This is a genomic window from Salmonella sp. GDC200615 (assembly GCF_050574145.1).
Lineage (GTDB): Bacteria > Pseudomonadota > Gammaproteobacteria > Enterobacterales > Enterobacteriaceae > Salmonella > Salmonella enterica.
Window position 1 is genome coordinate 2,296,273 of the sequence record NZ_CP192247.1, and the last position, 57,671, is coordinate 2,353,943.

Here is a 57,671-nt window from a genome sequence, read left to right on the forward strand (position 1 = left end):
TGATACCCGCAGCGTCAGCGAAATGCGAGAAATTCCGCCCAACGGTTTCCCGGAAAAAGCGCTTAACTTCCTGACGCCGCACCAGAAATGGGGAATTCACTCCACCTACAGCGAAAACCTGCTGATGCTGACCTTGTCGCGCGGCGGGCCGATTGTCTGGATCAGCGAAGCCGATGCCCGTGAATTGGGTATTGAAGATAACGACTGGATTGAAGCCTTCAACGCTAATGGCGCCCTTACCGCTCGTGCGGTGGTCAGCCAGCGCGTCCCGCCGGGTATGACCATGATGTACCACGCCCAGGAGCGGATTATGAACATTCCGGGTTCGGAAGTGACCGGGATGCGCGGCGGGATCCATAACTCCGTGACCCGGGTCTGTCCAAAACCGACGCATATGATCGGCGGCTATGCGCAACTGGCTTACGGCTTCAACTATTACGGAACCGTGGGTTCGAATCGCGATGAATTCATCATGATCAGGAAGATGAAAAACATTAACTGGCTGGATGATGAGGGCCGGGATCAGGTACAGGAGGCGAAAAAATGAAAATACGCTCACAGGTTGGGATGGTACTGAATCTTGATAAATGTATTGGCTGTCACACCTGCTCCGTCACCTGTAAAAACGTCTGGACCGGACGTGAAGGGATGGAATACGCATGGTTCAATAACGTCGAAACTAAACCGGGTATCGGCTATCCCAAAAACTGGGAAGACCAGCAGGAGTGGCAAGGCGGTTGGGTTCGTGATGTTAATGGCAAGATAAGGCCCCGTCTGGGCGGCAAAATGGGGGTAATTAGCAAAATTTTTGCCAACCCGGTGATTCCGCAAATCGATGATTACTATGAACCCTTTACCTTCGATTATCAGCATTTACATAATGCGCCGGAGAGTAAGCATCAGCCCACTGCCCGTCCTCGTTCACTGATCGACGGAAAACGGATGGACAAGGTGATCTGGGGGCCAAACTGGGAAGAGCTGCTCGGCGGCGAGTTTGAAAAACGCGCCCGCGACCGCAACTTCGACAACATACAAAAGGAGATGTACGGTCAGTTCGAAAACACCTTCATGATGTACCTGCCGCGCCTGTGCGAACACTGCCTCAACCCCAGTTGTGTCGCCACCTGCCCAAGTGGCGCTATTTATAAGCGTGAAGAAGACGGCATCGTGCTAATCGACCAGGATAAATGCCGGGGCTGGCGTTTGTGTATCAGCGGCTGTCCGTACAAAAAAATCTACTTTAACTGGAAGAGCGGCAAGTCTGAGAAATGCATATTTTGCTATCCGCGTATTGAATCCGGCCAGCCGACCGTTTGCTCGGAAACCTGCGTCGGGCGCATCCGTTATCTTGGCGTTCTGCTCTACGACGCCGACAGGATTGAAGAAGCGGCCAGTACCGAACACGAGACGGATTTGTATGAACGTCAGTGTGATGTGTTTCTCAATCCGCACGATCCGGCGGTCATCGAAGAGGCGCTTAAACAGGGCATCCCGCAAAACGTCATCGACGCTGCCCAACGGTCGCCGGTGTACAAAATGGCGATGGACTGGAAGCTGGCGCTTCCGCTGCACCCGGAATACCGTACCCTGCCGATGGTCTGGTACGTACCGCCGCTGTCGCCCATCCAGTCATACGCCGACGCGGGCGGGTTACCGCACAATGGCAATATTCTGCCGGCGGTGGAGACGCTGCGTATTCCGGTCCAGTACCTGGCCAATATGCTCAGCGCGGGCGATACCGGTCCGGTCATTCGGGCTCTAAAGCGGATGATGGCGATGCGCCACTACATGCGCTCGCAGACGGTTGAAGGCGTGACGGATACCCGCGCGATTGACGAAGTCGGTCTGAGCGTACAACAGGTTGAAGAGATGTATCGCTACCTGGCGATTGCCAATTATGAAGATCGTTTTGTCATTCCCACCAGCCACCGGGAAATGGCGCGCGATGCCTTTCCGGAGCGCAACGGCTGCGGCTTTACTTTTGGCGACGGTTGCCACGGGTCGGATACCAAATTCAACCTGTTCAACAGTAGCCGTATTGATGCCATCAATATCACCGAAGTACGTGATAAAGCGGAGGGGGAATAATGCAAATCCTCAAAGCGATTGGCCTGTTGATGGAGTATCCGGACGACGAGTTGTGGGAATGTCGGGATGAAGCGCTTGCCCTTATCCAACACGATGCGCCAATGCTGGCCGACTTCACTCGCGAGCTGCTTTATGCGCCGTTACTGGATAAACAAGCAGAATGGTGTGAAGTGTTTGACCGCGGGCGCGCCACTTCATTGCTGTTATTCGAGCATGTTCATGCGGAGTCCCGCGATCGCGGCCAGGCGATGGTCGATTTGTTAAGCCAGTATGAAACCGTGGGCCTGCAGCTCAACTGCCGCGAACTGCCGGATCACCTGCCGCTCTATCTGGAATACTTAAGCGTGTTGCCGGAAGCGGAAGCGCGCGAGGGATTACAGAATATTGCCCCTATTCTGGCGCTACTGGGCGGTCGTCTGAAACAGCGAGGAGCGCCGTGGTATCAACTGTTTGACGCCCTGCTGACGCTGGCGGGCAGTACGCTTACAAGTGACAGTGTCACCAAACAGATTGTTCAGGAATCGCGGGATGATACCCGTCAGGCACTGGATGCCGTCTGGGAAGAAGAACAGGTGAAGTTTATCGAAGATAACGCCACGACCTGTGACAGTTCACCGTTACACCATTATCAACGACGCTTTAGCCAGGACGCGGCGCCGCAGTACGTCGACGTCAGCGCGGGAGGCCCGAAATGATACAGTACCTGAACGTCTTTTTTTACGATATCTACCCCTATATTTGCGCCACGGTCTTCTTCCTCGGCAGTTGGCTGCGCTATGACTACGGACAATATACCTGGCGCGCGTCGTCCAGCCAGATGCTGGATAAGCGTGGGATGGTGATATGGTCGAATCTGTTCCATATTGGCATTCTGGGGATCTTTTTTGGCCATCTGTTTGGAATGCTGACGCCACACTGGATGTATGCCTGGTTCCTGCCGATTGCGGTAAAACAGCAGATGGCGATGATCCTCGGCGGCGTGTGCGGCGTATTAACGTTGATCGGCGGCGCGGGATTACTGTGGCGTCGTCTGACCAATCAGCGTGTGCGGGCGACATCCACTACACCAGATATTATCATCATGAGCATTTTGCTGATTCAGTGCCTGCTTGGCCTGAGCACTATTCCGTTTTCGGCGCAATATCCGGATGGCAGCGAAATGATGAAGTTGGTGGGCTGGGCGCAAAGTATTGTCACCTTCCGCGGCGGGTCTTCGGAAATGCTGAGCGGTGTGGCGTTTGTTTTCCGCGTTCATCTGGTGCTGGGAATGACTATTTTCCTGCTCTTCCCGTTCACCCGTCTGGTTCATGTCTGGAGCGCGCCGTTTGAGTATTTCACCCGTCGCTACCAGATTGTTCGTACCCGCCGCTAATTCTCTTTGCCCGGGGGGACGCTTACCGGGCAAAGAAAAACGTCTGGGCGTCGTCATTCGGCAACGCACAGGCTATGATGATTCTTCAGTCAAAGGAGAACATCAATGAAACCGCAGATTTACCATGTTGACGCCTTCACCAGCGAACCCTTTCGCGGCAACTCTGCTGGCGTTGTCTTACATGCGGATACGCTAAGCGACGCGCAGATGCAGCTGATTGCCCGTGAACTTCGTCACTCGGAAACCGCCTTTTTGCTAAAAAGCGAAGAGAGTGATGTGCGCATACGCTACTTTACACCGACAGTAGAAGTCCCCATCTGTGGTCATGCCACCGTGGCCGCGCATTATGTTCGGGCAACGGTACTGGGGTTGGGAAACACCACCGTCTGGCAAACCTCGTTAGCGGGCCGTCATCGCGTTGAAATTCATGCCGAACACAACGACTATCGCATCACGCTGGAACAAGGTCAGCCCTCTTTTGAACCACCGTTAGTCGGAGAGATTCGGGCTGCCATTATCACCGCACTGAACCTGACTGAAGATGATATCGTGCCGGGAGCGCCAATTCAGGTGGCTTCAACAGGACATGCAAAAGTGATGATCCTGCTCAAACCAGACGTTGATATTGATGCCCTTTCTCCGAATCTGGCAGCCCTGACGGCAATCAGCCAGCAAATTGGCTGTAACGGCTTTTTTCCTTTCTAGATTCGTCCGGGAAAAAACGAAACCGATGGGCGAATGTTTTCCCCGGCGATAGGAATTGTGGAAGATCCGGTAACGGGAAACGCCAATGGCCCGATGGGGGCATGGCTCGTCCATCATGGCCTGATGGCGCATGACGGTAAAACGCTGCAGATTCAAGGCCATCAGGGGCGCGCTTTAGGCAAAGAGGGTACTGTTGATGTTACCGTCACCATTCGCGATAACCAGCCGGAAAACGTCACCATCTCCGGCCAGGCGGTCATTCTGTTTCATGCCGAATGGGCCATTACTTTTTAATCTTTGTCAGGCCCGCAAATCCTCGCGGCAAAAAATTATTTTCCCGCCTCCGGATGGGTATCAAATGCAGCCATTACCGCGGCCAGCTCCGCCTCGGTAAAACCGTGCTTTACATCATTTACGCCGAGACCAAACTGCTGCTGAAGTAACTGATACAACGACGGTACATCCGGTACATTGACCTGTTCAACGGCATGTCCCTGGTGGTAACGCGTGAAGTGGAAATTCGTTAATGTCAGCTTGCCGCCATCAGGCAAATGGCGGCACATCAACAAATGATGACGAAAATGGGATTGCGGCCAGTGAGCCGACCAGAAATTGCCCATCACATGATCGCTCTGCTGCTGCACCCCCAGATCAAAACAGTACATCGACTGCCAGTGCTCATGGTGGCGGAATTGTAAAATCCATGTGCTTCCCTCCTGCATCAGGCGGTATTCGCCATGCGGCGTTTGCTGGGCAATTTCAGCCTGCAGACGAAGCGGCGCGGTTAGCGTTTGGCCGCCAAACCCCACGTCAGCGATCCACTGTTCATCCTCAACATCAACCAGCAGCAAACGGTGCGTGCGCGGCGGTAAACTGGCGGGATGAGACAGAATGACCCGCCCCAATAAGCTTCGGACGTTAAAACCGATGTCGCGTAACGCACGTTCAAACAGACCATTCAGTTCAAAACAGTATCCACCGCGTCGGGCATAAAGCAGTTTCTCCTCTAATGCCGTCTCATCGAGCTGTATTTCACGAGGCAGTAGCACATCCAGATTTTCAAAAGGAATCGCGCAGTTGTGCGCTAAGTGAAGCGTTCTGAGCGCTTCAACCGTAGGAACCCCCAACGGCTGACAATGTAATCGCGTAAAATAAGCATGTAAAAAAGAGGTCATCTGAGGCTTCCATTAACATTAATGCTTGCGTTCGGCACACAGGCTGAGGCGGATATCGCTGCGCAACAGGATACCCTATCCGTGGAATAGCGTTGGATACTTTTGAAAAAAATAAGACAGGCCGGCTGTCGCGCCGGAGGTACGTGGAATTTTGGCGTACAAACGGAAATCGGGTTCTGAGAATCTCTTTGCGACACGCCGCCAAAATAGCGGCGTGTTAAAATTTTTAACGCCGGCTCAGCGAGTCTGATTTCTAACAAAACTGGCTAAACATAAACGCTTTTTAATAATTGTCCAAATAGTTATGGTAGCGAGCTTTTATGTCGGCCGCCCATTGCGCTTTCGCCTCCTGCATGTTGCTGGCCCGAGCGATATAATATTCTAAACACGGAATGGCGCCTAATGCCTGAGGTAAGGCATTATATGCTGCCATTCGCTCTCTGACGGTTTTATATTTTTCATCAATATCATAATCATAGTACGCTGGCGCTTCAAAAAAGCCCTCTTCCAGTCTCATACAAATCTCTTCAAAGGACCCCTTAACCTCAACGGTATGTTCGCCATCCGATATCCTGACGATTGGCTCACGTCCAGCCATCAGCGAGAGTTGTTCGAATGTTAACCTCCGACCATCAGAAAGGTCGATATCTATAGTATACAGCCCATCACACACAGCATCAGCAAGGTGATTATGGATATTCCCTGCATTGGCACAGAACTCATCAACTTTAGGCGTAACATTGCAATAATGTTCAATTACTCGCGTAAATCCGTAGGCCAGTCCTGCGGTAAGCACATACAAGATGCCTTTCATGATTTTTGTTGATAATTTATTTTCATAATCTCCTGCAGCAACATGAGGTAGCTTATTTCCTGATAAAGCTCTGGCATAGGTAGAAACTGATGTATATGGCATATCCTGCTCCTTCAAATTTTGCTCAATAGCTTTATATGTCCTACTCCTCTCTCATTATGACGATATGTCAATCAACAAAATTGCTCAAAGGCATACATTTTCAGGAGGAAATGAGAATAACAGGCGCAACGGCCTGATCTTATGCTGCTTCAATATCGTCAGGTGGTTTATCGTTCGAGGTCATATCTATGACCATAAATCCCTGCAGGGATTAACCCTGATTAATTATTGCGCAACGCAATCACTGCGGATTTGTGCTGAAAGCTTATCTGGCTGAATCGTGACCACACCGCACCACATCTGACCGCACAAATAAACACGACATCCTCATTTTCTTCTTTCCGTATGTTTTGCGTCATTTAACAATTGCAGGTAGGATGCTCCGCCGGCGGTTTTATCCCTGTCACAGAATCAGGGAAAAGCGGCATTCGCCATTGCAGGCAATCGATTGGTGAGCGCCCGTCGCGGCATAAGGAATTTTTCTGTCAGGACAGGCTATAACAGGTAACGTAATGAAAACACAGACTACGCACGCCGCAGAACAACATGCGGCGAAACGACGCTGGCTGAACGCCCATGAAGAGGGGTATCACAAAGCGATGGGGAATCGTCAGGTTCAGATGATTGCTATCGGCGGCGCGATTGGCACCGGTTTATTTTTAGGTGCAGGCGCCCGATTGCAAATGGCCGGACCGGCACTGGCGCTGGTCTATCTGATATGCGGCATTTTTTCTTTTTTCATTTTACGCGCGCTGGGCGAACTGGTATTGCATCGCCCTTCCAGCGGGAGCTTCGTCTCCTACGCCCGTGAATTTTTGGGTGAAAAAGCGGCCTACGTCGCAGGCTGGATGTACTTTATTAACTGGGCGATGACCGGGATCGTCGATATCACCGCAGTGGCGTTATACATGCACTACTGGGGCGCATTTGGCGACGTTCCGCAATGGGTGTTCGCGCTCGGCGCGTTAACCATTGTCGGTACCATGAACATGATCGGCGTAAAATGGTTTGCCGAAATGGAGTTCTGGTTCGCGCTGATAAAAGTACTCGCCATTGTTATCTTCCTGGTGGTAGGCACGATTTTTCTCGGTACCGGTCAACCGCTTGAGGGTAATGCCACCGGTTTTCACCTGATTACAGATAATGGCGGCTTTTTCCCGCACGGCCTGTTGCCCGCGCTGGTACTGATTCAGGGCGTAGTGTTCGCTTTTGCGTCGATTGAACTGGTCGGTACCGCCGCTGGGGAGTGCAAAGATCCACAGACGATGGTGCCAAAAGCCATCAATAGCGTGATCTGGCGTATTGGTCTTTTCTATGTAGGATCGGTCGTATTGCTGGTTTTGCTGCTGCCGTGGAACGCCTACCAGGCGGGGCAAAGTCCGTTTGTCACCTTCTTTTCTAAACTTGGCGTGCCTTATATCGGCAGTATTATGAATATCGTGGTGTTAACCGCCGCGCTTTCCAGCCTGAACTCCGGGCTTTACTGTACGGGGAGAATTTTACGTTCAATGTCGATGGGGGGTTCCGCGCCGAAATTCATGGCGAAAATGAGCCGTCAGCATGTGCCCTATGCGGGTATACTGGCGACTCTGGTGGTTTACGTGGTCGGCGTATTCCTGAATTACCTGGTCCCCTCCCGCGTGTTTGAGATCGTTCTTAATTTTGCCTCGCTCGGCATTATCGCGTCGTGGGCGTTTATCATGGTGTGCCAGATGCGTTTACGCCAGGCGATAAAAGAAGGCAAAGCCGCAGACGTCAGTTTTAAACTGCCCGGCGCGCCTTTTACCTCCTGGCTAACGCTGCTGTTTTTACTAAGCGTGCTGGTACTCATGGCGTTTGACTACCCGAATGGAACTTACACTATCGCCTCGTTGCCGCTGATCGCCATTCTGCTGGTCGCCGGCTGGTTTGGCGTGCGACGTCGCGTGGCGGAGATCCATCGCACTGCGCCAGTGACGGCGGATTCGACAGAGAGTGTCGTATTGAAAGAAGAAGCAGCGACATAACATTCCCCTTCCCCGGCAGCCCCAGGCCTGCCGGGTTTAATGCGCGTTGCCGCCAACACCGCATCGCGCCCAATGCTTAGTCAGCCTTAATCAACTGCGCCACATCATTGCTGTTAATTTCCCGCTGGTTGCCTTCCTGATCGGTATAACTGGTCATCCCCGTCTCTTTATCTAACTGCGGCTTACCCTGAGTTACGATCGTTTGCCCATTCTTCGTCGTCATCACATAGTTGGTTGTACAACCCGCAAGCATAAAAAACATCATGCCCAAACCTGAGCATATAAATAACTTTTTCATATTTTCCTCGTGAATATAATGAGTTAACTACAGCAAAAAGGCAGTGTAATTCTCACAGAATCATCAGGCTATCGGCGGGGTGTAACGAGGCGTATCGGTGCGTTTAAAGAGATGACTGGAGGGGTTTCCCCCTCCATACCCTATTTACAGAGCAATGCGAATAACATCATCCGGCTGCGTCGCTTCCTGTTCACGTGTCGATTTCTGCTTCACGCTGACGTAGAGCGTTTTACCGTCTGCCGATAGCGCCAGGCTATTCGGGTACGTCGGCGTATCGAACGTTTTAACAACGTTATAGGTCTTCGCATCGATCACGCTGACCTGACCTGCCTGACGATGTGTCACATACGCCTCGTTACGTGTCGGGTTAAACAGGACGGCCAAAGAAGCAGGCGCCGCGATTTTGGCAAGAATATTGCCATTACGGGTATCGACAACCAGAACCTCAGTCGCCTTCGAGTCGGTGATAAACGCGCGATGACCTGCGGTATCGAGACTCAGGTTAATAAAGAAGTGTTCTTTACCGTCATCCAGCAACTTCTTACGACTGAGAATTTTATTGCTGGCGGTATCGATGGTGATAAATTCGCCATCCGCATTGGTGGTGTACAGGCGTTGCGCTTTACTGTCGAGCGCCAGACCCGTACTCATTTTGCCGGTATTTTCGATCGTCGTTTTCAGTTTGATGGTTTCGCCATCCACTACCCAAATAGCACTCTCTTTACCAACACCGCTAATGTAGATCGTGTTGGTCGCCGCATCGGCAACCAGCTCACGGGGCTGTAACGGACGAACCTCTTCAGTACGTTTGCGCGCATCAAGTACCAGACGACCTTTTACATCACCCGTTTTGGCATCAATCGCGGTAACAGCGCTGTTAATGGTATTGCCAAACCACAGCGTTTGGGTCGCGGCATTGATGGTGGCGCCGAACGGCTTGAGATCGTTATGAATCGCTTGCGTGATTTCCAGCGTCACCGGGTCGAGACGATAAACTACGCCGCCTTTATCCAGTTTACGGCTTTGCGATGTAGCCAGCCAGAGCGCGTTTTCTTGCTGACTCCAGGCCATCTCATAAGCGCCTTTGCCTACTGCTTTACGCAGCATGTCTTCCGCCGCCAGCGTGCTAAATGAGGATGCCACGAGGAGCGAACCTAACAATAAAGAACCACGCAGGCGCGGCGAAAAAAGATGACGTAAGTGCATGACGACTCCCTTTGATAAAAACGTGTATAGCTGCTTCACACTACTTCGCTGCGCGGGATCTTCGTTCCGCACTTATTATAAGTTGAGAATAATAATCATTATTTATCAGAAAGTGGAGCTTTTCCTCGCCTGCGAATGTCATGGCTCTTAAATACCGCACATTTTCTTAACTTAATGTGCGATTAAAATTTCAAAACTTTACATATTGACTACCCTTAATGTCACGTTTTCCGTTGATACGCTTACATTTATCCGGCATTTTCATGAAAATTATTTCCGTTAGACAGCGACTTTATCCCGCCCTCTTATTGCCTCTGACCTTCTCCCCGGTCCTTCAGGCCGCCAGCGCGTCCAATGAACAAACCATGATAGTCACCGCAACGCCGCAAACCGTATCCGAACTGGATACACCTGCCGCCGTTAGCGTCATTGAGGGAGAAGACATGCGTCTGGCGACGCCGCGCGTTAATTTATCTGAGACTTTAACCAGCGTCCCGGGATTGCAGGTGCAGAACCGGCAGAACTACGCGCAGGATCTGCAAATCTCTATCCGTGGATTTGGCTCGCGTTCCGCCTTTGGCGTGCGCGGCATTCGTCTGTATGTTGATGGCATTCCCGCCACCATGCCGGATGGACAAGGCCAGATTTCGAATATTGATATTAACAGCATACAAGACGTTGAAGTGTTACGCGGCCCCTTCTCAGCGCTATACGGCAATGCTTCCGGCGGCGTAATAAATGTCACCACCGAAACCGGGAGACAGCCGCCCACCCTTGAGGCCAGCAGCTACTACGGCAGTTATGGAAGCTGGCGCTATGGGCTAAAAGCCACGGGCGCGATGGGTGACGGCACACAGCCTGGCGACGTGGATTACACGGTATCAACTACCCGTTTCACCACCCACGGCTACCGCGATCACAGCGGCGCGCGAAAAAATCTGGCTAATGCCAAACTGGGCGTGCGCCTTGACGATGTCAGTAAACTTTCGCTGATTTTTAATAGTGTGGACATTAAGGCGGACGATCCCGGCGGACTTACCGAATCTGAATGGAAAGCCGATCCGCAACAGGCGCCGCGCGCTGAACAGTACAATACGCGTAAAACCATCAAACAAACTCAGGCAGGATTGCGTTATGAACGTCAGCTCAGCGCGCAGGATGATATCAGCGTGATGGCCTACGCCGGAGAGCGGGAAACCACGCAATACCAGTCTATTCCCCTGGTGGCACAGCTAAAACCAGCCCAGGCTGGCGGCGTAATTACACTGCAACGCCACTATCAGGAAATTGATTCCCGCTGGACTCACCGGGGAGAATTAGGTGTGCCGGTCACCTTCACTGGCGGGTTAAACTATGAAAACATGAGCGAAAACCGCAAGGGTTACAATAATTTCCGTCTCAACAACGGCCCCCCTGAGTTCGGGCATAAAGGCGATTTACGGCGGGATGAGCGTAACCTGATGTGGAATGTCGATCCTTATCTGCAAACCCAGTGGCAGCTTACGCAAAAACTCTCGCTGGATGCTGGCGTGCGCTACAGTTCCGTGTGGTTCGATTCTAACGATCACTATATCGCGCCCGGCAATGGCGATGACAGCGGCGACGCCAGCTATCACCACTGGCTACCCGCCGGATCGCTAAAATATGCGTTAACTGACGCCTGGAATCTCTATCTTGCTGCCGGTCGCGGATTTGAAACTCCCACTATCAATGAACTTTCTTATCGCGCTGACGGCCAAAGCGGGTTCAACTTTGACCTCAAACCGTCGACCAATGATACGGTGGAAGTCGGCAGTAAAACGCGGATTGGCAATGGCTTGTTGACCGCCGCGTTATTTCAAACCGATACCGATGATGAAATTGTCGTCGCCAGTAGTATGGGAGGACGCACTACCTACAAAAACGCGGGCAAAACGCGCCGCCAGGGCGCAGAGCTCGCGTTGGACCAGCGCTTCGCCGGCGACTGGCGGGTGAAAGCATCATGGACCTGGCTGGATGCGACCTATCGCAGTAACGTTTGTCAGGGGCAAAACTGTGATGGAAACCGGATGCCCGGCATCGCCCGTAATATGGGATTCGCCTCATTAGGTTTTATCCCGGATGAGGGGTGGTACGCCGGAACAGACGTTCGGTATATGGGCGATATCATGGCCAATGATGAAAATACCGCCAAAGCGCCTTCGTATACCGTTGTTGGACTAAATACAGGGTATAAATTTAATTACAGTCAGCTTACCGTCGATATTTTTGGGCGGGTAGATAATCTATTTGATAAAGAATATATCGGTTCGGTGATCGTTAATGAATCTAATGGCCGATATTATGAGCCAGCGCCAGGGCGTAACTATGGCGTGGGGATTAATCTGGCATGGCAATTTGAATAAATATCCGGCAATAGCGGGGCATCCCCGCTATTGATTAGTCATAGTTTCATGAAAGTTACATGAAGTACTGATTTTTAATCGTCGCTACGTTTTGTTGCAAAACGTTCTGTAGGCAGTGGCGACTGGCTTCTTTATCACCAGTCACTAACGCATTAAGCAATTTTCTGTACAGATTAACGCCGTTTTGATAATCATCAAGTTTAAAATTATCATATAAAAAATGCAGACTTGGCCCCAGGCGTACCCATAATTGCTCGATTATGGCATACAGCGTTGGCATATCCGCGTAGTGGTAGATCTCAAAGCGGAATGCGCGGTTGGCCAAAAGAATTTTCTCCATAACGCCACTTTCCAGCGCCTGTTGAAATTCATCTAATAGCGCATTCAGCGTCTGCTCGCGATCCGGGGTAATCTTACCCGCAGCGGCGACCACCGCCATCTCCTCCAGGGCAGTACGAATCGTATTAATTTCCAGCAAACTTTCCAGCGAGATCTCCGGCACCATAAACGCCTGTGCTGGCGCCACCGCCAAAGCACTGGAAGAGACCAGCCTTAACAGGGCCTCACGCACTGGCGTAATACTGACGCCTAACTCTTGAGCGATATTTTTAGTGATAAGCCTTGCGCCTGGTTTTAATGCGCCAATAGACAATTGATGCTTTAACCGATTTTCAACCTGTGTGGTCAGGCTTATATGTTGTGTTTTTTCCGTACCCGGCATTTTCCTTCCTTCACCTCTTGGCAGAACAACATCGCAATCGAGTCCCGAAGAAGTTTCGGAACTTAATTGTAAAAAAGATAATCCAGGCCTGAACGGCCAAATAAATAAAAGTGATAATTTACTTGCGTGATATTCTCATCTTTTACAACAATACAGGTTTCTTTATGGCAACCGTTTTATCTCCGTCATTCCTTCATGTATCGAGATTTTTGACCGGTTCAGGCCGCTGAGCGAGATAAGCTGCCCCACCGCGATCTGAATGATGAATATAAGTAAAGCCGGAATTTTAAAATTTGCACATTTTTATGGCGACATAATGCCGCCATTTTTTCTTTACGCATCGTCCGCTAAACGTATCACGACTTTGCCAAAGTTCTTCCCCGCCAGCAGCCCCATAAGCGCTTCTGGCGCATTTTCCAGCCCATCAGTAATCTGCTCCCGGTAATGTATTTTCCCTTCTTTGATCCAACGCCCCATTTCTTGCTGAAACTCATGTATCCGGTGACCATAGTCCTGGTTGATGATAAAACCTTGCAGACGAATACGCTTTTTAAGTAATGTCGCCATCAGCAGAGGCAGTCTGTCTGGACCGTCCGGCAACGCTGTCGCATTGTAGCCGCTGACCAGACCGCAGAGCGGAATCCGCGCCGACGTATTCAGTAGCGGTAAGACGGCGTCAAAGACTTTACCACCGACATTCTCATAATAGATATCGATACCCTGCGGGCAGGCCTGCGCAAGCTGTTGTGGGAAATTATCAGCGTGATGATCAAGGCACAGATCAAATCCCAAAACGTCTGTCGCATGACGGCATTTTTCCGCGCCGCCAGCAATACCCACGACCCGGCAGCCCTTCAGCTTACCAATTTGCCCAACCGTTGCGCCTACGGGGCCGGTGGCGGCGGCGACAACCAGCGTTTCGCCCTCTTTCGGCTGGCCGATATCCAGTAACCCCATATAGGCGGTAAACCCCGGCATTCCTAAAATACCCAATGACCAGGAAGGATGTTGCGGATTATCACCCAGCTTTACTAACCCTTCGCCATCTGAAATGTCATAATCCTGCCAGCCATTGTAACTCAACACCCATTCGTCTGGTCGGTAATCAGGATGGTTTGACGCGACAACGCGACTGACCGTACCGCCAACCATAACGCAGCCAGGTTCAACAGGCGGCGCATATGAGGGTTCATCGCTCATGCGGCCACGCATATAAGGGTCGAGTGATAAAAAAACGGTACGCAATAGCACCTGCCCTTCACCGGGCGTCGCGACGTCATCTTCTTCGAGGCGGAAGTTATCCATCTGCGGCGCGCCGTGGGGACGCGAGGCCAAAACCCAACGACGATTTCGGTTGGTCTGTTGCTTCATTCTATTCTCCTCATGCCTGGCATAATCCATCAATAATAGTCGAACATTAGCTTTCTGAGGGAGTTAAACACTCTCAGATATCAGGCTGTGCGCTTTTATGAACGACTTTCTTTCCCCTCTCGCTAAATATGAATTCTTGCGCTAATTCGTTGATTTATGCCGCCTTCAATAGTATTTCTAACACTATCGTAAACATTCCCTGGGGTTCCCTATGACGATTCGCTTTGCCGATAAAGCAGACTGCGCCGCGATTACCGAAATCTATAACCATGCGGTATTACATACTGCGGCCATCTGGAACGATCGGACGGTCGATACGGATAATCGCCTTGCCTGGTATGAGGCCCGTCAATTACTGGGCTATCCGGTGCTGGTAAGCGAAGAAAATGGCGTGGTGACTGGCTATGCATCATTTGGCGATTGGCGCAGTTTCGACGGTTTTCGCTATACCGTCGAGCACTCGGTTTATGTTCATCCGGCGCACCAGGGGAAAGGACTGGGGCGAAAGCTGCTCAGCAGACTGATCGACGAAGCCCGACGCTGCGGCAAGCATGTGATGGTGGCCGGTATTGAGTCACAGAATGCCGCCTCGATACGCCTGCATCATTCGCTGGGATTTACCGTTACCGCGCAAATGCCGCAGGTCGGCGTAAAATTTGGCCGTTGGTTAGATCTTACGTTTATGCAGCTCCAGCTTGATGAACACGCCGCGCCGGACGCCTGCTGATGAACCAGTCTTTGACGCTTATCTTTTTGATCGCCGCCGTCGCCACGCCTTTTTTCTGGCCATCTTCATCCGTTGACGGGTCCTCTCCTGTTCGCGCCGCGCCTGTCGCTACCGCGAAAACTGACGTTACCCCATTGCCTGAACTCACCGCGCATTTGCCGCTGCATCGCGCTGAGGTGACGCCCGCCCCCAAAGCGGCGCCGCTGCCGGAAGCGCCTGTTATCATTGCCGCTATTCCCAAAGACGCGCTGGTGATGGACAGTACGCAGATGAAGCCTGGAACCACGCGCTTTTTAAACGGTAGCTGGCGGGTCAGCGTGGATGTCAAAGATCCGATTACCGGCAAGCCGCCCTCTCTGCGTTATCAGATCCAAAATAACAAAGGTATCGCGCGCGTAGTACATGGCGATAACGTGGTTTGTCGGGCGGAAATTTTCTCTGGTCTGCATCAAACGGGCGAGCTGATGATTAAAAGTTGCGGCAATGCGCGCTGCACCGACGGTTCACGTTATCCGATGCCGGAAATTACCTGTAAAGCAGGCGTCAATGACGTCGCAACCTGTACCGCCCGTTATGGCGACCACGCGGCAATTCCGTTGACGTTTAAAAAGATAGGTGCCTGATTTTATGTTGGTCAATCTGTGTGATTACAAACAGAGCGTCACGCTCATTGCAAACAGTGGCGTCCAGTTTCTTGATTTTGGCTTAACGCCGCAAGAGTCGGCCCACTACGGACGTTTTGTGCGCAAAACGGCAAACGGCCCGCTACTGCGCCTCGATTTTGATCTGACCAGCGGGCGCTACACGTTGCCTGGACGTGCTGGCGGCCAACCCGAAGTCGTGAAACCGGAAAGCACTCAGACGCTGCACTATTCTCTGGATGTACTCGACGGAATCTGGCTTCCCCTGCCGTTCCTGCGTTTTAATCCGCCGCGTACCTTTATTGACGGGCCGGATAACTGGGCGCGCATTCAGGTACGTAAACTCAGCGAGCCAGATAGCGCCGGAAACACACACCGGATCACCCTCGCCTTCGACAGTCAACTGGCAAAAAATATGCCTGCGGCGTTGGCGCCTTGCGAAAACGATCTGCTCAATGGCACACGTTTTGCGCTCGCCTGGCAGGATGAAGAAGTTGCCGATTTTCTTGACCAGACATGGATTGACGGCTGGCTGCGCGAGTCGTTTCTTCAGTATGCCTCACAGGTGGAAAACCGTTCGGAACAGGCCATACAACAAGCGCTGCGTAGCTTTGAGTATCAGGCGCACTGGTTGAATTTACTGACGCTGTTAGGCGAACAGCTTACGGTGCCGGAAGTAAAGTTTGTGACACATACGTTAAGCACGCCCGCAATCCCGGTCGATCTGATTCTGGATGTCGGCAATACGCATACCTGCGGCGTCTTGATCGAGGATCATGGCGATGCGAATGACGGGTTACGCCAGACGGCAGAGCTTCAGGTGCGTTCTTTAAGCGAGCCGCAGTATCTGAACGATCCTTTATTTACCAGCCGGGTGGAATTCTCGGAAGCACGCTTTGGCAAGCAACACTTTTCTGTCGAAAGCGGACGAGACGACGCCTTTGTCTGGCCTTCCATTGTGCGTGTGGGCGACGAGGCTCGCGCCCTTGCTATGCAGCGTGTGGGCACCGAAGGCAGCAGCGGCATCTCCAGCCCGCGTCGCTACCTGTGGGATGAAACCCCCGCCTTGCAGGACTGGCGTTTTAGCCAGATCCACGGTAAAACGCAGCGCGAAGCGCTTGCCACCGCGTTTCCGATGATGAATCTGATGAACGATGACGGACAGCCGTTATTCCGCCTGCCGCAATTCCGCCTGCCGCATGAAGAAAGGCTACCGGTTTTTTCGCCGCAATACAGCCGTAGCACCTTGATGACGCATATGTTGTGCGAAATTCTGGCTCAGGCGCTGGGGCAAATTAACAGCGTCGCCACCCGGCTGCGGCTCGGCTTTCCCGCCTCGCCGCGCCAGCTACGCACCCTGATTTTAACGCTGCCTTCCGCCATGCCGAAACAGGAGCGAGAAATTTTCCGCCAGCGAATGTTTGAAGCGCTGGCGCTGGTCTGGAAAGCCATGGGCTGGCATCCGCAGGATGAGGATTTCACCACGCCTAAGCAGCGTGAAAAAAGCGTGGTGCCGGTACCAGAAATACAGATGGAATGGGACGAAGCAAGTTGCGGCCAACTGGTATGGCTTTATAACGAAGCCATTTCGCATTACGCCGGGCGTACCGAATCCTTTTTTAATGCGCTCGCCAGACCGGATCGCCAGCCTGAACCCGGCGTCGTCCCCGGACGCGCGTTGCGCGTGGCATCGATTGATATCGGCGGCGGCACGACGGATATGGCGATCGTTCACTATCAGTTAGATGACGGCGTGGGGGCCAATGTAAAAATTACGCCTCATCTCCTGTTTCGCGAAGGTTTTAAAGTCGCCGGGGACGATCTGCTATTGGATATCATTCAGCGCTGTGTACTCCCTTCCCTGCAAACGGCGTTGCAACGGGCAGGCGTTACGGATGCCGCCGCCCTGCTGGCGACCTTATTTGGCGATTCGGGACGAATTGATACTCAGGCCATTTTGCGTCAGCAAACGGCGCTGCAATTATTTATGCCGCTGGGCCATGCGGTACTTTCCGCCTGGGAGCAAAGCGACATTAACGATCCGTTTGCCGGTTTACACGCGACATTTGGCGATCTGCTGATCCGCCGCCCAACGAGCAACGTGATGAACTATATCCAGCAGGCGATCGATCATGCCTTACCGTCTGGTTCGCCGACATTTGATATATTCAATGTGCCGTTGCAAATCCAGTTTAGCCAGCTTCAGGAGGCTCTGCTGGCCGGTCAGTTTACGCTAACAACGCCGCTTCATGCGGTCTGCGAAGCGATCTCCCACTATCACTGCGATATCTTGCTGGTGACGGGGAGACCGACCTGCTTACCCGGCGTACAGGCGCTCATCCGGCACTTACAACCGGTGCCGGTTAATCGCATTGTGTGGATGGATAAGTATCAGGTACATGAATGGTATCCCTTCAGTCAGCAAGGGCGTATCGGTAACCCAAAATCCACTGCCGCGGTGGGCGCGATGTTATGCAGCCTGGCGCTGGACTTACGTCTGCCGCGTTTCAATTTTAAAGCGGCTGATATCGGCGCGTATTCGACTGTACGTTATCTCGGCGTACTGGATAATACCGTTAATACCCTTCGCGATGAAAACATCTGGTATCACGAAATCGATTTGGATAAACCCGGCGCAACGCTGGACGCTCGCTTGCATTTTCCGCTACGCGGTAACGTGACGTTGGGCTTTCGTCAACTGGCGAACAGTCGCTGGCCGGCAACACCACTTTATTGCCTGAGCATTAATTCCGCCGAACTGGCGAAAACCATCGCTGGCGACGGCGTACTGAATGTGCGACTGAAATTACGCGGCAGTAGCAAAGATAGCGCCCCGGAATCGTTCATATTAAGTGATGCCTGGCTCCAGGACGGGACGCCGGTCGCCGCCGATGCGCTGACATTAAAATTGAATACGCTGGCTGACCGCCGCCACAGCGGCAGCCACTACTGGATAGATAGCGGGAGTGTATACCTGAAATGACAAAACCGTTAAACGCCACCCAGGCTGTTATCGAGTGGGTTAACAACACGCGCCGTTACGCAACGCGACTGGATGACGAAGCCGACGCTCTGCTGGCGCAACTTACGCTTGCCGCGGCGGATGAGTCAGCGCTCAACGCCGCCTGCGCGTCACATGGCTGCGTTGGTCTGTACGGGTATGCGCAATCCGCAAAAGCGCATCTGTTAACGACGCTATGCGGTAACGAGAATGGCAAGCTGGAAATTATCACGCCGGACCGTGACTATGATTATTTCAGCCACATCAATCCGGGTCATGCGCCAGCGAATATGGCTATTCGCTTTACGCGCGACATTTTTTCAAACGAGAGCGGCTGGCCGTTGCGCCTGCGCTTGATCAGTGAAGCCGAACTGGTGCAGATCTTTATTGCCTGGACCAGCGCGTCCCCCATTTGTCGCCAGGTCGAAAAATCCATTATCACATCACGCCTGGAGAAATGGCAATCGCTTCGCCAACCGCAGCCCGTCCCCGGCGTTACTGCTGAAGAGGTAGCGACCATCGCGAGTTTCTGGCGCTCTTGCCTGCCGTCCGCCAGACAACATATTGATGATGCGACATGGCAACACTTTGCCTCGCTCTTGCCTGCGCTGGATCTCACGACACGGGCGCACGCCTGGGCATTACTGTGGGGAGAGCAACCGGAGATCACCCAGCAATGGCTGACGCTGGCGCATATGTTGCAACAAACCGGCCATGCCGGGGAACTGGCGGCGCCGCTCAGCCTGCTGGTCGATCATTTTGGCTTACCGGCGGAAAACTTCCTGACGCAAATGGCGCTAACCGCCAACGATACGCAAAGCGATGTGGTGGTGCATCCGGTTAAGGAAGGCCGACTGCTCAATGCGGTCAGCCTTTCGCTTGATTCTCTGGCGCTGCTTACCCGAGAACTGGTGCTAACCGTTGAAAACAACGTACTGGATAACGTAGATTTACTGGATATTCCGGTCGCGCCAGACAGTCATCCTCATCCGTTATGGCGGGCGAAATTAGGCTGGATGCTGGCCCATTACCGCCAACAGGTACAGCCCGATGTTCTGGTGATTTGCAATGCTCTGGCATCTCGCTCGCAAACGTCCACTGCCGCCCGTCACTTACTGGAGTGGGTTAACGCCACGCAGCCGCAGCATGAATCAGCGTTACCCGGCGTCGTCTGGGCTATTACTCCACAGGATGCCCGTTTTGCCACCCAGCAAAATCTGGATGAAGCCGTCCAGCAGTTGATGGGTAAACCTGGCGTGCATTGGGGAACGTTGCAGGCGCTGGATAAACACAGTATGCAGCGTTTGGTGGAATGGTTATCGCAGGCGACATCGGCACCACAGCGACAGGCGCGCTTACAGGCGTTACGCGAACAACTGCGAGGCCGCGTGCGCGATCTGTTACCGATGTTTGATGACGCGCGGCTACCGGTTGAAACCGTGATCCGGCGTCTTCAGGCCCAGGCCGCCAGACATGGCGACCTGCTGGCCGGGCTGTTACCGCCAGTACAGAATTTCGAAGCGTTGCTGCGCACCCGACAGTCACGAGAAGAACAGGTCTGCGGTTTATTTAATGACGCGATCTCTTTGCCGACGAACCAACGCGCGCTTCAGCGTCAGAAGGTCACGAAACAGGCTACCAGGCGCACAAAATGTGGATCAATCATCTGCGCCAGTGGGCCCACTGCCGGGATAATGCGCAGCGTCTGGGACTGGAACCGCAGATGCTCAACGCCGTGGCGGAGATTTTAATTACCGCCAGCTATTATACGGCACGCCGCAGTACAATCCTGTCCGGCATTATAGAAACCAAAAGTCCGGACGCCCTGCGCCACCGCATCCAGATCGGCGTCATCAAAAACAATCACCGGGGCTTTACCACCGAGTTCCATATGCGTACGTTTTATCGCTGGCGCAGTATGGCGCAGAATATGCTCCCCGGTCGCGATAGAACCGGTTAAAGAGACCATGCGTACTTTTTCATGACCGGTCAATACATCGCCAACAGTCTGCCCTCGTCCGAACAGGACATTGAGCCCCCCCGGCGGAAAGATATCCTTCGCCAGCGCGGCAAGTTTAAGCGCCGTCAGCGGCGTGATTTCAGAAGGCTTAATCACCACGCAGTTACCTGCCGCCAGCGCTGGCGCCAGCTTCCAGGCCGCCATCATGAGCGGATAATTCCACGGCGCGATAGAGGCAACCACGCCAATCGGATCCCGGCGGATCATCGACGTATGTCCTTCCAGATATTCGCCCGCCGCCAGCCCACTCAAACAACGGGCCGCGCCGGCAAAAAAGCGAAAGACATCCACGATTGCCGGAATTTCATCATTAATTACGCAGTGCAAAGGCTTACCGCAGTTTTGCGATTCAAGCCGGGCGAACTCAAGGGCGTTTTGCTCGATGCTGTCCGCCAGTTTTAACAGACATTCCGCCCGTGCTTTGGGTGTGGTCTGCCCCCATTCGGCAAACGCGCTATCGGCGGCCAGCACTGCGGCGTCAACCTGCGCGGGCGACGCTTCCGCAATCTCAAGTATGACCTCGCCTGTCGCCGGGTTATAAACAGACTGCCTTTCTCCCTCACCGTCCACCAGCACGCCATTAATCAGTAATTGATATTGCATAGCATTTTCCCATATCGTCATTAATCGATTTCCGGCGAACGGGCCGCCGCTTTCCTAAAAATAGACGGCGCGCCAGATGCTCACCCGGCACACTCGGGAAATTTAGTCAGGTTGTGAGCTGACACGCATTCCACCTCACACAAGGCTTTTAGCGCTCAGCATCTCGCGAATCAGGCTGCCAAGCTGTTTTACGGCCTGTTCTTCCCGTTCTCCCCAATGCCATGCGGTGTTAAAACGAAAGAAACGCGTCCAGGCGCCGGACGTTGAAAACATTCTCCCCGGCGCGATACTGATAAGGTGTTCAAGCGCTTTGGCGCTAAGTTCACCGGCATCAAGCTGCTCAGGTAGCTCCAGCCAAAGAAAATAACCGCTATCGTTATGGTGAATTTTTACTTCCGCCGGGAGATGGCGCAAAAGGGTTTGCCAGGCTTGCTGTTTACGTTCGGCAAGCTGCCTTCGCAATCGTCGCAGATGCGCGTCATATCGACGTGTCGAGAGATAATCCACTAACGCCAATTGCATGGGGGAACTGGTGGATAATGTGCTCATTAACTGCAAACGCTGAATTTGTCTGGCATGGCTTCCTCCCGCAACCCAGCCAATGCGAAAACCGGGAACCAGACATTTGGAAAAAGACGAACAATGCAACACGGTATCGTCGCGATCCCATGCTTTGGCAGGCAGAGGTTTCTCGCGGCCAAAGTAGAGTTCGCTATAAACATCGTCTTCAATTAGCGTCACGTTATGGTGCGTGAGTAACGCAACCAGCCGCGCTTTTTTCTCAGCACTCAGCGTGAACCCTAACGGATTCTGGCTGTTGGTCATTAACCAGCACGCTTTCACCGGATATTCCTGTAACGCCTGTTCCAGCGCCATAAGATCGATACCTTCTTTAACATCGGTAGGTATCGACAACGCTTTCAGGCGCAATCGCTCCAGGGCCTGTAGCGCACCGTAGAAACAGGGGTTCTCCACCACCACCCAGTCTCCCGGCGCCGTCACCGCCTGTAAACTAAGATTCAACGCTTCCAGCGCGCCGGCGGTAATGACAATCTCGTCAGGAGAAACGGTAATCCCCTGCTGCGCGTAACGGCGTGCTATCGCATAGCGCAATTCTGCATTACCTGGCGGCAAGTTTTCGATGACGCTCATTGCCGTCGCGGTTTTACTGACCTGCGCCAGAGAGCGGTTCAATTGCGGCAAGGGAAACAGACGCGGATCGGGAAACGCTGAGGCAAAGGGCACCACAGAGGTATCACGGCTCGCCTGCAGCATCTCAAAAATATAGGTATTGATATCTACGGCTTCATCCCGAATAACGTGCGCTGCCGTCGCGACTGACCGACAAACCGGATGCGGCGCGACATAATAACCAGATTGCGGACGGGCGATAATCCGTCCCTGACTTTCCAGCAACTGGTACGCATGACCGACAGTCATAAAACTCATGCCGCTACTGGCGACCTGCTCCCTCAGCGAGGGTAATCGATCGCCGGGTTGCCAAACGCCAGAGACGATTTGTTCTCTAATTTGCTCCGCCAGACGTTGATATTTTTTCATTATTCGATCTCATTGAGCGCTGCTTGCAGGTGGCAACCGCAGTGTATATCAGTTTTTAAAATTAACAATGATTTGCTAACTGTTATGGTGCTTTCCAACAGGCGTAATGATTAGATTTCGCAACAAAACGCCGTTTCAGGGTCTCTGCTTAACGGGAAAGTCAAACCAAGTGTTCGGGTATGGTTCATGAGTAAGAGAGAAGTGCCACCATTCAGTATCCAGTGGCGTAAAACCCGCATCACGCATCAATGTTTGTAATAACAACCTATTTGCGCGTTGCTGAGCGGTAAGCATGACATTATCGGGATGGGATAACGGACTAAAACAGTCAAAGCCGGTACCAAAATCCAGACTATTATCTGGCGAGCGTTGCGCCGCGGACGCAGTACAATTCACCAGTGGTCGTCCGGGATCGTATATTGGTATTTTACTGTCAAGTGGAACAATCGTTAGATCAAGCGTACTTCCCCGACTGTGGCCGGATCTGGCGGCAAGATAACCTTCCTCAAACAGACGATTTTTCTCTACCTGCGGATAAAATTCGTTTTTCATTTGGTTTTGAGAAGGATCTTTGGCCCACGCGATAAAGTCGTTCACTGCGCTTTGCGGACGGTAGCAATCATATATTTTTAAGGTAAGTCCGAAGGGGCGTAAACGATCGGCGACCTGCTTCACTGCGTTCGCGGCTGGTCGTGTTAACAGGCAAACAGGCGCGTTATAGCCTTTAATGGGGCGACCAATAAAGTTATGGGAACTGAAGTATCGCATGTCTACCTGTACGTCGGGGGCGACCGTAGTAATATCGACAAAGTCTTTTGGCTGGTGGAGATCAATATGGTTTTCAGCTGACATTGCCTGAACGGACAACAGGCTGAACAGGAGGAAAGAAGATACGCATTTTACCATATGTTACACCTCGCGAGAGTCACAGGGGTGATTATGTATTTGAGCAGGTAAAGATTAGCGGACACCGCTTAAACAGATGGTTAAAATAAACATCATTCCCCCTGTAATCTGTGCCTTATCACAAACGGAGAGTTTATATTTTGCTTATACGACCACTGCGCCTCCTGTTCTATACCCAAAATAATTCGAGTTGCGTAAAGGCGGCAAGGGAGTGAGTCTCAGGAGCACAGATAACGATGTGTTTTCACAAAGGCGAGTCTACCTGACCAGAAAGGTCATTTGATAATCAGTAGTACAGTTGTTGTCGCCTTCCATAACTAAATAACATTGTTTCGCCAAAGATAAGACCACTATATAGTCAGGAAGGCAATTAGTGAGGAACACGTCGATTGTCGGCGATAATGCACTGAAATTACGATTCACTGCAGTTGTGCAAACACATAGAATCCCCCTCGAACCGAGATAATTCGGTCTGCTGGTCATAGCCATTATTCAGTAAGACCGCAGGTTGCAGCGGCGGATCACGGGCGTGAAGAAAAATCCTGTGCCCCAAATTTTTTGGACAAGCGCTGAACCTGCCGTATACTTTTACTTAACGTACACTCCGCCATAAAAATAAACCCTGCGATGATACCGTAATGCCATAGGCATAACTTAAGGATATGCCATAAATCAAGCGAAGCATGATTTAACTTCTCAGTGATTGCGATAGTCTGTACAAATATTATGGGATGAAATAATAAGACGCCTAACAAAAATATCCCTGCCACGATCATGGCAAGTAATTGAAAAAAAGCCCATCCGATAACGAAACGGTAAAGTAACAGCAATAATAGCCGTCCACATTTTCTTAGCCATTCTGACTGCAAAATGCCCCAGGATGCTGTCTTTTCGTGAATTTCACCATCTGATTTCTTCATTTTGAGCCTCCTCGCAGGTTTTTATAATTTTATCGCCCAACTGGAAATAAAGCCGTCAGCTAATCGTTACAACAAATATAATTAAGACAAAAACTAAAGAGTAAGGTATTTATATCATAAGCACTATCAGTATTGGCCTTCTGCCCTACCGCTGAACATCTCATTGTTGTTAGCCTAATAATACTTTTAGTTTAACTTCTTATAAGACAATTTCTACACGGTTGAGCAACTATTTACTTTCTCTAAAAATAATATAGTGCGTAATTAATCATTACTCATAGTACATGATGATGTGAGAATTAAGAAAACCGTTTTACTTTCATTCGTTTTATCTGACATATTTCATGGCCAGGAGGCGTGGGCATGACTAAAGCTACGGGTCGATTTGAACAATTGAACAATAATGTTGACGGTTCAGGACAAAGCAAAAATCAGGTGTTTCACCGATAGGCAAACCGATGGGCAACATGGGATAATATTTCAAATACCACCTATTCCAGTAATGAAGTATCATATAATCACTTGTGGTCTACATTATGCCAATTACTATCGGGAGAGGATTTTTAAAGAGTGAGATGTTTTCTCAAAGAGCTATCTCTCAACGCTCCTTCTTTACGTTACTATGGGAAAGGATTAAAGATTTTTTTGTGACACGCAAAGATCCACTGCCGATCAATATATAAAGGAATTATGTGATGTTGCCTCTCCGCCTGACGCGCAACGTTTATTTGATTTATTTTGCGCGTTATATGAATTATCATCTCCGTCATGCAGAGGAAATTTCCATTTTCAGCACTATAAAGATGCTGAGTGTCAATATACAAATCTCTTTATTAAAGATGGCGAAGATATTCCGTTATGCATTGTGATACGTCAGGATCACTACTATTATGATATAATGAATAGAACAGTGCTCTGTGTTGATACTCAGCCTGCCCACCTGAAAAGATATTCTGATATTACTATAAAAGCTAGCACTTATGTTTGTGAAGAGCTATGTTGCTTGTTCCCTGAGCGGTTACTACTCTCGCTATCCGGCGGTATAACATTTCCCGTTGACCTAAAAAATATAAAAGAGACGCTTATCGCCATGGCAGAAAAGGGTAATTTATGTGACTGGAAGGAACAGGAAAGAAAAGCCGCCATCTCCTCCAGGATTAATCTGGGCATTGCCCAGGCAGATGTACCACCTATTGACGACGCTATCAAAAACAAAATAGCCGCAAAGGTTATTGAGAATACTAACTTAAAGAATGCAGCGTTTGAACCAAATTATGCACAAAGCTCAGTTACTCAAATTGTTTATTCATGTTTGTTTAAGAATGAGATACTAATGAATATGCTGGAAGAAAGTTCCTCTCATGGCCTGCTATGTTTAAACGAGCTTACTGAATATGTAGCGCTACAAGTTCATAACAGCCTTTTTTCTGAAGATTTATCTTCACTCGTTGAAACAACAAAAAATGAGGCTCATCACCAGAGTTGATCACACCATAAATAGTATGGATTTACAATCCCCTGGCAATACCAAAACCATCTAATACAATAACTTTAAATATATACTCCCAGGGAATAATGGATTTACTATGGAACGAATTGGCTCGTTATTTTTATAATTGATATACTGAGTATAAGTATATTTTCTCATACAACTTATCGCACTTATTGACAAACCGTTTTCGCTAATTTGAAGTGTGGAATAATAACTCAAAGAAATTATTGGCATCATAGCCTCACGACGTAACTAGAAGGTGGCATGATGCTTACAAAAACGTTATCAGTAGTTTTACTGACCTGTGCGCTGTTTTCAGGCCAGTTACTGGCGAAACAGCAAGACCACGCGTTCGTATGGTTTGCGACGGGAGGGCACCAGCTTAGACACGAAGCCGACAGCGATGAATTACGGGCGGCAGCGGAAGAATCCGCGGAAGGCTTGCGCGAGCACCACAACTGGCAGAAATCGCGCAAACCAGAAAACTATTTTCGTTAATTAAACGCCCCTGCGCTTCGGCAGCGTTTTCATCAGCGCTTCAGGGCTCACTGAAGCGACAACGCTGCCGGGCTGGGGCATTTTTAAGATGTGGTTTTTAATTTTGCCAATGACATGCATTTCGCAAGGGCGGCAGTCGAATTTTAGCGTCAGTACCTCATCGCCATGCACCAACTGCATCGGCGTGGCTTTCCAGCTCTTAATATTTCCTTTCGCCTGCTTTGGACAAAGGTTGAACGCAAAACGCAGGCAGTGTTTGGTGATCATGACCGGTACCTCGCCCTTCTCCTGATGCGCCTCATAGGCCGCATCAATCAATTGTACGCCGTAACGGTGATAAAATTCCCGTGCTTTGTGGTTGTAGACATTAGCGAGAAAGCTGAGATGCGTTTGCGGATAGACCGGCGCAGGCTGCGCCACGGGTTTACGACGACCTCGTTGATAATGGGCCAGCCGCGCCGCGTCAAGCATATCAATCGCCTCCCGACGGAACTGATTGAGCAGGCTATTTGGCACGAACAACGCCGCCGGTAATGTCACCTGCATATCACGCGCGTAGTAAGGCGTCTGTCCCAGCTTCGCCAGTCCGGCTTTTAGGTTATTCAACGCTTTTTCAGAGTTGTTGGCTTCCTCAAATACCCCGTCAAGCGTATGCGTGATGCAGACACCGTCTTCACTGGTCAGCGTCAGAATAAGCTGTTCCTGCCAGCCGCCCAGCATGATATCAACCGCCACACGGCGCTCACTGGAGGTTTTTGTCAGCGCTTGCTGCCAGTTATGATCCAGATTACGATTCAACGGATGATGCGGACGGACTTTATGCAGGTCGGCAGGCATATCATTTGGCCAAACGCGGTAGCGGTTATGACCGGTTTTCTCCACCGTATTGGCGCGAAAACCTACCACTTCACGCTTAATCAACACGTTCAGACCATCGCCATTCGCCAACGGCTCCGTAGCTTCTACGTCGAGATAATCCTTCGCCACATTCAGCACCTCACCTACCGGCAAGCCAATAAATTTTGGTGAATCAAATGCGCCAATATCACCTTTACGCGCGTTAACAAAATAGTCGGTGCTGCCGCGATGGAAAGTTTTCTCCGTGGAGGGAACAAAAAAGTGTTCGGTCCGACCAACCGACGCACGCGCCAGATCGCCACGTTGCTCGATAATCGCGTCCAGCATCTGACGATAATGCGCGGTGATGTTTTTGACATAGCTCATGTCTTTATAGCGCCCTTCAATCTTGAAGGAACGTACGCCTGCATCGATCAACGCGCCGAGGTTAGCCGTTTGGTCGTTATCTTTCATCGATAGCAAATGTTTTTCGTAAGAGACCACCCGCCCCTGATCGTCTTTTAACGTATACGGTAAGCGACAGGCTTGCGAACAGTCGCCCCGATTGGCGCTGCGCCCGGTTTGCGCATGAGAGATATAACACTGCCCAGAATAAGCGACACACAGCGCGCCATGAATGAAGAACTCAATCGTGGCGTCAGTAGCCTGATGAATAGCCGCTATCTGACTCAAATTAAGCTCGCGCGCCAGTACAATCTGTGAAAAACCGACATCGGCAAGAAACTTCGCTTTTTCCACGCTGCGAATATCACACTGTGTACTGGCGTGAAGCTCAATCGGCGGGATATCCAGTTCCAGAATGCCCATATCCTGCACAATCAGCGCATCCACCCCGGTGTCGTACAAATCGGTGATTAACCGCTGCGCGGGCTCCAGCTCATCATCATGCAGGATAGTATTCAGCGTGACAAAAATCCTGGCGCCATAACGGTGAGCAAACGGAACCAGATCGGCGATATCGCGCAGACTGTTACTGGCGTTATGACGTGCGCCAAAACCGGGTCCGCCGATGTAGACGGCATCTGCGCCATGCAAAATCGCTTCGCGAGCAATTGCGGCGTCACGGGCCGGACTTAATAATTCGAGATAGTGAGGTTGCTGGCGCATACAGTCTTTCTTATCCAATAGCAGCGAAATGGCGGCTATTGTAGTCAGAAGCGCAAACTAACGAAATAGTTTTCCCGCTTAACCACGCGGGTAATGGATCAGCGAGTGAAAATGAACCGTCTGGTCACTGCTATTGCGATAGGTATGCGCCATATCACCGGCAAAACGCAATCCTTTACCGGCGTCTATGGTTTGCCATACCCCACCAGTACACATGTCCAGCCGACCCTGAATCACCACCACATGTTCGACAACGCCGGCTTTATGCGGCGTTGATTCGCTGACCGCGCCAGGCGCCAGCAATAGGGAAAAATAGTCAAAACAGAGTTCAGGATCCCATGGAAACAACGGTGTGATTACCATCGCTTGCTGCTGGGGATCGAAGGTCGGAGGAAATTCGGCCTGCGGCGGCGAAATAAACACTGAGAATGGAACGTTCAGGCCCGTCGCAATTTTCCACAGCGTTGCGACTGTCGGGCTGGATTCATTACGCTCTATCTGCCCCAACATGGCTTTTGAGACGCCGGAGATCTCCGCCAGACGCGATAAACTCCAGCCTCGCTGATGGCGTAACATTCTTAACGTGGTCGCCAGATAGTGTGTCAGGTTATCCATTTTCCCCCCCCAGTAAGGCCATAGCGTATCACTTGTACGCTATAACGCACAATGTTTGATGCGGATAATCCCCCATTCTCTTGCCGCTGCAATGCTGGCGGGAATACTGCTACGCTTCGGCCTGCAGGCGTTCGGGACGCTCAACGGAGAGTTTGTCATGTGCGGCGGTATGCTATTGGCGTGGCTACTCTTTAAAGTATTCGCGCCCCGCTATGCCGTTATTGCTGCCATGGTGATGGGAATAACGGTGGCGCTCATCCAGGGTAAGGTGGCGATGAGCGGTATTCATTTCGCGCCGGTGTGGCCCACCTTCGTTCCCCCCCACTTTTCATTCGCTCAAAGCCTGAGCGTCGCGGTACCGCTCTTCCTGGTGACGATGGCATCGCAAAACGCCCCCGGCGTCGCCACAATGAAGGCGTCTGGCTATCAGCTTCCTGTCTCTCCGTTAATGATTTTTACCGGATTGCTGGCGCTGCTGCTTTCGCCATTTGGCGTTTATTCTATCTGCATTGCCGCCATTACAGCCGCCATTTGTCAAAGCCCGGACGCGCACCCCGATCCAACGCGTCGCTGGTTAGCGGCCGCCGCCGCAGGCGTTTTTTATTTACTTGCCGGGTGGTTTGGCGGTTCGATAACCGGGCTGATGGTCGCCCTGCCGGTTAGCTGGGTGCAAATGCTGGCTGGTCTGGCACTGTTAAGTACGATTAGCGGTAGCCTGTATCAGGCGCTTACTCACGAAAGTGAGCGTGACGCGGCAGTTATCGCATTTCTCGTCACCGCCAGCGGGCTAACGCTGATGGGCATCGGATCGGCATTCTGGGGGTTGATCGCTGGCGGGATAGGCTATGCAGTATTAACGAGAACGCGCCGCCCATCGTTGTCTGGCTGATGGTGACCGCTAATCTGCCGGGGTTTGCGCCATCTTGCGATGGCGCCGCAGAATTATTTTTTGTTAACGTCAAACATAGAGGTATCCGTCGCCATATCATCCACGACCTGTTTCAACGTCTCAAACGCCATTGGCGTACTGGAGTTACTCAGGTCTTTACCTTTACCCTGGCGTACTACCTTGACGACCGGCTTGTTGGTCGCGGCATCTATCAGCTCACCTTCAAAATAGAGGTGGGTATCCATGGTCCGGTGGCCCGTCGCCATTTGCGTGCCCGCCACAATCAGCGCTACAGGGATCACCTCATAGAATTGCAGCCCTTCTTTACTGGTATCCACGCCCGTAATCGCCCCGCGGAAAATCAAACTGCGCGGCCCTGGCGTCGTGACCAGCGGTTTGCGCTGTTCAATTGCTGATTTTACTTTAGTGTTCGTATAAGCCAGCAGTTTATCAAGAACTTGCTGCCCGACCTGGGTCGTTGGTTTGGGGACGGGATAGTATGTTATCGGATTGTAAACAATACTGTCATAGTTAGAGTCATTGAAATGTGGATCTACCCAGCGCAACACCGGTTTCCCCGTGGCGGAGGTAGTTTCCTGCAGGTCCGAATAATTTTTTAAGAATCCAGAATACTTATCCGGCTGTGTGACTTTAGACGCACAGCCGGATAACGCCAGCAAGCCAGTAAGCACTGCAACTTTAAATAAAGTATGAGTACGCATGAAACGATCCCTTTAGTCTTCGCAATGATGCAAAGGAAATAATAGCAAAACGAAATCATTCTGGATGCACTAAAAATGGTAACGACAGCACAATTTGAACGCAGCGCCCGACAAAAAAATGCCGAACGCAGCGAGACTTACAGAACTTGCATCGCTCAGGCCGTTTTTCTCGCCAGCATCGTAGCAAAGCGCAGTTTGATACGGTTGCCGTTTTCGTCCGTGCGGTGAAGCTCGCCGACATCTTCGTTGTATTTCAGCATGTCCCATCCTTCGTAATAGCGGCGTAATTCGCCTTCTTTAAAAGCAAACGGGAATCCCACCGTACAGGGAAAGTCCGGCGTATCCATTGCCGCAACAATCAAATTATACCCGCCGGGTTTTGTGCAGCGTTGCATATTGGCAATTAAACTGGGAATGGTTTGCGCCTCAAGAAACATCATAACCACCGTCGAGAGAATAAAGTCGTACTCACCGTCAAAGGTCAATGTATTCAGATCGACAAGGTCGGTTTGCAGATTATCCAGCCCTTCTGCCGCTTTAATACGCTCAAGATTAGCCATACTGGCCGGATTTTTATCCCACGCGGTAACGTCATAACCGTTCGCGGCCAGATACAGACTATTACGGCCATTGCCACATCCCAAATCCAGCGTTCGGCCTGGCGCGACAACCTTTGCCGCCGCCAGCACATCCGAATGCGTGCGGGTTAAACCGTATTTCTCAGTAAAGTAATTTTCGTCACGAACGGTCATTTTTTTCCTCCGTTTTCAACAGTGCAGCGCGCTCAGTGCGAATAAGCAACGTCCCCTGCACCAGCAATAGAAATGTACGAACCAGCAATAAAGCGATAATAGCGTTAGTGAAAATAAACAGCGGGACGGCCAGAATATGGAAAAGCCCTGATTCACTACCGTGACCAAGATGTAACCCCGTGGTCGCCAGCGCGGAAACGCCGAACGAAAAACTCCAGAAGGAAGCATTAAACGGTTGTGATAAATACCAGGGCATTAATCGCAGCATAAATAAAAGCTGTAACAGACCGTAGCCGAATAGCATTTTCGCCAGCGTGTCGCCCTCCCCGCCATTGACGCTCAGCCAGGCGCTACAGGCGACCAGCGCGGGCGCCAGTTGGATACCCAGCGACGTACGCAGCACCGCCGGTAATTCGCCGCAGCTACGCAGTCGCTGCAAAATAACCGGCTCCAGACTTAACCACGAAAAGACGCCTGCGCCTAAAAACACCAGTCCGGCATCATTGTAACCGAGCGCTCCACAGGCCATAGCGCTGATAAAATTATTCGCTACCGTGGGCAGATAAAGCCCCGGGGTTGTCGCTTCTTCCGGATGCGCTCCGCGCCAAAGTCCCGCCGTCTGCCAGGCGGCATACGCCAGTTGTATGACGACCCCCACGCTGAATAGCGCAACGGCCAACGGGCGATACCAGGGAACGAAACCGATCGCGACCAGCATCGTGGTGGCGGGAAACAGGCTGACAAAACTGCTCATTACCGGATGTCGCACTTCAGCCATCACGCTATGGGGAAAGCGCACCAGACGGCTAAGGAACGCCAGGGTCAAGAGTGCCCAAATAATCATCGCCAGGATCACCATGATGTCGCCGGGCCAGTGGCTTATTCCCCATATCTGGCTGGCATAACGCCAGGCGAATCCCATACCGATAGTGCCAAGGACGATGCCAAAATAGCCCGCAGGCAGATTGAGCACGCGATCGCTCTGCTTGTGATTACGCATTTTGTTTAATTTATAAAGTATATTTGAAATGCATTTTATGGAATTTCTGGTTGTTCCGCCAGTACCTTTGCTACGGTTATCTTAATCGTTCACACGGAATTTCCCTATGATCAAATATCGACTGAGTGAAGAACCTCGTGCTTTTACTTATCAGGTAGACGGTGAGAAGAAAAGCGTCTTATTACGACAAGTTATTGCCGTAACGGATTTTAACGATGTTAAAGCCGGAACCTCCGGCGGCTGGGTTGATGCCGATAATGTGCTGTCACAACAGGGGGATTGCTGGATTTATGATGAAAACGCGATGGCCTTTGCGGGCACGGAAATTACGGGTAACGCGCGTATCACGCTGCCGTGCACGCTCTACAATAACGTGCGAATAGGCGATAACGTCTGGGTTGATCGCGCTGATATCAGCGATGGCGCACGGATAAGTGACAACGTCACCATTCAGTCCTCTTCCGTGCGCGGAGAGTGTGCGATTTATGGCGATGCCCGCGTGTTAAACCAGTCAGAAATTCTCGCCGTTCAGGGACTAACGCATGAACATGCGCAGATTTTACAAATTTACGATCGCGCCACCGTGAACCATTCGCGGATTGTCCATCAGGTACAGCTTTATGGCGACGCCACTATCACACACGCTTTTATTGAGCACCGGGCGGAGGTCTTTGATTTCGCGCTCATCGAAGGCAACAAAGACAATAATGTCTGGATCTGTGACTGCGCCAAAGTCTATGGCCATGCGCGGGTTATCGCCGGTACAGAGGAAGATGCGATCCCTACCCTTCGCTACAGCTCGCAGGTAGCGGAACATGCGTTAATCGAAGGCAACTGTGTGTTAAAACATCATGTGCTGGTAGGCGGACATGCTGAGGTACGCGGAGGCCCGATTTTACTGGACGACCGCGTGCTGATTGAAGGCCATGCCTGTATACAGGGCGAAATTCTGATTGAGCACCAGGTCGAGATTAGCGGACGGGCGGCGGTGATAGCCTTTGACGGCAATACTATTCACCTGCGCGGCCCAAAAGTGATCAATGGCGAGGATCGTATTACGCGTACCCCCTTAGTCGGTTCCCTTTAATCCGCATCAATAATGCGGGCATACATATTAACGTCGTGATAGTCGCCGTTAAGATACTCTGCCTGTTTCATACAGCCTTCCAGCGTAAAATGGTTGCGCCGTGCGACCGCGTTACTGGCCTGATTATCAACGCGGCATTTAATGACGAAGCGCCGAATATCGCCGCGCCGGGCATAATGTGTCATCAGCGTCTGTAATGATTGCGACATTATCCCTTGTCCCTGGAGGGACTCATCCAGCCAGTAACCGATATAGGCGGCTTTGTTTACCGGTTCAATGGCATTAAATGAGAGTACGCCCGCCATCTCATTCTGGCAGAAAATCAGGTACATTTTGGCGTAACCACGCTGGTGCAACAGTATATTACCCTGCACATGCTTACGCGTTTCCTCCTGCGACGTGACATATTGCGGCCAGTCGAGCGACTGTTGTAGCCACGCTTTGTTTTTGAGTACCAGTTCGTGCAGCGCCGGAACATGACTTTCATCTGCCGCTCGCAGTTCCAGCGTCGTGCTAACAGGAATAATTTCCACCATCGCGTTGCCCTTCTTCGTTGTTGGTCGTGATCACATAAATAGCCTGGTTTACCGATAACCCGCAGGTGATATGAGCGTTTTTATTGTATCGCCATCACATTATTTTTTATTGGCCATATTTAGCGTATTTCCGCGTGACACATTTCACACTTATCCAACCATTCTCCGCCTATAAAACGCTCAACGACTGATTGTTTTATCACCACGGAGACGCCAATGACCTTTTCTGTGCAGGAAACGCTTTTTTCTTTACTGCGGCTAAACGGGATTTCAGGACATGAAAGCAGTATTGCAAACGTTATGCAGCACGCGTTTGAACAGCAGGCCAAAGACGTCTGGCGGGATCGCTTAGGCAATGTCGTCGCCCGTTATGGCAGCGACAAATCCGACGCGCTTCGCCTGATGATTTTTGCGCATATGGATGAAGTCGGTTTTATGGTACGCAAGATCGAACCCTCCGGCTTTTTACGTTTTGAACGCGTGGGCGGCCCGGCGCAAATTACTATGCCCGGTTCGGTCGTGACGCTTGCCGGACGTTCAGGCGATATCATGGGCTGTATCGGTATTAAAGCATATCACTTCGCGAAGGGTGACGAGCGCACCCAGCCTCCCGCGCTCGATAAACTCTGGATTGATATCGGCGCAAAAGATAAAGCGGATGCCAAACGAATGGGTATTCAGGTGGGGACGCCAGTAACCCTTTACAACCCGCCGCACTGTCTGGGCAACGACCTGGTGTGCAGTAAGGCGCTGGATGACAGGCTGGGGTGTACGGCGCTACTGGGCGTCGCCGAGGCCCTCGCCTCCACACCGCTCGATATCGCGGTATTCCTGGTCGCGTCGGTACAGGAAGAGTTCAATATTCGCGGTATTGTTCCCGTTTTACGACGCGTGCGCCCCGACCTGGCGATTGGTATTGATATCACCCCCTCCTGCGACACGCCTGACCTGCAGGATTACTCTGATGTGCGGGTCAACCACGGCGTCGGCATCACCTGTCTGAACTATCACGGACGCGGTACGTTGGCGGGACTGATTACGCCGCCGCGTTTGCTGCGGATGCTGGAGACCACCGCGCACGAAAATAATATTCCCGTACAGCGAGAAGTCGCGCCAGGCGTCATCACCGAAACCGGCTACATTCAGGTTGAACTGGACGGTATTCCCTGCGCCAGTCTTTCTATTCCCTGCCGCTATACCCACTCGCCAGCCGAAGTCGCCAGCCTGCGCGACCTGGTTGATTGTATCCGTTTACTGACTGCGCTGGCTAACATGTCGCCAGAACAGTTTCCCATTGAGCCTGAAACAGGCGCTACACAAGAGGCACGACCATGATGAAAAAGATCCTTGTGGCATGTGGTACCGGCATGTCGACATCAACCATGATTGCACAAAAACTGCAGGACTTTCTTGCGGAGCAAGGCATTGCGGCAACCACGGCGAAATGTTGTCTGAATGAGATCCCGTTGAATTGTAACGGTATGGATCTCATCGTAACGTCCATGCGTACGCACAGTGACTATGGCATCCCGACGCTCAACGGCGCCGCCCTGCTGACAGGCATCAACGACGACGCATTAAAACAAGAAATCAAGGCGCTGTTAACACAATAAAGGGGGCATTATGTTTGATTACATCCTGTCTCTCGGCGGCACCGTTTTTGTGCCCATCATTATGATTATCATCGGCTTAATCTTTCGTATTCCCTGGCTGCAGGCGGTGAAAGCCGGGGTGACGGTCGGCATCGGTTTTGTCGGCATGGGGCTGGTGATCGTCATGGCGATCGACAGTCTCAGTCCGCCGATTAAAGTGATGATTGAGCGTTTTGGCCTGACGCTGCATATGTTTGACGTCGGCGCCGGGCCCGCATCCGGCGTCGGCTATGCGACGGCCATCGGCGCGATGATCATTCCCGTTATCTTTCTGCTCAACGTCGGTATGCTGGTGACTCGTCTGACCAAAACCATGAACGTTGATATTTATAACTACTGGCACTACGCCATTACCGGAACGGTCGTCCAGTTGATGACCGGCAGTCTGATTTATGGCGTACTGGGCGCGATTTGCCACGCCGCCTTGTCGTTGAAAATGGCCGACTGGACGGCGAAACGAGTACAGAACATTGTGGGTCTGGAAGGGATTTCTATTCCGCAAGGGTATGGCTCCAGTTCCGTGCCGTTGTTCGTATTGCTGGATGCGATATACGAAAAAATACCGTTTATGAAAGGACGCAATATTGATGCTCAGGAGATCCAAAAACGGTATGGGATGGTTGGCGACCCGGTGATCATTGGCGTTGTTCTCGGGCTGATCTTCGGACTTGCCGCAGGCGAAGGCTTTAAAGGGTGCGCAACCTTAATGATTACCGTGGCGGCGATTATGGTGCTGTTTCCGCGCATGATTCGCCTTATCGTTGAGGGATTAATGCCCATTTCCGACGGCGCGCGTAAGTTCTTCCAGAAACACTTTAAAGGGCGCGAAGTCTTTATCGGTCTGGATACCGCAGTGACGTTAGGCCACCCGACCACCATCGCGGTTGGACTGCTGTTAATTCCCATCATGTTAATTCTGGCGAGCATACTGCCGGGCAATAAAGTCCTGCCGCTGGCTGATTTACCGGTTGCGCCGTTTTTTATCTGCATGGCCACGGTTATTCATCGCGGCGATCTGATTCGTACTCTGCTCAGCGGCATCATTGTCATGATTACCGTTTTGCTGATCGCCACCCAGTTCGCGCCGTACTTTACCGATATGGCGCTCAAAGGCGGCTTTAGCTTCGCCGCTGAAAACGCGCAAATTACCGCGCTGTCGGTGGGAAATATGTTTGGCTGGTCAATATCTGAATTGATGTCGCTGGGCATGATTGGTGTGGTTATTGTGGTCGGCATTGTCGCCAGCATCATACTTGTCTTACGTAAACGTGAACTACCGGAATAAGGAGCAACCCAGAATGAGTTGGCTAAAAGAGGTAATAGGAACGGAAAAAGCCGTTATCGCCATGTGCCATTTACGGGCGCTGCCGGGCGATCCCGGGTTCGATACCAGGAAAGGCATGAATTGGGTAATTGACCGCGCCCATGACGATTTAATGGCGCTACAAAATGGCGGCGTGGATGCGGTGATGTTCTCCAACGAATTTAGTCTGCCTTATTTAACGAAAGTCAGACCGGAAACGACCGCCGCGATGGCAAGAATCATCGGTCAGTTAATGAGTGAAATCCGCGTACCGTTTGGGGTAAACGTGTTGTGGGACCCTGTGGCCTCGTTTGATTTGGCGATGGCGACCGACGCAAAATTTATTCGCGAAATTTTCACCGGCGTTTACGCCAGCGATTTTGGCGTCTGGGATACGAATGTCGGCGAAACCATTCGCCATCAGCATCGCATCGGCGCAGGCCACGTGAAAACGCTGTTTAACATCGTGCCGGAAGCGGCGGTGTATCTGGGAAACCGGGATGTCTGTTCAATTGCGAAATCGACCGTATTTAACAATAACCCCGATGCCCTGTGCGTCTCGGGGCTGACGGCGGGCGCTCGCACGGATAGCGCCATACTGAAGCGGGTAAAAGAGACCGTCCCCGACACGGTCGTGCTGGCGAATACCGGGGTGTGTCTGGAAAACGTCGAGGAGCAGCTCTGCATTGCCGACGGATGCGTAACGGCAACCACGTTTAAAAAAGACGGCGTCTTCGCCAACTTTGTCGACCAGGCGCGCGTGGCGAAGTTTATGGAGAAAGTACGCCATATCCGACAATAAAATGGGGATAAGCAAAACGCTTATCCCCTGCAGAGAGCGATAACTCTTCTGCCGATCTCCGTCGCCTTCGCCAAAAGACACGCCGGGGATCGGTTTCAGAGTAACCCGAACCGGCAAGGAGTCAACGATCGATGATTAATGATGTTAAGTGGGTTCAGGCGCAACGCCATGCCAGCGACTGGCGACACGCGCTGGATATCGCCGTTCGTCCGCTGATTACCTTCGGCGCGGCGGCCCCCTGCTACCTGGACGGTATTATTGAGAACACCCTTAAATGGGGGCCATATTATCTTATCGCGCCGGGGATTGCGTTGCCCCATGCCAGACCAGAGCAAGGCGCCAACCATAATCAAATCAGCGTCACTACGTTAGCAACGCCGGTCGCTTTCGGCAATGCGGATTGCGATCCCATCTGGCTGTTGCTTTGCGCCAGCGCCACGGATGCCGAAGCACATATTCGCACCATTCAACGCATCAGCCAGTGGCTAGACTCGCCGGAAAGCGTCGCGATGCTGCAAGATGCGCCAAATGACGCCGCGCTTTTCGCGCAATTAACCGCATTGCGCTGATGGAGGTTTCGATGATCCTGCACCCTTCACTGGCCTCCGCCGATCCGCTGCGCTATGCCGAGGCGTTGACCGCTTTACACGATGCGCCCCTCGGCTCGTTGCATCTGGATATCGAAGATACCAGTTTCATCAACAATATTACCTTCGGTATGAAAACCATTCAGGCAGTCGCACAACACACCCGCCATCCGCTCTCATTTCACCTGATGGTCTCATCACCGCAACGCTGGCTACCCTGGCTTGCAGCTATCCGCCCCGGCTGGATTTTCATTCATGCCGAAAGCGTGCAAAACCCCCCGGAGATTCTGGCGGATATTCGCGCTATCGGGGCGAAAGCAGGACTGGCGCTTAACCCGGCAACGCCGCTATTGCCTTATCGTTATCTGGCATTGCAACTGGATGCGCTGATGATCATGACCAGCGAACCCGACGGACGCGGACAGCAATTTATCGCCGCGATGTGTGAAAAAGTGAGCCAGGGCAGAGAGCATTTCCCTGCTGCGGAATGCTGGGCGGACGGCGGTATTACACTTCGCGCCGCACGGCTGCTTGCCGCCGCAGGCGCACAGCATCTGGTGATTGGCCGGGCGTTATTCACGACGGCGAACTATGATGTGACGTTGTCACAATTCACCGCGCTATAAAGGAGTCATATGCTGATGAGCCAACAGCGCCCCGACCGTATCAAACAGATGTTGCATTACCTTTGGCAACACAGGCACCTCTCAACACAGCAAGCTATTGAGCTTTTTGGCTATGCAGAGGCAACCGTGCGCCGGGATTTTCACTATATTGCCAGCCGTTATCCCGGTATGGTTCGCGGCCATGGTTGTATTGACTTCGACGACAGTACGGAAGATAAAGAATATGTTTTCGACGTTAAGCGGACGTTACAAAGCGAGGCGAAACGCGAAATCGCTGCCCTCGCCCGCACGTTCATCAAGGATGGAGACTGCTTTTTTCTCGACTCCGGCTCCACCTGTCTGGAACTGGCAAAATGTCTGGTCGACGCCAAAGTAAAAGTCATTTGCAATGACATCAAAATCGCTAATGAACTGGGTGGCTTCCCACACGTAGAGAGTTACATTATCGGCGGACTGATTCGCCCCGGTTACTTTTCGGTGGGCGAGAGTCTGGCGCTGGAGATGATTAACGCCTTTGCCGTTGAACGCGCCTTTATCTCCTGCGATGCGCTGTCGATTGAAACGGGCATCACCAACGCTACCATGTTTGAAGTGGGCGTTAAAACGCGCATTATTCAGCGCTCACGCGAGGTCATATTGATGGCCGATCACTCAAAGTTTGATACTGTAGAACCCCATGCGGTGGCGACGCTGTCCTGTATTACTACCATTCTTAGCGACAGCGCGCTCCCGTCTGCTATCGCCCGACGTTATCAGCAGGCGGGGTGCCGTCTCATCATGCCAGACCCCTCATCAGGAGTGCGTTAATGGACATCAGGCAAATGAACAAAACCCATCTGGAGCACTGGCGCGGATTGCGAAAACAGCTCTGGCCCGGTCACCCGGATGACGCCCATCTGGCAGACGGCGAAGAAATCCTGCAAGCCGATCATTTGGCATCATTTGTTGCGATGGCAGACGGGGTGGCGATTGGCTTTGCGGATGCCTCAATCCGCCACGATTATGTCAATGGCTGTGACAGTTCGCCCGTGGCTTTTCTTGAAGGTATTTTTGTTCTCCCCTCGTTCCGTCAACGCGGCGTAGCGAAACAATTGATTGCAGTGGTGCAACGATGGGGAACGAATAAAGGGTGTCGGGAAATGGCCTCTGATACCACGCCGGAAAATACAATTTCCCAGAAAGTTCACCTGGCATTAGGATTTGAGGAAACAGAGCGCGTCATTTTCTACCGGAAGCGTTGTTGAGGGAAATATTCAGGCTCCTTATAGAGAAGTGGTCACTGATTAAAAAGCAGCCTCAATATACAATAATTCCTGTTTCTAAAACGGAGTCCATCAGGACGTCGGGAATAAGACCCGGCAGATGCAAGCCGGGCCTTCATTGCTTACGGTCTTGAGGCCGTACCGTCTGGTGTGCGCGCCATTGTCCAGGATGGGATTCCCCCCTCGCACGGATATTTCGCCGCTTTGGCTTCATCAATGTCAATACCCAGACCCGGCTTATCGTTCAGATAGGCATAACCGTGGTCAATCTCAGGGCAGCCCGGGAAGACATCACGCAGCGCGTCGTTCATTGGCGTGTATTCCTGAATGCCAAAGTTCGGTGAACTCAAATCCAAATGCATATTGGCGCAAACCCCAACTGGAGAAATGTCGCCCGGCCCGTGCCATGCGGTGCGCACACCGTTCAGTTCGCTGTAGACAGCAAGTTTCCTCGCCGGCGTAATGCCGCCGATGGTACTCACGTGGCAGCGAATGTAGTCGATGAGCCTGTTGTCGATGAGCGGCTTCCACTCATTCACATTCACAAACAGCTCACCCATGGATATCGGAGTGGAAGACTGCTGGCGCAGCATTTTCAGCCAGTCGATGTTTTCCGGTGCCACCGGATCCTCAAGATAAAATAGTTGATACTGTTCAAGCGTTTTGGCCAGATTAATGGCAGTCACCGGGGTCACGCGCTCATGTACATCATGAATAAATTCGATGCCAAAACCGAGCTTGTTACGCAGGTGGTCGAACAGACGCGGAACGCTTTTGGCGTAGGCGTCCGGGTCAAAGTAGATGCCGGGCGTTTTGCTGCGCGGTGAACGTTTCGGCTGAATGTTCTTCGCACGTGCCAGCTGCGTGGCGATCAGTTTAAGGTCATCGGTCCCCGCACCGCCATACATTCCCATCTGGCAGCGAACGTACTGGTAACCCTCTTCCATTCTGGCTCGGATGTTATCTTCCACTTCAACTTCATCACCACCATCGGTGTGGCAGTACAGTGGGATCCCATCACGACATTTGCCGCCCAGCAGATCATAAACTGGCATCCCCGCTAGCTTACCTTTGATATCCCACAGTGCCATGTCCACGCCGGACAATGCATTGTTCATGATCGGGCCATTGCGCCAGTAGCCGCTCACCACGCCTGACTGCCAGATGTCCTCAATACGGGTCGGATCTTTGCCAACCAGAAAAGGCGCCATGTACTCATCGATCGCGCTTTTTACCGCGAAGATACGCTGGGTAAATGTCGCACATCCCAGCCCATATAGCCCTGGCTCGTTGGTTTCTATCTTAACGACTGCCAAATCAATGCCGCCCGGCGCCGTCAGAATCGTTTTCACGTTGGTAATTTTCAGGTTACTCACTTTCACTCCTTAACTCAGCGAATTTACCGCATGTCATACCGTTGTGGATGATACAACAGATATACGTAAGTTGTCCTACAACTTTATGCTGTTATATCACGCTTCTTTTACAGCGGATCGCTGCGAGTGCCATTCTGTGACAGCGATCAAACTGCGTTAAATTTAAACCAAATATATACATATAATTCAATTAATTAATATTAATTACGCGGTCGGCATGTGGAGCTGTTTGTGATCCTTGTTGCAAATTCATGGGTGAACTGTTGATTTTATCAGGGCGAAAATTCAACCTAAAAAAGGATAGTCGTCATACAAATTAAACAAGTGAGGAAACAACATGACCGCTTTATTTGATTTAACTGGGAAAACGGCGCTGGTAACGGGTTCTGCACGAGGACTGGGCTTTGCCTACGCAGAGGGTCTTGCCGCTGCGGGTGCACGGGTTATCCTGAATGATATTCGCGCCACGCTGTTGGCCGAATCAGTGGATACGCTGACCAGAAAAGGCTACGACGCGCATGGCGTGGCTTTTGACGTCACCGATGAACTGGCGATTGAGGCAGCTTTTAGCAAACTTGATGCAGAAGGGATCCATGTTGATATCCTGATCAATAACGCCGGTATTCAGTACCGCAAACCAATGGTCGAGCTGGAGCTGGAAAACTGGCAGAAGGTGATCGACACTAACCTGACCAGCGCATTTTTAGTCTCCCGCTCGGCGGCAAAACGGATGATCGCCCGCAACAGCGGCGGCAAAATTATTAATATCGGCTCGCTTACCAGCCAGGCGGCCCGCCCGACTGTTGCCCCGTACACGGCAGCAAAAGGCGGCATCAAAATGCTCACCTGCTCGATGGCTGCTGAATGGGCGCAGTTTAATATCCAGACTAACGCCATTGGACCTGGCTACATTCTGACCGACATGAACACCGCGCTTATTGAAGACAAGCAGTTCGATAGCTGGGTGAAAAGCAGCACCCCTTCTCAACGTTGGGGTCGTCCGGAAGAGCTCATCGGCACCGCCATCTTCTTATCATCCAAAGCATCAGATTATATCAACGGGCAGATTATTTACGTCGATGGTGGCTGGCTCGCAGTTTTATAAGTCGCCCGCACTCTACCTACTCGCCTTTAAAATTGATGGCATGTGTTTACCCCGATGCATGCCGATATAACACAGGTATTATTATGAAGGCTTCAAGACAACGACTCTTTATTCTCACATTGCTGTTTATTGTGACTGCAATTAATTATATGGATCGCGCCAATCTTGCCGTCGCTGGTTCGAATATCCAGAATGATTTCAGTCTGACGCCAACACAACTGGGTTTGCTTTTCTCCATGTTTACCTGGGCCTACGCTGCCAGTCAAATTCCTGTCGGCTATGTTCTTGATCGCATTGGCTCACGTATTCTTTATGGTGGTGCGATTATTCTGTGGAGTATTTTTACCTTTATGATGGGGTTCGCCTCACACCATTTATTCGCGACGGCAACCGCTTCATTTGCAATGCTTCTGGCCTGCCGCGCATTAATTGGTGTTGCCGAAGCGCCATCCTTCCCGTCTAACACAAAAATAATCGCCACCTGGTTCCCGGACCATGAACGTGCCCGTGCGACCGCGATTTATTCCAGTGCACAATATATCGGTCTCGCGCTGCTGACGCCTGCCCTCGCCTTTATTGTGGCTAACTACGGTTGGGAAATGTCGTTTTATCTGTCCGGTGGCGCCGGTATTCTGTTTGGCATCTACTGGCTTATGTATTACCGCGCTCCACAGCACAGCACTGCTGTGAACCAGGCCGAACTGGATTATATCAAAGCAGGCGGCGGCTATGGCTCGGAGAACCAATCCTCCGTGAGTGCAAAAATCAGCTGGCAAAATATTAAATTCTTCCTCAGCAAAAAAACGATTTGGGGTTTGTTCATCACCCAGTTTGCCTGCTCGTCTACGCTCTATTTTTTCCTGACCTGGTTTATTGTTTACCTGGAAAAAGGACTGCATCTCTCTATTTCCAAAGCCGGGATAGGCGCCATGCTGCCCTATATTATGGCGATGCTTGGGGTGCTCTGTGGCGGTACGCTAAGCGACATGCTGCTGAAAAAAGGAAAATCCCGAACGCTGGCACGAAAATTACCCGTTATGGCTGGCCTGTGCGTCACCATGATTATTGGCCTGGTCAATTTCTTTGAAAACCAGCCAGTTATTGCGATTGTCATTCTGTCTGTTGCGTTCTTTGCCAACGCCTTTTCAAACCTGGGCTGGGTGGTCTGGAGCGATGTAATTCCCCGTAATTTTCTCGGGACTATGGGTGGCTTTTTAAATATTTGCGGCAACCTTTCGGGGATCGTTAGCCCAATTGTTATTGGGGTTATTCTCCAGCGCACGCAAAACTTCCAGTATGCCATGTGGTATATCGCAGGCGTCGCCGGACTGGGCTTATTAGCCTACATATTCCTGGTGGGCAAAATTGAAGTGATCCTGCCTGGAAAAAAGAATGCCGACACTGTGGATAAGAATGCCATTAACCCGGCAACTGCCAACAAATAATGAGGTCATTATCAAAATGGAAAAAATAACCTGTAACTCTTGTCTGGCCCATGCGGAAAAAGACGTACGCTTTGAATCACGTGAAATAGAGCACAGTGAACATGACGTCGTCGTGAAGGTCGCCTGCGGCGGCATCTGTGGCTCTGATATTCACTACTATCAGCATGGCCGCGCGGGGATGTCTGTCCTCAAGCATCCGATGGTGATTGGCCATGAGTTTGTTGGCGTGATCAGCAAAGTGCCAGCAGGCAGCGACCTGAAAGTGGGCCAGACGGTTGCGGTGAACCCGTCCAGCCCATGCAATCAGTGCGAGATGTGCCTTTCCGGCCATCAAAATCTGTGCGGCTCCATGCGCTTTATGGGCAGCGCGCAGTTCAATCCGCATGTGAATGGCGGTTTTTCTGAATACGTGGTGGTAAAACCGGAGCAATGCATTCCTTACGACAGGCGCGTGCCCGCAAACGTGATGGCCTTTTCGGAGCCGCTGGCGGTCGCCATTCATGCAGTAAAAAAGGCAGGCCAGTTGACCGGCAAACGCGTACTGGTGATTGGCGCAGGCCCCATTGGTTGTCTGATCCTCGCGGCGGCGCGCAGTGCCGGAGCATCTGAACTGGTAGCATCCGATCTCAGCCCACGCTGTCTGGAACTGGCACGCCAAATGGGGGCCACAGCGGTGATGGATCCGCGCGATGAAGAACAGGTTGCCCATTATCAGCAGCATAAAGGCTACTTTGATGTCGTGTTTGAGGCCTCCGGCGCGCCGATTGCCGTGGCATCCACCGTCGACTTCACCCGCCCTGCCGGCACCATCGTTCAGGTGGGGATGGGCGCCAGCCCGGTAAGCTGGCCGGTGTCAACGATGCTGGTTAAAGAACTCAACTGGGTCGGCTCATTCCGTTTTATCGGTGAGTTCATCACCGCGGTACGCTGGCTGGAAGATGGGCGCGTCGATCCTCGCCCGCTTATCAGCGCCGAGTTCCCGCCCCAGCAAATTGAAGACGCGCTGATTACCGCCACAGACAAAAATGTCTCTGCTAAGGTACTCATTCGTTTCGATTAACGGTGAAAAGCGCCCGGCCGGGCGCTTTGTTCTTAAAAGAGAATTGTTATATAATAAAGCACTTCAGCGACATCTTAACGGATACCCATCTTGAGCATAAAATCCATTCAAAAACAGAATGTTGTAAATGAAATTTATGATCAGATAAGTAGCAAACTGCTGGACGGCAGTTGGGCGCCGGGTAGCCGTTTGCCCTCAGAAGTGGAACTGACCGCCTCATTTAACGTCAGCCGGGTCAGCGTTCGCAGCGCAGTACAGCGTTTTCGTGACCTGGGGATTGTGGTGACGCGTCAGGGCAGCGGCAGCTACGTGAGCGAAAACTTCACCCCGCAGATGTTGAGTAACGATCCCCGCCCAATCATGCACCTTAGCCGCGAAGAGTTTCACGATATGATGATTTTTCGTCAGACCGTGGAGTTCAAATGCGTGGAGCTCGCCGTCACACACGCCACCGATGATGACATTCGCCAGCTCGAGGAAGCATTGAACAACATGCTGATCCACAAAGGTGATTATAAAAAATACTCGGAAGCGGACTACGAGTTCCATCTGGCGATTGTCAGGGCATCGCACAACAGCGTGTTCTACAACGTGATGAGCTCGATTAAAGACATCTATTACTACTATCTTGAAGAGCTTAACCGTGCGCTGGGTATTACCCTTGAAAGTGTGGAAGCCCATATCAAGGTCTACATGTCGATAAAGAATCGCGATGCCAGCACGGCCGTCGAAGTGCTCAATGAAGCGATGTCAGGCAATATTATTGCGATCGAAAAAATCAAATCTACAGAGACATCAGGGACAAAATAACCGTTGGTTACAAGCTCAAGTAGTAGAGCAATTTAACATATCTGAATCCGAAATAGTTGCCATCAACTATTTAGTGACATAGTCCCACTTTAAAATCGTGGCAGTGCGGCCTGAAATCAGCGAAGCTTCAAATAGCCAAGCCCCCTTAACATACAATAATTTTCATCATCATTCCCTTTATTGCTTAACCGCTTCTGCCTGAATTTTTATATCGACAACTTTCGTCATCCCCATATCGACCAGATAATCTACCCCCCACTGGGTGCGATCTATTTGCGTGACAAAATCACCACCGCAAACCTGCGCCTTGAATATCGGGCTCATATAACAGCCAAACTTGGTGGTGGTTAAGGTGACGGGCTTCGTTACTCCCTTCATTGTTAGCAAACCGTCAATAGAAACCAGTTTATTATCTTCAAAATGCCATTTTGTTGATTTAAATACCATTTCTGGATATTTTTCCGCATCCAGAATATCGCTACTGCGAATATGGTTATCAAACGCATCCACCCCGGTATTTAAGGCGCTCACGGGAATCGTCACGCGCATCTCTGCATCTTGCTTTTCCGGCTGATATTTCAGTTCGCCGCTAATAGCATAAAACCCGCCATGATTGGTTGAGGTCTGGAAATGATCGATATTAAATACCGCATTGGTATGCGTATTATCAAATTTATATACATCTGCATGAGCAGCACTTAATAAACCCAGAGACAGGACAACACCAAGAAAGCTCTTTTTCATTATATTCACTTTATATCTTAAATAAGGTGAAGCTATCTTAATGTTCCCTGTCCGCAGGATCGAGAGGGATAAACAGGAAGGACTGTTGCAAAAATAGAACGATGGAAAGGCCGTGTCACAAAAACAGCGGCTCACGAATGAGTTTATGTCAGGGCTATTTCCGGAACCTGTACCGCCTTTGTGGCGGTACAGAAGGCAAACTGACTAACGCATGATACGATCGTCGACATAACGGCGCTTATCCGGCGCGGGCGGGAAATACTGATACAGCCAGGTTTCGCTGATAGCTTCCCCCTGGCAGCGCAGGAACATACGCATATCCACCGGTGCCGTAGAATCCGAGGTCGGATACCAGTCAAACTGGATACGATAACCGTCGAAAGGCTCGACGTAGAGGATCTCAATCTGCTTCGCCTCGCCACTGGAAAGCGTAATCACCGGCTCAATGCCTTTTGGCGCGGCCGCTTTCAGATCGCCGCCGACAAAATCAATAGCAAAACGGCGCGCCCATTTATCCGGGTAATGTTCGCCCGGCGCCCAACCTTCGGGAAAGCCGCCCATCCCTGTACGGGTCGCCATGACCCGCGCAAGCGGAGATTGTACCGGCGGCTGCGCGCTCCAGTACAAACGATAATTAAACGCCAGCGTATCCCCGGCTTTGATCGCTTTTTCCGGCTGCCAGAAACAGACCACATTATCCAGAGTTTCGCCAGTGGTTGGGATCTCCATCAGGCTAACTGCGCCTTTCCCCCACTTACTACGCGGCTCCACCCACAGGCTCGGACGTTTGTTGTACCAGCCCATCACATCCTGATAATGCGAGAAATCGCGATCGAGTTGCAGCAGGCCGAACCCTTTTGGGTTATCGTCCATATATGCATTGAACTGCAATTTCTGCGGATTATTCAGCGGGCGGCAAATCCACTCGCCGTTACCCCGCCACATCGCCAGCCGATCGGAGTCGTGAATTTGCGGGTGAATGGTGTCGCATACCCGACGTTCATTATTCCCACAGCTAAACATACTGGTCATCGGCGCAATGCCAAGTTGCTTTATATCTTTACGGGCGTAGAGATGGTTTTCTACATCCATGATCACCTGCGATTTTTCGCAATGAATCACAAATTTATACGCGCCCGTCACGCTAGCGCTGTCCAGCAGAGCGTAAACGGTAAACGTAGTATCGCCCGGCTTCGCGGTGTCAAACCAGAATGCGGTGAAGTCAGGGAACTCTTCCTGACCGTCAGTATAGGTATCTATCGCCAGCCCGCGAGCCGACAGGCCATACTGATAAGTATCATCTACCGCCCGGAAATAACTGGCGCCCAGGAAGGAGACGACATCGCGCCGCGCCAGTTCCGGCGCTTTAAAGACACGGAAACCGGCGAAACCGAGATCGCTCTGCCCTTCCAGTTGCGTCGTATCGACGCCGGCATCGTTGTATTTAAACAGTTCCGGGCGAAAATGAATCTCGCGAGCAAGATGCGTCGTCGTATCAACGGAAAACATGCGTACGCGACGACGAAAGCCCATCCCTACGTGGAAAAACTGAATATCGAGCTGCCGGTTGGCAACACCGTTCCAGAGTGAATGCGCCGCGTCATACTGAATGCTGTTATAGGCCTGCGGCGTCAGATTGGCGAGCGTATCCGGCAAGGGTCCCGGCGCGCCGCCCCAGGGCTTTTTCGCTAACGCCTGGGCCATTGATTGCAGACCAGCAAAATCAAAACGGACAATTTTACCATCCGCAATATCGGATTCCGCGGCAAACACCGCCTGAGAAAAGAGTGAAGCAATACCGCTGGAACCGCACACGGCGGCCATTGCCATTGAACCTTTAATAAATCGTCTACGATTCATACCTGAAAATGAGTCCTTCTGGTCTTGTGAATGGTCCCGCGCTGGTTTTTTCAGCAGCAAGAATGTGCCCGTTTCTGACCGCTCACTCTAGACAAAATTCATTAATAATCCAATTGTTGGTCGCCTGGAAACTGTGCAAAAGCGTAAATATTTTATGTCGATAAGAACCGACCGAATCGGATGTAAACCTCACGCAGCATTCTTCAGGTTATGAAAAGTTTATTCCAGACTAACGTGATGTTTCATGACTCGTTTAAACAGCGCCAGACGCGCACGCATAAAGCGGTTTTCCACTTTAAAACCGGCAAGTTTGTTCAGCCCAATCCGCAACAGACGATCTCGCCCCCGAATGCTGGCGGGCCAGCGAACCGGGCCGTGCAGCACGTCGCGCGTGCGGCTGGCATGACGAGCGAAATTCACCCAGTAATCCGCCACCTGCGAGGCAAAGGCCAGGTCATTCTCATTCACATAATGGCATGTGGGCTCAGCCCGCGTTAACGTATCGAATACATACGGTATTTCATTGCCATGACAGGCGCCATTCGCGTAGGTGTTATGCTCCGCCTCGGCGACATAATCAAACCAGTAACGCCAGCACGGTTCGCCGATCCGCTGCTGCGCTTGCATGACGACATAACCCAACGTGGTAAATACCATATCCCGACAGACCTGCCGCCCTAGCGCTTCGTCGCCTTTCACTCCAGGATAAAGCAGCCGGATTAACCCCAGGCCAACACGCCGCTCACGGCGCATTTTTTGAATTTGACCGGCAATATCGACGCCAAAAACAGCCAATACGCTGGCTTCATCGCTATTCGAGCCGATCATCACCGGTATTGGATGCTGTTTCGCCGCAAAGAAGGTTTCCAGCATCGGATGCGGCAGCACGACGTCGCCGGAAATCGGCGTCGGCGCAATTTTAAAAGGCGCGTCCAGCGGCCAAAACGTCTCTGCCGGTAAAGCGCGTAGCTGTTCGGCAGTGGCATGGGCTAAACCAAGATGTTCCGCCAGCGCAACGCCTTTTTTTAGCGCCACCTCGCGGGGCGTATCCGGCAGCGTATAACCACTCTGAATAATCGCTTTATGAAAAAGCCCCTTCGCCAACGGCGAAGCCATCAACGACAGCACGCTGCGGGCGCCGGCGGATTCGCCAAATAACGTCACATTCTGCGTATCGCCGCCAAATGCGGCAATATTGTCCTGCACCCAACGCAGCGCAGCGATTTGATCGAGTAAAGCGAAATTATGAATACACTCCGCCCCTTCGCCTTCCAGCGCCGGATGCGCGAAAAAGCCCAGATGGCCAAGCCGATAATTGACCGTCACCACGATTGCGCCGCGCTTCGCCAGCGCCTGACCGTCATAGGGCGGCAAACTCCCCGCGCCAATGGTGTAACCGCCGCCGTGTAGCCAGACCATGACCGGCAACGGTTCATGACGCACGGCGGGAGCCCAGACGTTCAGATAGAGACAGTCTTCGGAAAAATTTCCCGGATCGCCGCCGCCGAGTTCGCGACACCAGGTAATATCCTGCCAACTGGCGCAGGAGAAACAATCCGCCTGGCGCACATCCTGCCAGGGCGTAACAGGCTGCGGCGCACGCCAGCGTAGCTCCCCTGTTGGCGGCGCGGCATAAGGTATACCGCGCCAGATATGGGTTTCTTCCTGTACGACGCCCACGATTTTACCGTGACGCGTCGCCACCAGCGGGATGGAGGGATTCAACATAACGCCTTCCTTTTACAGTATCCTCACAGCCTGTGAAGCTTACCGCTTTTAAAGCAGACCGCAACGGCGTTTACTGCGTTCTTCCGCTTCCTGATATAACGAAAATTCATCCCGTACAGCACATCCCAGCGCCTGTTCAAAGGCGTCGCGGCTGGCATTGCCGTGGCTTCTGGCCAGCGTTTCATTTCCCAAATTCGACTGAAAAATGCCGGCTGCGCTGACCGGAAGAAAATCTTCATAGGTAATCGGCTGCGCGATTACCCAACCGCGCTCAATAAGCGGCTGCGGATCGTCGCCAGGATGGATCGCCTGACGATGCGCCTCACCGGAAGGCGTTAAGCGATAGCGGAACCAGGCAAGCCCCTGCTGGCGAAGCAGAAATTCGCTATCCGGAAAGGCGTTAAAGACCTCCCGCAAATGGAGTTGATGCGTGAAGTTATCCTTACCCGTTCCCGCCTTGTGCAACAGCTCGTCATATAATCGACGACCTTTTGGCGTCAGCGCGACGCCACGTTGCTCAATTTCGCCGAAGCGCGCCGTGTGCGTACCCTGCTTTTCATCAACGAAGAGCACCTGCTCTTCCAGGGCTTTGAAACTGGTTTGCCGCAACAGAATAGGCACTTCGCGGCGAGGCGGACCTTCGATAAGAGTTTTAGGCGTAATGCCGCACTCCGGCATCATGGCCTGTACCCGGTCGATATCCAGAGTACGCGGCGTCAGATGGTTAATGTGACATCCCGGAAAACAGACCACGTCGGCAATTAAACGATGCTCACGATGCAGGCTGCGGTACGTTTCTTCATCAACGGTAGCCTGACGATGCCAGCGAAAAGTCTCCAGCGTTTCACGGACAAATTCTTCGGCCTGAGCAGCACTAAAACCGCCCTGCTCGTCGTACTCATCCAGCAATTGTCGGCAGCGCGATGTAAAAATATCCCGCTGCGATAAGATTTCCGCCGCCCGCTGGCGTAATGCCGCGTTTTCAATGAGCTCCAGGCGTAATAGCGAAGTGAACATGCGAAAGGGATTACGCGAGAGCGAAGCCTCGTCAATGGGACGAAATGCCGTGGAGTGCACAGGCACGCCCGCCTGAGAGAGATCGTAATAACTTACTGGGTACATCCCCATGATGGCGAATATCCGACGCAAGGTAGAAAGTTCTTCTGCGGTGCCAACACGAATGGCGCCATGCCGTTCCACGTTCAATCGCGCCAGTTCATCGGCATTAGCCAACTGCTCATGCAGTTTGGGATTATTTTCCAGCACCGCCAGATTCACGTCAGCCACAAGTTCCAGTAACGTACCGTACTGCGGAACTTCCTGCTGGTACATTGCCGACATTGCCTGCGAAAAGTGTTCCCGAATCTCATCTGCCGTGATGGTGTTCGCCATAATGTCATGCCTCCAGTGAATGTTACCTGGAGTGTAGAAAACCTCATCCATTCCGGGGAGAAGAATTTATAAAGTGTGTTCCGACCTGAATTCATTATGCAGAACGGATTGACATGAGCTGGCATATCCCCGACCAGATCGCGGCTTAACACGCTTAACGGCAGTTGAATCATCAGTAAAATAAAACAGTTGTAACTTGAAATGGTAAAATGTTAATAATATTTTGCTATCAGGTTATCAAAAACAAACAACTTTACTTGTCACCCGCACGGCTCTGTTTTTAACATCGCTTATGGAAAAAAATGGTCTGTTTAGTCAGCGCATTCGGTTGCGCCACCTTCATACATTTGTAGCCGTTGCGCAACAGGGAACTCTGGGGCGCGCGGCTGAAACTCTTAACCTGAGCCAGCCAGCGCTTTCTAAAACGCTGAACGAACTGGAACAACTCACCGGAACCCGTCTGTTTGAACGCGGGCGACTGGGCGCGCAATTAACGGTTCCTGGCGAACAATTTTTGACTCATGCGGTAAAAGTATTAGATGCATTGAATACCGCCGGGCAGGCGCTGAATCGCAAAGAGGACGCCAGCGCCGATGTGGTGCGTGTTGGCGCGCTCCCCACCGCTGCGCTGGGTATACTCCCGGCGGCTATTGGGCGGTTCCATCAACAGCAAAAATCGACCTCGTTACAGGTCGCGACCATGAACAATACGATGTTGCTTGCGGGTCTGAAATCAGGCGAGATCGATCTGGGTATTGGCCGCATGTCAGACCCGGAATTAATGGGCGGTTTAAATTACGAACTGCTGTTTTTAGAATCGCTTAAATTAGTGGTACGCCCCGGTCATCCCCTGTTACAGGAGACGATCACGCTCAGCCGGGTTATGGAATGGCCGGTAGTCGTCTCGCCAAAAGGCACGGTACCGCGCCAGAATGCGGAAGCCCTGTTGCAAAGCCAGGGGTGTAAAATGCCTGCCGGATGTATCGAAACGCTATCCGCATCGTTATCACGACAACTGACCGTAGATTACGATTACGTCTGGTTCGTCCCCTCTGGCGCGGTTAAAGAAGATCTTCGCCAGGCGACGCTGGTCTCATTACCCGTGCCGACCCAGAGCGCGGGCGAGCCGATAGGTATTCTTACGCGAGTTGATATCCCGCTCTCAACCGGGGCGCAAATGCTGATTGCGGCGATCCGTAAATCGATGCCGCTGTGATAGCGGCTGTCGGAGAATAAACGCGCCCGCGGCTAAAATAGCCCGCTGGCGCGACGCTTACTAAAGGAAGGATGATCGCATCGTCGCGCCAGTATCCTGTAAATGAAACGCATCAACGGCTTGCGTCAAGCGGGCGGCCTGTTCTTCAAGCGAAGCCGCCGCCGCGGACGCCTCTTCGACCAGCGACGCGTTTTGTTGCGTAACCTTGTCCATCTCAGAAATCGCCTGACTGACCTGAACAATACCGCGACTTTGCTCATCAGAGGCTGCCGCGATATCGAGCATAATATCGGTGACGCGTTTGACGGCATCCACAATCTCATTCATGGTGCTCCCCGCAGCGATAACCTCTTCAGATCCTTGTTCAATCAGGCTGACCGATGCGCCGATCAAGCCTTCAATCTCTTTTGCCGCCTGCGCGCTGCGACTGGCGAGGGTACGAACCTCACTGGCGACCACCGCAAAACCGCGTCCTTGTTCCCCGGCGCGTGCCGCCTCGACCGCCGCGTTCAGCGCCAGGATGTTGGTCTGGAAAGCGATACTGTTAATGACGACGGTAATTTCCGAGATTTTTTTCGAGCTGGTGGAAATATTCCCCATCGTTTGTACGACCCCGGAAACCATCTGGCCTCCGCGGCTGGCTTTACCGGAAGCATCTTCCGCCAGTTTGCTGGCGTGATGCGCATTATCCGCATTCTGCTTAACGGTTGCCGTCAACTGTTCCATACTGGCCGCGGTTTGTTCAATGGCGGCAGCCTGCTGTTCAGTACGAGAAGATAAATCCGTATTACCAGCGGTAATTTCGCTGGTGCCTCGATAAATTTCCTCCGCCCCCTGACGCACCGCCCCTACCGTTTGTTGCAACGCATGCTGCATCTGCTGAAGATGATGACTCAGGCGACCAATTTCACTGCGTCCTGTGGGCTCGTCAGCCATGGTCAGATCGCCGGCCGCAATGCGTTCGATACGTGACGCAGACTGCTGCAAGGGTTGTATCACCGTGCGACGCAGCACCATGAAGGTCATTAACGTCAATACCAGCGCCAACGTAAATGCGCCAATCATAAACATCATACCGAGTCGGGTACGTTGGTAAGCCTGCTCGCTAAGTAGTCTTGCCCGCTCGGTGCGCAGTTCAATCGCTTTCAACAGGACATGGTTATATGCTGCATCCAGTTGTTTTGCCTGCTCGTTTTCATGATTAATGATCGCTTCGAACATGCCATTTTTGGCAAATTTCAGCATCGGTTGCAGGCCGTTGATATAGGCGGTGTAGCGGGCGTTTAACTCGTTATCTAACGCGTCATCGGCGGGTGTTTTCACCGCTCTGGACATATAAGCGTTAAAGCCGTCCTGAGACTGCTTGATCCGCGTTTCCGCAGCGGCAATATTGGCTTTCATTTCATCCATTTCAGCAATCCGGCTCGCCGCGCCAGCGTGGATCATATTGATACGTGCGGTACGTAAGTGGTTAGCGCTGTTGGATAATCCCATCCGTACCTGAATCTCGTCCGTGACATCACGCTGATCGCGATCGGCTTGTAACAGAAAATAGCCTGCCAGCCCGGCGCTCAAAGCAAAAAGAAGAAGGATGCCACCGAGAATGGAGGAAAACAGCGGAACCAGCCGAATATGATGCAGGAAGCCCAGTTTATGCGAGGCTTGCATCGAGAATGTGTTGCCCATGACCGTCGACTCTCTTGTAGGTTTTATGCGTAAAACACGCCCGTTAGATAGTCATCGGCACTTCGTGACGTTTGCTTATCGCGAAAAGCATCGCCTTCGTCACATTTTCACAACATTCATTCCAGAAAATTCAGAAAAGTGCCAGCGGAAAATCCGCTGGCGGATGAATCAGTTATCGCCAAAGTGGATAACAGTACGGATGGATTTACCCTGATGCATCAGTTCAAAGGCATCGTTAATCTGCTCCAGCGGCAGGCGGTGAGTAATAAAAGGATCTAAACGGATTTTACCGTTCATCGCATCTTCGACCATCCCTGGCAGCTGCGTGCGCCCTTTCACGCCGCCAAAGGCGGAGCCACGCCAGACGCGACCGGTCACTAGCTGGAAGGGACGGGTTTTGATTTCCTGCCCTGCCCCCGCTACGCCAATAATAATGCTTTCGCCCCAGCCTTTATGACAACATTCCAGCGCTGCTCGCATCACGTTAACGTTGCCGATACATTCAAAACTGAAATCTACGCCGCCATCAGTAAGCTCAACAATAACGTCCTGGATCGGTTTGTCGTAATCATTCGGATTAATAAAGTCCGTGGCCCCCATTTCGCCCGCCAGCGTAAATTTTTCCGGATTCGTGTCGACAGCTAAAATACGCCCGGCTTTAGCCTGAACCGCGCCCTGAATAACCGCCAGCCCAATACCGCCTAAACCAAAAACGGCAACGGTGTCGCCCGCTTTCACTTTAGCGGTGTTATGGACGGCGCCAATACCAGTCGTCACGCCGCAGCCCAACAGACACACTTTATCCAGCGGCGCCTGCGGGTTCACTTTCGCCAGAGAAATTTCCGCGCAAACGGTATATTCGCTGAACGTGCTGGTTCCCATATAGTGATAAACGGGTTCGCCGTTATAAGAAAAGCGGGTAGTGCCATCCGGCATCAGCCCTTTTCCCTGAGTGGCGCGTACGGCCTGACAAAGGTTAGTTTTACCGGACTTACAGAACTTACACTCGCCGCATTCCGCCGTATACAGTGGAATAACATGATCGCCGGGTTTCAGGCTGGTGACCCCCTCGCCGACCTCGACTACCACGCCGCCGCCTTCGTGACCCAGGACTGCCGGGAATACGCCTTCCGGATCATCGCCGGAAAGGGTAAAAGCATCGGTATGGCAAACGCCGGTATGAGTGATTTTGACCAGAACTTCGCCTTTTTTCGGCGGCGCAACGTCAATCTCGACAATTTTTAACGGCTGACCGGGACCAAAAGCAACTGCTGCACGTGATTTCATATATCTCTTCCTGTTACGGTGAGGGAAATTGTTATTTTAGATAAGCGCGAAGAAGATGGCCGATTTCCGCCATCCGAACCGCGCGCTGATCTGGCGTAGTCTCCCCGCTGACCAGCTCATCTTTCAGATGGATTTCAACCATTTCACTCATCAGGCCATTAGACGCGCCGCGCACGGCGGCAATCTGTTGCAGAATCGCCAGACAAGGTTCGCCAGACTCAAGCGCCCGCTCCAGCGCTTCGACCTGCCCGCGTATGCGACGAACACGGGTAAGGATACGTTTTTTATCTTCAGGTGAATGCGGCATTCGACCTCCATATACTATAGGGGGGTATACTATCAGAATTTTATGTTTATGTAATTGTAAAATTACACACAATATAAAAATCAATAGCTTATAGATTTCCGGCATAGACCATCAAGAATCAGTTCACATTCAGCATATTCAGCTCATGGGAACTTTTTCAGGCCACAGACAATAAACACCAAAGCTTTCTTTCTAAGCTGCAATGTTCTGCCCGACTGGGGCACAGAGGTAATGCCGGTAAATCCAGTCCCATTACCCAGAAGTAAATATTTGCTTAATAGTTTTTATTTACTCACCAGGTGGTAATGAATAAAGGTTATGATATGCAGATGTCAGTCTTGTAAGAACGTAACATCACAACTGCGATACACCGCCGACGGGTAGCGAAAATATCTTAACCCTGTGTCTTTCCAGGCTTAGTCAATGTGGACAAAAAATCAAATGAGCGTTATTTGAAAGATTTTTAATACCCAAAAGCGTCATCATTATTGTTAATTTGAAACCAATCTCAGGTAATAATCCATGCCTATTTCGATTTGTAAACATGGTGCTCCTTTTGTTGTTCAACATGAAAATCGGTACGGTTCCGGTGCAAGTCAGTCATCATCACTTTCAAAATCAATCCGCCATATTAGCAACTCTCATGAGGAAATAAAATTTATAAGTTGCTATAGTGCAAATGGAGCCTGTTTTTCCAATGCACAGATGCTAGCCAATGCCTCAGGGAGGCCTGTTATAGGTTACTATGGGAAAATAAATAAGTTAACAGCCAGTCTGGATAATAGCGGTCGTATATTCCGCCCACAGCATAAGCTTGCGGCCAATATTTGTTATGTAGGTAATCGGCTTCTGAGCGCTCCAGTTCAACTTGGGTTTGGCCTGAAACATCTGCTAACCTGTCACTCAAATGGTAATGTCAGATAAAGTGTCATGCCATGTCCTTCCCGGCATTGCTATTCCACATCCTACAGATATGGGCGCTCAGTTCTTTCCTCAATCGTTGCTATGGGAAGTTCTGCCGTCATTTCACGCTCTTGCCAACCAGCATTTTATTAAAGCCTGACTTTTACCAGAGTAATTTCATAAGAGTGCCCATCTTCTGGTCTAAAAATAATAAATCTATTGTTATTTTTAGTAAAGGATTTCGACAAAATAAAACTATCATGATATCTGGCCAGGACGTAGTACCAGCCTCCATCATACAATATCATTTCGTATTCTTTCTTTAATTGTGGTTTATAGATCCC

The 57,671-nt window shown here is 51.5% G+C and carries 49 protein-coding genes and 6 pseudogenes (2 of these 55 only partly in view); 29 read left to right on the forward strand and 26 right to left on the reverse strand.

Annotated features, from left to right (window positions below; genetic code table 11):
- The 5 genes and pseudogenes from ACQ29O_RS10980 to ACQ29O_RS11000 all read left to right on the forward strand — a co-directional run.
- Positions 1–547, forward strand: partial view of a nitrate reductase subunit alpha gene (locus tag ACQ29O_RS10980; RefSeq protein ID WP_045161443.1) — the 3' end only. It extends 3,194 nt beyond the left edge of the window; only the last 547 of its 3,741 coding nucleotides appear in the window; the start codon falls outside the window, past its left edge; it ends in the stop codon at positions 545–547.
- Positions 544–2,088, forward strand: a complete 1,545-nt coding sequence (gene narH, locus ACQ29O_RS10985) for a nitrate reductase subunit beta (protein WP_000702595.1) — start codon at positions 544–546, stop codon at positions 2,086–2,088. The genes ACQ29O_RS10980 and narH overlap by 4 nt, the downstream gene beginning before the upstream one ends.
- Complete coding sequence (gene narW / locus ACQ29O_RS10990; RefSeq protein ID WP_001166287.1) at positions 2,088–2,783, forward strand: nitrate reductase molybdenum cofactor assembly chaperone; 696 nt, start codon at positions 2,088–2,090, stop codon at positions 2,781–2,783. Before narH ends, narW begins: the two co-directional genes overlap by 1 nt.
- Positions 2,780–3,460: a respiratory nitrate reductase subunit gamma gene (narI, locus tag ACQ29O_RS10995; RefSeq protein ID WP_000617106.1), complete on the forward strand. Its 681-nt coding sequence runs from the start codon at positions 2,780–2,782 to the stop codon at positions 3,458–3,460. The genes narW and narI overlap by 4 nt, the downstream gene beginning before the upstream one ends.
- Before the next feature lie 105 nt (positions 3,461–3,565).
- Positions 3,566–4,459 (forward strand): annotated as a pseudogene (locus ACQ29O_RS11000) (PhzF family isomerase).
- A gap of 35 nt (positions 4,460–4,494) precedes the next feature.
- On the opposite strand, the gene nhoA reads toward ACQ29O_RS11000, so the two are convergent.
- Both nhoA and steA read right to left on the reverse strand, forming a co-directional pair.
- Positions 4,495–5,340, reverse strand: a complete 846-nt coding sequence (nhoA, locus tag ACQ29O_RS11005; RefSeq protein WP_000200329.1) for an N-hydroxyarylamine O-acetyltransferase — start codon at positions 5,338–5,340, stop codon at positions 4,495–4,497.
- Positions 5,341–5,623: 283 nt separating this feature from the next.
- A complete protein-coding gene (gene steA / locus ACQ29O_RS11010) occupies positions 5,624–6,256 on the reverse strand; it encodes a type III secretion system effector SteA (protein ID WP_001147137.1) in 633 nt (210 codons plus the stop codon).
- A 512-nt stretch (positions 6,257–6,768) separates the two neighbouring features.
- Here steA and ansP point away from each other — a divergent pair.
- Complete coding sequence (gene ansP / locus ACQ29O_RS11015) at positions 6,769–8,262, forward strand: L-asparagine permease (RefSeq protein WP_000857112.1); 1,494 nt, start codon at positions 6,769–6,771, stop codon at positions 8,260–8,262.
- 76 nt (positions 8,263–8,338) lie between these two features.
- On the opposite strand, the gene ACQ29O_RS11020 is transcribed toward ansP, so the two are convergent.
- Both ACQ29O_RS11020 and ACQ29O_RS11025 read right to left on the reverse strand, forming a co-directional pair.
- Complete coding sequence (locus ACQ29O_RS11020; protein ID WP_000732362.1) at positions 8,339–8,560, reverse strand: YgdI/YgdR family lipoprotein; 222 nt, start codon at positions 8,558–8,560, stop codon at positions 8,339–8,341.
- 144 nt (positions 8,561–8,704) lie between these two features.
- Positions 8,705–9,766 carry a YncE family protein gene (locus tag ACQ29O_RS11025; protein ID WP_000550636.1) on the reverse strand — a complete coding sequence of 354 codons (1,062 nt, stop codon included), beginning with the start codon at positions 9,764–9,766 and terminating at the stop codon, positions 8,705–8,707.
- Positions 9,767–10,029: 263 nt separating this feature from the next.
- Here ACQ29O_RS11025 and pqqU point away from each other — a divergent pair, with 263 nt between their 5' ends.
- Positions 10,030–12,150, forward strand: coding sequence for a TonB-dependent receptor PqqU (pqqU, locus tag ACQ29O_RS11030; RefSeq protein ID WP_001746515.1), 2,121 nt, complete (start codon positions 10,030–10,032; stop codon positions 12,148–12,150).
- A gap of 55 nt (positions 12,151–12,205) precedes the next feature.
- Here the strand turns inward: pqqU and mcbR are convergent, their stop codons facing one another.
- Both mcbR and ACQ29O_RS11040 read right to left on the reverse strand, forming a co-directional pair.
- The gene (mcbR, locus tag ACQ29O_RS11035; protein WP_001119585.1) at positions 12,206–12,871 is read right to left on the reverse strand and encodes a colanic acid/biofilm transcriptional regulator McbR; all 666 of its coding nucleotides are present in this window, start codon (positions 12,869–12,871) and stop codon (positions 12,206–12,208) included.
- 333 nt (positions 12,872–13,204) lie between these two features.
- Positions 13,205–14,242, reverse strand: a complete 1,038-nt coding sequence (locus ACQ29O_RS11040) for an NADP-dependent oxidoreductase (RefSeq protein WP_001746516.1) — start codon at positions 14,240–14,242, stop codon at positions 13,205–13,207.
- Between the two features lie 211 nt (positions 14,243–14,453).
- Between ACQ29O_RS11040 and mddA the strand changes: the two genes are divergently transcribed.
- The 4 genes and pseudogenes from mddA to srfC all read left to right on the forward strand — a co-directional run.
- Positions 14,454–14,969, forward strand: coding sequence for an L-methionine sulfoximine/L-methionine sulfone acetyltransferase (gene mddA / locus ACQ29O_RS11045; protein WP_000155373.1), 516 nt, complete (start codon positions 14,454–14,456; stop codon positions 14,967–14,969).
- Between the two features lie 26 nt (positions 14,970–14,995).
- Positions 14,996–15,592: pseudogene (gene srfA / locus ACQ29O_RS11050) on the forward strand (virulence-associated effector SrfA); the annotation flags it as partial.
- 4 nt (positions 15,593–15,596) lie between these two features.
- Entirely contained in the window at positions 15,597–18,593 is a 2,997-nt protein-coding gene (locus ACQ29O_RS11055; RefSeq protein ID WP_020976731.1) for a virulence factor SrfB, read from the forward strand.
- A pseudogene (gene srfC, locus ACQ29O_RS11060) lies at positions 18,590–20,376 on the forward strand (virulence-associated effector SrfC); the annotation flags it as partial. The gene ACQ29O_RS11055 and the pseudogene srfC, both read left to right, overlap by 4 nt.
- On the opposite strand, the pseudogene ACQ29O_RS11065 reads toward srfC, so the two are convergent.
- The 5 genes and pseudogenes from ACQ29O_RS11065 to ACQ29O_RS11085 all read right to left on the reverse strand — a co-directional run.
- Positions 20,371–21,255: pseudogene (locus tag ACQ29O_RS11065) on the reverse strand (aldehyde dehydrogenase family protein); the annotation flags it as partial. The pseudogenes srfC and ACQ29O_RS11065 sit on opposite strands and share 6 nt — an antisense overlap.
- A gap of 114 nt (positions 21,256–21,369) precedes the next feature.
- Positions 21,370–22,794 carry a GntR family transcriptional regulator YdcR gene (ycdR, locus tag ACQ29O_RS11070; RefSeq protein ID WP_000760704.1) on the reverse strand — a complete coding sequence of 475 codons (1,425 nt, stop codon included), beginning with the start codon at positions 22,792–22,794 and terminating at the stop codon, positions 21,370–21,372.
- 135 nt (positions 22,795–22,929) lie between these two features.
- Positions 22,930–23,700: a M15 family metallopeptidase gene (locus ACQ29O_RS11075; protein ID WP_000237717.1), complete on the reverse strand. Its 771-nt coding sequence runs from the start codon at positions 23,698–23,700 to the stop codon at positions 22,930–22,932.
- Positions 23,701–23,958: 258 nt separating this feature from the next.
- Positions 23,959–24,189 (reverse strand): hypothetical protein, encoded by a 231-nt coding sequence (locus tag ACQ29O_RS11080; protein WP_001597849.1) that lies wholly within the window; start codon positions 24,187–24,189, stop codon positions 23,959–23,961.
- Between the two features lie 32 nt (positions 24,190–24,221).
- Positions 24,222–24,620, reverse strand: coding sequence for a hypothetical protein (locus ACQ29O_RS11085; RefSeq protein ID WP_000747901.1), 399 nt, complete (start codon positions 24,618–24,620; stop codon positions 24,222–24,224).
- Between the two features lie 536 nt (positions 24,621–25,156).
- Between ACQ29O_RS11085 and sifB the strand changes: the two are divergent.
- Together sifB and ACQ29O_RS11095 are read left to right on the forward strand one after the other, a co-directional pair.
- Positions 25,157–26,106: pseudogene (sifB, locus tag ACQ29O_RS11090) on the forward strand (SPI-2 type III secretion system effector SifB).
- Positions 26,107–26,379: 273 nt separating this feature from the next.
- Positions 26,380–26,610, forward strand: a complete 231-nt coding sequence (locus tag ACQ29O_RS11095; RefSeq protein ID WP_045161436.1) for a DUF2554 family protein — start codon at positions 26,380–26,382, stop codon at positions 26,608–26,610.
- On the opposite strand, the gene ACQ29O_RS11100 is transcribed toward ACQ29O_RS11095, so the two are convergent.
- Both ACQ29O_RS11100 and ACQ29O_RS11105 read right to left on the reverse strand, forming a co-directional pair.
- A complete protein-coding gene (locus ACQ29O_RS11100) occupies positions 26,611–28,575 on the reverse strand; it encodes a peptidase U32 family protein (protein ID WP_001249745.1) in 1,965 nt (654 codons plus the stop codon).
- Positions 28,576–28,653: 78 nt separating this feature from the next.
- Positions 28,654–29,190, reverse strand: a complete 537-nt coding sequence (locus tag ACQ29O_RS11105) for a helix-turn-helix domain-containing protein (RefSeq protein WP_000369539.1) — start codon at positions 29,188–29,190, stop codon at positions 28,654–28,656.
- A gap of 55 nt (positions 29,191–29,245) precedes the next feature.
- On the opposite strand from ACQ29O_RS11105, the pseudogene ACQ29O_RS11110 reads away from it, so the two are divergent.
- Positions 29,246–30,079, forward strand: a pseudogene (locus ACQ29O_RS11110) (benzoate/H(+) symporter BenE family transporter); the annotation flags it as partial.
- A gap of 53 nt (positions 30,080–30,132) precedes the next feature.
- On the opposite strand, the gene ACQ29O_RS11115 reads toward ACQ29O_RS11110, so the two are convergent.
- The 3 genes from ACQ29O_RS11115 to tehA all read right to left on the reverse strand — a co-directional run bounded on the left by ACQ29O_RS11115 (position 30,133) and on the right by tehA (position 32,553).
- Positions 30,133–30,801, reverse strand: a complete 669-nt coding sequence (locus ACQ29O_RS11115) for a DUF3313 domain-containing protein (RefSeq protein ID WP_001259026.1) — start codon at positions 30,799–30,801, stop codon at positions 30,133–30,135.
- Between the two features lie 155 nt (positions 30,802–30,956).
- Positions 30,957–31,553, reverse strand: coding sequence for a tellurite resistance methyltransferase TehB (gene tehB / locus ACQ29O_RS11120; protein WP_000218283.1), 597 nt, complete (start codon positions 31,551–31,553; stop codon positions 30,957–30,959).
- The gene (gene tehA, locus ACQ29O_RS11125; protein WP_001244002.1) at positions 31,540–32,553 is read right to left on the reverse strand and encodes a dicarboxylate transporter/tellurite-resistance protein TehA; all 1,014 of its coding nucleotides are present in this window, start codon (positions 32,551–32,553) and stop codon (positions 31,540–31,542) included. The genes tehB and tehA overlap by 14 nt, the downstream gene beginning before the upstream one ends.
- 106 nt (positions 32,554–32,659) lie before the next feature.
- Here tehA and ydcK point away from each other — a divergent pair, with 106 nt between their 5' ends.
- Entirely contained in the window at positions 32,660–33,640 is a 981-nt protein-coding gene (gene ydcK / locus ACQ29O_RS11130; protein ID WP_000599083.1) for a YdcK family protein, read from the forward strand.
- Here the strand turns inward: ydcK and rimL are convergent.
- Entirely contained in the window at positions 33,637–34,176 is a 540-nt protein-coding gene (gene rimL, locus ACQ29O_RS11135; RefSeq protein ID WP_000229302.1) for a 50S ribosomal protein L7/L12-serine acetyltransferase, read from the reverse strand. The genes ydcK and rimL overlap by 4 nt on opposite strands.
- A 216-nt stretch (positions 34,177–34,392) precedes the next feature.
- On the opposite strand from rimL, the gene ACQ29O_RS11140 reads away from it, so the two are divergent.
- The 8 genes from ACQ29O_RS11140 (at position 34,393) to aac(6') (ending at position 40,390) form a co-directional block, all read left to right on the forward strand.
- Positions 34,393–35,511: a M42 family metallopeptidase gene (locus ACQ29O_RS11140; protein ID WP_020936982.1), complete on the forward strand. Its 1,119-nt coding sequence runs from the start codon at positions 34,393–34,395 to the stop codon at positions 35,509–35,511.
- The gene (gene sgcB, locus ACQ29O_RS11145) at positions 35,508–35,789 is read left to right on the forward strand and encodes a PTS sugar transporter subunit IIB SgcB (protein ID WP_253336051.1); all 282 of its coding nucleotides are present in this window, start codon (positions 35,508–35,510) and stop codon (positions 35,787–35,789) included. Before ACQ29O_RS11140 ends, sgcB begins: the two co-directional genes overlap by 4 nt.
- 10 nt (positions 35,790–35,799) lie before the next feature.
- Complete coding sequence (gene sgcC / locus ACQ29O_RS11150; RefSeq protein ID WP_000460831.1) at positions 35,800–37,113, forward strand: PTS sugar transporter subunit IIC SgcC; 1,314 nt, start codon at positions 35,800–35,802, stop codon at positions 37,111–37,113.
- Positions 37,114–37,126: 13 nt separating this feature from the next.
- Positions 37,127–37,933 carry a BtpA family protein SgcQ gene (gene sgcQ, locus ACQ29O_RS11155; RefSeq protein WP_000118617.1) on the forward strand — a complete coding sequence of 269 codons (807 nt, stop codon included), beginning with the start codon at positions 37,127–37,129 and terminating at the stop codon, positions 37,931–37,933.
- A gap of 131 nt (positions 37,934–38,064) precedes the next feature.
- Positions 38,065–38,502 (forward strand): SgcA family PTS sugar transporter subunit IIA, encoded by a 438-nt coding sequence (gene sgcA, locus ACQ29O_RS11160; protein ID WP_000606454.1) that lies wholly within the window; start codon positions 38,065–38,067, stop codon positions 38,500–38,502.
- A gap of 11 nt (positions 38,503–38,513) precedes the next feature.
- Entirely contained in the window at positions 38,514–39,146 is a 633-nt protein-coding gene (locus ACQ29O_RS11165; protein ID WP_000600597.1) for a ribulose-phosphate 3 epimerase family protein, read from the forward strand.
- Positions 39,147–39,161: 15 nt separating this feature from the next.
- A complete protein-coding gene (locus ACQ29O_RS11170) occupies positions 39,162–39,953 on the forward strand; it encodes a DeoR/GlpR family DNA-binding transcription regulator (protein WP_001676823.1) in 792 nt (263 codons plus the stop codon).
- A complete protein-coding gene (gene aac(6'), locus ACQ29O_RS11175; protein WP_020936984.1) occupies positions 39,953–40,390 on the forward strand; it encodes a cryptic aminoglycoside N-acetyltransferase AAC(6')-Iy/Iaa in 438 nt (145 codons plus the stop codon). Before ACQ29O_RS11170 ends, aac(6') begins: the two co-directional genes overlap by 1 nt.
- Before the next feature lie 140 nt (positions 40,391–40,530).
- On the opposite strand, the gene ACQ29O_RS11180 is transcribed toward aac(6'), so the two are convergent.
- Positions 40,531–41,784, reverse strand: a complete 1,254-nt coding sequence (locus ACQ29O_RS11180; RefSeq protein ID WP_000067286.1) for a D-galactonate dehydratase — start codon at positions 41,782–41,784, stop codon at positions 40,531–40,533.
- Positions 41,785–42,121: 337 nt separating this feature from the next.
- Between ACQ29O_RS11180 and ACQ29O_RS11185 the strand changes: the two genes are divergently transcribed.
- From ACQ29O_RS11185 to ACQ29O_RS11200, 4 genes are all read left to right on the forward strand, one after another.
- On the forward strand, positions 42,122–42,889 hold the full coding sequence (locus ACQ29O_RS11185; RefSeq protein WP_000125686.1) for an SDR family oxidoreductase: 768 nt from the start codon (positions 42,122–42,124) through the stop codon (positions 42,887–42,889).
- 83 nt (positions 42,890–42,972) lie between these two features.
- On the forward strand, positions 42,973–44,334 hold the full coding sequence (locus ACQ29O_RS11190) for an MFS transporter (protein ID WP_000648127.1): 1,362 nt from the start codon (positions 42,973–42,975) through the stop codon (positions 44,332–44,334).
- Positions 44,303–45,394 (forward strand): L-idonate 5-dehydrogenase, encoded by a 1,092-nt coding sequence (gene idnD / locus ACQ29O_RS11195; RefSeq protein ID WP_001131638.1) that lies wholly within the window; start codon positions 44,303–44,305, stop codon positions 45,392–45,394. Before ACQ29O_RS11190 ends, idnD begins: the two co-directional genes overlap by 32 nt.
- A gap of 90 nt (positions 45,395–45,484) precedes the next feature.
- Positions 45,485–46,204, forward strand: coding sequence for a FadR/GntR family transcriptional regulator (locus ACQ29O_RS11200; protein WP_000023781.1), 720 nt, complete (start codon positions 45,485–45,487; stop codon positions 46,202–46,204).
- Between the two features lie 177 nt (positions 46,205–46,381).
- Here the strand turns inward: ACQ29O_RS11200 and ACQ29O_RS11205 are convergent, their stop codons facing one another.
- From ACQ29O_RS11205 to hglS, 4 genes are all read right to left on the reverse strand, one after another.
- Positions 46,382–46,957, reverse strand: a complete 576-nt coding sequence (locus ACQ29O_RS11205) for a YceI family protein (RefSeq protein WP_001024327.1) — start codon at positions 46,955–46,957, stop codon at positions 46,382–46,384.
- A gap of 195 nt (positions 46,958–47,152) precedes the next feature.
- The gene (locus ACQ29O_RS11210) at positions 47,153–48,808 is read right to left on the reverse strand and encodes a glucan biosynthesis protein D (RefSeq protein WP_020936985.1); all 1,656 of its coding nucleotides are present in this window, start codon (positions 48,806–48,808) and stop codon (positions 47,153–47,155) included.
- A gap of 219 nt (positions 48,809–49,027) precedes the next feature.
- Positions 49,028–50,536, reverse strand: a complete 1,509-nt coding sequence (locus ACQ29O_RS11215) for a carboxylesterase/lipase family protein (RefSeq protein ID WP_000933988.1) — start codon at positions 50,534–50,536, stop codon at positions 49,028–49,030.
- A 48-nt stretch (positions 50,537–50,584) separates the two neighbouring features.
- Entirely contained in the window at positions 50,585–51,928 is a 1,344-nt protein-coding gene (gene hglS, locus ACQ29O_RS11220) for a 2-oxoadipate dioxygenase/decarboxylase HglS (RefSeq protein ID WP_000024100.1), read from the reverse strand.
- Positions 51,929–52,220: 292 nt separating this feature from the next.
- Between hglS and ACQ29O_RS11225 the strand changes: the two genes are divergently transcribed.
- Positions 52,221–53,144 carry a LysR substrate-binding domain-containing protein gene (locus ACQ29O_RS11225; protein WP_000414259.1) on the forward strand — a complete coding sequence of 308 codons (924 nt, stop codon included), beginning with the start codon at positions 52,221–52,223 and terminating at the stop codon, positions 53,142–53,144.
- Positions 53,145–53,204: 60 nt separating this feature from the next.
- Here the strand turns inward: ACQ29O_RS11225 and ACQ29O_RS11230 are convergent, their stop codons facing one another.
- The 3 genes from ACQ29O_RS11230 to ACQ29O_RS11240 all read right to left on the reverse strand — a co-directional run bounded on the left by ACQ29O_RS11230 (position 53,205) and on the right by ACQ29O_RS11240 (position 56,424).
- Positions 53,205–54,830 carry a methyl-accepting chemotaxis protein gene (locus tag ACQ29O_RS11230; RefSeq protein WP_000528488.1) on the reverse strand — a complete coding sequence of 542 codons (1,626 nt, stop codon included), beginning with the start codon at positions 54,828–54,830 and terminating at the stop codon, positions 53,205–53,207.
- A gap of 168 nt (positions 54,831–54,998) precedes the next feature.
- A complete protein-coding gene (locus tag ACQ29O_RS11235; RefSeq protein WP_000842141.1) occupies positions 54,999–56,117 on the reverse strand; it encodes an S-(hydroxymethyl)glutathione dehydrogenase/class III alcohol dehydrogenase in 1,119 nt (372 codons plus the stop codon).
- A gap of 31 nt (positions 56,118–56,148) precedes the next feature.
- The gene (locus ACQ29O_RS11240; RefSeq protein ID WP_001120770.1) at positions 56,149–56,424 is read right to left on the reverse strand and encodes a metal/formaldehyde-sensitive transcriptional repressor; all 276 of its coding nucleotides are present in this window, start codon (positions 56,422–56,424) and stop codon (positions 56,149–56,151) included.
- A gap of 522 nt (positions 56,425–56,946) precedes the next feature.
- Between ACQ29O_RS11240 and steB the strand changes: the two genes are divergently transcribed.
- Positions 56,947–57,348, forward strand: a complete 402-nt coding sequence (gene steB / locus ACQ29O_RS11245; protein WP_001540100.1) for a type III secretion system effector SteB — start codon at positions 56,947–56,949, stop codon at positions 57,346–57,348.
- Between the two features lie 128 nt (positions 57,349–57,476).
- Here the strand turns inward: steB and ACQ29O_RS11250 are convergent, their stop codons facing one another.
- On the reverse strand, positions 57,477–57,671 hold the final stretch of the coding sequence (locus ACQ29O_RS11250) for a hypothetical protein (protein WP_001576085.1). The gene runs 522 nt beyond the window's last position; the window shows 195 of its 717 coding nt (coding positions 523–717); the start codon falls outside the window, past its right edge; the stop codon is at positions 57,477–57,479.

Coding starts and splice junctions, on each gene's coding strand:
- narH (WP_000702595.1), top strand. CDS start 544: ATGAAAATACGCTCACAGGTTGGGATGGTACTGAATCTTGATAAATGT.
- narW (WP_001166287.1), top strand. CDS start 2,088: ATGCAAATCCTCAAAGCGATTGGCCTGTTGATGGAGTATCCGGACGAC.
- narI (WP_000617106.1), top strand. CDS start 2,780: ATGATACAGTACCTGAACGTCTTTTTTTACGATATCTACCCCTATATT.
- nhoA (WP_000200329.1), bottom strand. CDS start 5,340: ATGACCTCTTTTTTACATGCTTATTTTACGCGATTACATTGTCAGCCG.
- steA (WP_001147137.1), bottom strand. CDS start 6,256: ATGCCATATACATCAGTTTCTACCTATGCCAGAGCTTTATCAGGAAAT.
- ansP (WP_000857112.1), top strand. CDS start 6,769: ATGAAAACACAGACTACGCACGCCGCAGAACAACATGCGGCGAAACGA.
- ACQ29O_RS11020 (WP_000732362.1), bottom strand. CDS start 8,560: ATGAAAAAGTTATTTATATGCTCAGGTTTGGGCATGATGTTTTTTATG.
- ACQ29O_RS11025 (WP_000550636.1), bottom strand. CDS start 9,766: ATGCACTTACGTCATCTTTTTTCGCCGCGCCTGCGTGGTTCTTTATTG.
- pqqU (WP_001746515.1), top strand. CDS start 10,030: ATGAAAATTATTTCCGTTAGACAGCGACTTTATCCCGCCCTCTTATTG.
- mcbR (WP_001119585.1), bottom strand. CDS start 12,871: ATGCCGGGTACGGAAAAAACACAACATATAAGCCTGACCACACAGGTT.
- ACQ29O_RS11040 (WP_001746516.1), bottom strand. CDS start 14,242: ATGAAGCAACAGACCAACCGAAATCGTCGTTGGGTTTTGGCCTCGCGT.
- mddA (WP_000155373.1), top strand. CDS start 14,454: ATGACGATTCGCTTTGCCGATAAAGCAGACTGCGCCGCGATTACCGAA.
- ACQ29O_RS11055 (WP_020976731.1), top strand. CDS start 15,597: ATGTTGGTCAATCTGTGTGATTACAAACAGAGCGTCACGCTCATTGCA.
- ycdR (WP_000760704.1), bottom strand. CDS start 22,794: ATGAAAAAATATCAACGTCTGGCGGAGCAAATTAGAGAACAAATCGTC.
- ACQ29O_RS11075 (WP_000237717.1), bottom strand. CDS start 23,700: ATGGTAAAATGCGTATCTTCTTTCCTCCTGTTCAGCCTGTTGTCCGTT.
- ACQ29O_RS11080 (WP_001597849.1), bottom strand. CDS start 24,189: ATGGCTATGACCAGCAGACCGAATTATCTCGGTTCGAGGGGGATTCTA.
- ACQ29O_RS11085 (WP_000747901.1), bottom strand. CDS start 24,620: ATGAAGAAATCAGATGGTGAAATTCACGAAAAGACAGCATCCTGGGGC.
- ACQ29O_RS11095 (WP_045161436.1), top strand. CDS start 26,380: ATGCTTACAAAAACGTTATCAGTAGTTTTACTGACCTGTGCGCTGTTT.
- ACQ29O_RS11100 (WP_001249745.1), bottom strand. CDS start 28,575: ATGCGCCAGCAACCTCACTATCTCGAATTATTAAGTCCGGCCCGTGAC.
- ACQ29O_RS11105 (WP_000369539.1), bottom strand. CDS start 29,190: ATGGATAACCTGACACACTATCTGGCGACCACGTTAAGAATGTTACGC.
- ACQ29O_RS11115 (WP_001259026.1), bottom strand. CDS start 30,801: ATGCGTACTCATACTTTATTTAAAGTTGCAGTGCTTACTGGCTTGCTG.
- tehB (WP_000218283.1), bottom strand. CDS start 31,553: ATGACCGTTCGTGACGAAAATTACTTTACTGAGAAATACGGTTTAACC.
- tehA (WP_001244002.1), bottom strand. CDS start 32,553: ATGCGTAATCACAAGCAGAGCGATCGCGTGCTCAATCTGCCTGCGGGC.
- ydcK (WP_000599083.1), top strand. CDS start 32,660: ATGATCAAATATCGACTGAGTGAAGAACCTCGTGCTTTTACTTATCAG.
- rimL (WP_000229302.1), bottom strand. CDS start 34,176: ATGGTGGAAATTATTCCTGTTAGCACGACGCTGGAACTGCGAGCGGCA.
- ACQ29O_RS11140 (WP_020936982.1), top strand. CDS start 34,393: ATGACCTTTTCTGTGCAGGAAACGCTTTTTTCTTTACTGCGGCTAAAC.
- sgcB (WP_253336051.1), top strand. CDS start 35,508: ATGATGAAAAAGATCCTTGTGGCATGTGGTACCGGCATGTCGACATCA.
- sgcC (WP_000460831.1), top strand. CDS start 35,800: ATGTTTGATTACATCCTGTCTCTCGGCGGCACCGTTTTTGTGCCCATC.
- sgcQ (WP_000118617.1), top strand. CDS start 37,127: ATGAGTTGGCTAAAAGAGGTAATAGGAACGGAAAAAGCCGTTATCGCC.
- sgcA (WP_000606454.1), top strand. CDS start 38,065: ATGATTAATGATGTTAAGTGGGTTCAGGCGCAACGCCATGCCAGCGAC.
- ACQ29O_RS11165 (WP_000600597.1), top strand. CDS start 38,514: ATGATCCTGCACCCTTCACTGGCCTCCGCCGATCCGCTGCGCTATGCC.
- ACQ29O_RS11170 (WP_001676823.1), top strand. CDS start 39,162: ATGAGCCAACAGCGCCCCGACCGTATCAAACAGATGTTGCATTACCTT.
- ACQ29O_RS11185 (WP_000125686.1), top strand. CDS start 42,122: ATGACCGCTTTATTTGATTTAACTGGGAAAACGGCGCTGGTAACGGGT.
- ACQ29O_RS11190 (WP_000648127.1), top strand. CDS start 42,973: ATGAAGGCTTCAAGACAACGACTCTTTATTCTCACATTGCTGTTTATT.
- idnD (WP_001131638.1), top strand. CDS start 44,303: ATGCCATTAACCCGGCAACTGCCAACAAATAATGAGGTCATTATCAAA.
- ACQ29O_RS11210 (WP_020936985.1), bottom strand. CDS start 48,808: ATGAATCGTAGACGATTTATTAAAGGTTCAATGGCAATGGCCGCCGTG.
- ACQ29O_RS11215 (WP_000933988.1), bottom strand. CDS start 50,536: ATGTTGAATCCCTCCATCCCGCTGGTGGCGACGCGTCACGGTAAAATC.
- hglS (WP_000024100.1), bottom strand. CDS start 51,928: ATGGCGAACACCATCACGGCAGATGAGATTCGGGAACACTTTTCGCAG.
- ACQ29O_RS11225 (WP_000414259.1), top strand. CDS start 52,221: ATGGAAAAAAATGGTCTGTTTAGTCAGCGCATTCGGTTGCGCCACCTT.
- ACQ29O_RS11230 (WP_000528488.1), bottom strand. CDS start 54,830: ATGGGCAACACATTCTCGATGCAAGCCTCGCATAAACTGGGCTTCCTG.
- ACQ29O_RS11235 (WP_000842141.1), bottom strand. CDS start 56,117: ATGAAATCACGTGCAGCAGTTGCTTTTGGTCCCGGTCAGCCGTTAAAA.
- ACQ29O_RS11240 (WP_001120770.1), bottom strand. CDS start 56,424: ATGCCGCATTCACCTGAAGATAAAAAACGTATCCTTACCCGTGTTCGT.
- steB (WP_001540100.1), top strand. CDS start 56,947: ATGCCTATTTCGATTTGTAAACATGGTGCTCCTTTTGTTGTTCAACAT.